General features: G+C 68.2%; 64 protein-coding genes, 1 tRNA gene and 3 pseudogenes (1 of these 68 running past the window's edge). 40 read left to right on the forward strand and 28 right to left on the reverse strand.

Features of this window, described 5'->3' with window-relative positions; translation table 11 throughout:
- Positions 1-274: pseudogene (locus BMX17_RS17555) on the reverse strand (IS6 family transposase); the annotation flags it as partial.
- Positions 275-376: 102 nt separating this feature from the next.
- Here BMX17_RS17555 and BMX17_RS17560 point away from each other — a divergent pair.
- A complete protein-coding gene (locus tag BMX17_RS17560) occupies positions 377-574 on the forward strand; it encodes a hypothetical protein (RefSeq protein WP_092662495.1) in 198 nt (65 codons plus the stop codon).
- Between the two features lie 22 nt (positions 575-596).
- Here the strand turns inward: BMX17_RS17560 and BMX17_RS17565 are convergent, their stop codons facing one another.
- Complete coding sequence (locus BMX17_RS17565) at positions 597-1,487, reverse strand: diacylglycerol/lipid kinase family protein (RefSeq protein ID WP_092662497.1); 891 nt, start codon at positions 1,485-1,487, stop codon at positions 597-599.
- 153 nt (positions 1,488-1,640) lie between these two features.
- On the opposite strand from BMX17_RS17565, the gene BMX17_RS17570 reads away from it, so the two are divergent.
- Both BMX17_RS17570 and BMX17_RS17575 read left to right on the forward strand, forming a co-directional pair.
- Entirely contained in the window at positions 1,641-1,928 is a 288-nt protein-coding gene (locus BMX17_RS17570; protein ID WP_092662500.1) for a hypothetical protein, read from the forward strand.
- Positions 1,929-1,931: 3 nt separating this feature from the next.
- Positions 1,932-2,453, forward strand: coding sequence for a winged helix-turn-helix transcriptional regulator (locus tag BMX17_RS17575; protein ID WP_092662502.1), 522 nt, complete (start codon positions 1,932-1,934; stop codon positions 2,451-2,453).
- On the opposite strand, the gene BMX17_RS17580 is transcribed toward BMX17_RS17575, so the two are convergent.
- From BMX17_RS17580 to BMX17_RS17595, 4 genes are read right to left on the reverse strand one after another with little or no spacing between them, the layout of a single operon-like run.
- A complete protein-coding gene (locus tag BMX17_RS17580) occupies positions 2,447-2,992 on the reverse strand; it encodes a hypothetical protein (RefSeq protein ID WP_092662504.1) in 546 nt (181 codons plus the stop codon). The two genes, BMX17_RS17575 and BMX17_RS17580, sit on opposite strands and share 7 nt — an antisense overlap.
- Positions 2,992-3,279, reverse strand: a complete 288-nt coding sequence (locus BMX17_RS17585; RefSeq protein ID WP_092662506.1) for a hypothetical protein — start codon at positions 3,277-3,279, stop codon at positions 2,992-2,994. The genes BMX17_RS17580 and BMX17_RS17585 overlap by 1 nt, the downstream gene beginning before the upstream one ends.
- Entirely contained in the window at positions 3,263-4,135 is an 873-nt protein-coding gene (locus BMX17_RS17590) for an FAD:protein FMN transferase (RefSeq protein WP_211611383.1), read from the reverse strand. The genes BMX17_RS17585 and BMX17_RS17590 overlap by 17 nt, the downstream gene beginning before the upstream one ends.
- On the reverse strand, positions 4,122-4,436 hold the full coding sequence (locus BMX17_RS17595; RefSeq protein ID WP_092662647.1) for a hypothetical protein: 315 nt from the start codon (positions 4,434-4,436) through the stop codon (positions 4,122-4,124). Before BMX17_RS17595 ends, BMX17_RS17590 begins: the two co-directional genes overlap by 14 nt.
- Positions 4,437-4,648: 212 nt before the next feature.
- Between BMX17_RS17595 and BMX17_RS17600 the strand changes: the two genes are divergently transcribed.
- The 3 genes from BMX17_RS17600 (at position 4,649) to BMX17_RS17610 (ending at position 6,519) form a co-directional block, all read left to right on the forward strand.
- Positions 4,649-5,050, forward strand: coding sequence for a DUF2267 domain-containing protein (locus BMX17_RS17600; RefSeq protein ID WP_092662508.1), 402 nt, complete (start codon positions 4,649-4,651; stop codon positions 5,048-5,050).
- A gap of 74 nt (positions 5,051-5,124) precedes the next feature.
- Positions 5,125-5,760 carry a hypothetical protein gene (locus BMX17_RS17605; RefSeq protein ID WP_092662511.1) on the forward strand — a complete coding sequence of 212 codons (636 nt, stop codon included), beginning with the start codon at positions 5,125-5,127 and terminating at the stop codon, positions 5,758-5,760.
- A 96-nt stretch (positions 5,761-5,856) separates the two neighbouring features.
- On the forward strand, positions 5,857-6,519 hold the full coding sequence (locus tag BMX17_RS17610) for a DUF2238 domain-containing protein (RefSeq protein WP_092662513.1): 663 nt from the start codon (positions 5,857-5,859) through the stop codon (positions 6,517-6,519).
- 18 nt (positions 6,520-6,537) lie between these two features.
- On the opposite strand, the gene BMX17_RS26305 is transcribed toward BMX17_RS17610, so the two are convergent.
- Positions 6,538-6,675 carry a hypothetical protein gene (locus BMX17_RS26305; RefSeq protein WP_170845461.1) on the reverse strand — a complete coding sequence of 46 codons (138 nt, stop codon included), beginning with the start codon at positions 6,673-6,675 and terminating at the stop codon, positions 6,538-6,540.
- Positions 6,668-8,605, reverse strand: coding sequence for a bacterio-opsin activator domain-containing protein (locus BMX17_RS17615; RefSeq protein ID WP_211611384.1), 1,938 nt, complete (start codon positions 8,603-8,605; stop codon positions 6,668-6,670). The genes BMX17_RS26305 and BMX17_RS17615 overlap by 8 nt, the downstream gene beginning before the upstream one ends.
- A 219-nt stretch (positions 8,606-8,824) precedes the next feature.
- Between BMX17_RS17615 and BMX17_RS17620 the strand changes: the two genes are divergently transcribed.
- The 7 genes from BMX17_RS17620 (at position 8,825) to BMX17_RS17650 (ending at position 17,110) form a co-directional block, all read left to right on the forward strand.
- On the forward strand, positions 8,825-9,862 hold the full coding sequence (locus BMX17_RS17620) for a 4Fe-4S dicluster domain-containing protein (protein ID WP_092662649.1): 1,038 nt from the start codon (positions 8,825-8,827) through the stop codon (positions 9,860-9,862).
- Between the two features lie 5 nt (positions 9,863-9,867).
- Positions 9,868-11,130 carry an NrfD/PsrC family molybdoenzyme membrane anchor subunit gene (gene nrfD, locus BMX17_RS17625; protein WP_092662517.1) on the forward strand — a complete coding sequence of 421 codons (1,263 nt, stop codon included), beginning with the start codon at positions 9,868-9,870 and terminating at the stop codon, positions 11,128-11,130.
- On the forward strand, positions 11,130-14,402 hold the full coding sequence (locus tag BMX17_RS17630) for a molybdopterin-dependent oxidoreductase (RefSeq protein WP_092662519.1): 3,273 nt from the start codon (positions 11,130-11,132) through the stop codon (positions 14,400-14,402). The genes nrfD and BMX17_RS17630 overlap by 1 nt, the downstream gene beginning before the upstream one ends.
- Before the next feature lie 5 nt (positions 14,403-14,407).
- Positions 14,408-15,151, forward strand: a complete 744-nt coding sequence (locus tag BMX17_RS17635) for a TorD/DmsD family molecular chaperone (protein ID WP_092662521.1) — start codon at positions 14,408-14,410, stop codon at positions 15,149-15,151.
- 102 nt (positions 15,152-15,253) lie between these two features.
- The gene (locus tag BMX17_RS17640; RefSeq protein WP_092662523.1) at positions 15,254-16,273 is read left to right on the forward strand and encodes an LLM class flavin-dependent oxidoreductase; all 1,020 of its coding nucleotides are present in this window, start codon (positions 15,254-15,256) and stop codon (positions 16,271-16,273) included.
- A 79-nt stretch (positions 16,274-16,352) separates the two neighbouring features.
- On the forward strand, positions 16,353-16,553 hold the full coding sequence (locus BMX17_RS17645; RefSeq protein WP_092662525.1) for a hypothetical protein: 201 nt from the start codon (positions 16,353-16,355) through the stop codon (positions 16,551-16,553).
- 125 nt (positions 16,554-16,678) lie between these two features.
- Positions 16,679-17,110: a zinc ribbon domain-containing protein gene (locus BMX17_RS17650; protein ID WP_092662527.1), complete on the forward strand. Its 432-nt coding sequence runs from the start codon at positions 16,679-16,681 to the stop codon at positions 17,108-17,110.
- Between the two features lie 14 nt (positions 17,111-17,124).
- On the opposite strand, the gene BMX17_RS17655 is transcribed toward BMX17_RS17650, so the two are convergent.
- Positions 17,125-17,712 carry a TetR/AcrR family transcriptional regulator gene (locus BMX17_RS17655; protein WP_092662529.1) on the reverse strand — a complete coding sequence of 196 codons (588 nt, stop codon included), beginning with the start codon at positions 17,710-17,712 and terminating at the stop codon, positions 17,125-17,127.
- A 179-nt stretch (positions 17,713-17,891) separates the two neighbouring features.
- Between BMX17_RS17655 and BMX17_RS27355 the strand changes: the two are divergent.
- The 14 genes and pseudogenes from BMX17_RS27355 to BMX17_RS27015 all read left to right on the forward strand — a co-directional run.
- Positions 17,892-17,981, forward strand: a pseudogene (locus BMX17_RS27355) (TetR/AcrR family transcriptional regulator); the annotation flags it as partial.
- Between the two features lie 41 nt (positions 17,982-18,022).
- The gene (locus tag BMX17_RS17660; protein ID WP_092662531.1) at positions 18,023-19,459 is read left to right on the forward strand and encodes an MATE family efflux transporter; all 1,437 of its coding nucleotides are present in this window, start codon (positions 18,023-18,025) and stop codon (positions 19,457-19,459) included.
- Complete coding sequence (locus BMX17_RS17665) at positions 19,459-20,286, forward strand: hypothetical protein (RefSeq protein WP_092662533.1); 828 nt, start codon at positions 19,459-19,461, stop codon at positions 20,284-20,286. The genes BMX17_RS17660 and BMX17_RS17665 overlap by 1 nt, the downstream gene beginning before the upstream one ends.
- 158 nt (positions 20,287-20,444) lie before the next feature.
- Entirely contained in the window at positions 20,445-21,449 is a 1,005-nt protein-coding gene (locus BMX17_RS17670; protein ID WP_092662651.1) for an alcohol dehydrogenase catalytic domain-containing protein, read from the forward strand.
- A 112-nt stretch (positions 21,450-21,561) separates the two neighbouring features.
- Positions 21,562-21,939 carry a hypothetical protein gene (locus tag BMX17_RS17675; RefSeq protein ID WP_244515046.1) on the forward strand — a complete coding sequence of 126 codons (378 nt, stop codon included), beginning with the start codon at positions 21,562-21,564 and terminating at the stop codon, positions 21,937-21,939.
- 108 nt (positions 21,940-22,047) lie between these two features.
- The gene (locus tag BMX17_RS17680; protein ID WP_092662535.1) at positions 22,048-23,649 is read left to right on the forward strand and encodes an outer membrane protein assembly factor BamB family protein; all 1,602 of its coding nucleotides are present in this window, start codon (positions 22,048-22,050) and stop codon (positions 23,647-23,649) included.
- Positions 23,650-23,771: 122 nt separating this feature from the next.
- Positions 23,772-26,012: a type II/IV secretion system ATPase subunit gene (locus tag BMX17_RS17685; RefSeq protein WP_092662537.1), complete on the forward strand. Its 2,241-nt coding sequence runs from the start codon at positions 23,772-23,774 to the stop codon at positions 26,010-26,012.
- A complete protein-coding gene (locus tag BMX17_RS17690; protein WP_092662539.1) occupies positions 25,999-27,930 on the forward strand; it encodes a type II secretion system F family protein in 1,932 nt (643 codons plus the stop codon). Before BMX17_RS17685 ends, BMX17_RS17690 begins: the two co-directional genes overlap by 14 nt.
- Positions 27,927-28,643, forward strand: coding sequence for a DUF7289 family protein (locus tag BMX17_RS17695; protein WP_092662541.1), 717 nt, complete (start codon positions 27,927-27,929; stop codon positions 28,641-28,643). The genes BMX17_RS17690 and BMX17_RS17695 overlap by 4 nt, the downstream gene beginning before the upstream one ends.
- Positions 28,643-29,107, forward strand: a complete 465-nt coding sequence (locus BMX17_RS17700) for a DUF7266 family protein (RefSeq protein WP_092662543.1) — start codon at positions 28,643-28,645, stop codon at positions 29,105-29,107. The genes BMX17_RS17695 and BMX17_RS17700 overlap by 1 nt, the downstream gene beginning before the upstream one ends.
- Positions 29,104-29,784, forward strand: a complete 681-nt coding sequence (locus BMX17_RS17705) for a DUF7263 family protein (protein WP_092662545.1) — start codon at positions 29,104-29,106, stop codon at positions 29,782-29,784. Before BMX17_RS17700 ends, BMX17_RS17705 begins: the two co-directional genes overlap by 4 nt.
- Complete coding sequence (locus BMX17_RS17710) at positions 29,774-30,184, forward strand: DUF7262 family protein (RefSeq protein ID WP_092662547.1); 411 nt, start codon at positions 29,774-29,776, stop codon at positions 30,182-30,184. Before BMX17_RS17705 ends, BMX17_RS17710 begins: the two co-directional genes overlap by 11 nt.
- Complete coding sequence (locus BMX17_RS17715) at positions 30,181-30,723, forward strand: DUF7261 family protein (protein ID WP_092662549.1); 543 nt, start codon at positions 30,181-30,183, stop codon at positions 30,721-30,723. The genes BMX17_RS17710 and BMX17_RS17715 overlap by 4 nt, the downstream gene beginning before the upstream one ends.
- 205 nt (positions 30,724-30,928) lie before the next feature.
- Positions 30,929-31,255 (forward strand): Ig-like domain-containing protein, encoded by a 327-nt coding sequence (locus BMX17_RS27015; protein WP_129070339.1) that lies wholly within the window; start codon positions 30,929-30,931, stop codon positions 31,253-31,255.
- Positions 31,256-31,421: 166 nt separating this feature from the next.
- Here the strand turns inward: BMX17_RS27015 and BMX17_RS27020 are convergent.
- A pseudogene (locus BMX17_RS27020) lies at positions 31,422-31,608 on the reverse strand (alcohol dehydrogenase catalytic domain-containing protein); the annotation flags it as partial.
- Between BMX17_RS27020 and BMX17_RS27025 the strand changes: the two are divergent.
- Together BMX17_RS27025 and BMX17_RS17725 are read left to right on the forward strand one after the other, a co-directional pair.
- Positions 31,519-31,707: a hypothetical protein gene (locus BMX17_RS27025; RefSeq protein WP_244515051.1), complete on the forward strand. Its 189-nt coding sequence runs from the start codon at positions 31,519-31,521 to the stop codon at positions 31,705-31,707. The pseudogene BMX17_RS27020 and the gene BMX17_RS27025 sit on opposite strands and share 90 nt — an antisense overlap.
- A 46-nt stretch (positions 31,708-31,753) precedes the next feature.
- The gene (locus BMX17_RS17725) at positions 31,754-32,104 is read left to right on the forward strand and encodes a hypothetical protein (RefSeq protein ID WP_092662551.1); all 351 of its coding nucleotides are present in this window, start codon (positions 31,754-31,756) and stop codon (positions 32,102-32,104) included.
- Between the two features lie 30 nt (positions 32,105-32,134).
- Here the strand turns inward: BMX17_RS17725 and BMX17_RS17730 are convergent, their stop codons facing one another.
- Complete coding sequence (locus BMX17_RS17730) at positions 32,135-32,479, reverse strand: rhodanese-like domain-containing protein (RefSeq protein ID WP_092662553.1); 345 nt, start codon at positions 32,477-32,479, stop codon at positions 32,135-32,137.
- A 189-nt stretch (positions 32,480-32,668) separates the two neighbouring features.
- Between BMX17_RS17730 and BMX17_RS17735 the strand changes: the two genes are divergently transcribed.
- A complete protein-coding gene (locus tag BMX17_RS17735) occupies positions 32,669-33,229 on the forward strand; it encodes a class I SAM-dependent methyltransferase (protein WP_092662555.1) in 561 nt (186 codons plus the stop codon).
- 359 nt (positions 33,230-33,588) lie between these two features.
- Here BMX17_RS17735 and BMX17_RS17740 read toward each other — a convergent pair whose 3' ends face one another.
- Entirely contained in the window at positions 33,589-34,635 is a 1,047-nt protein-coding gene (locus BMX17_RS17740; protein WP_092662557.1) for an RNA-guided endonuclease TnpB family protein, read from the reverse strand.
- A gap of 147 nt (positions 34,636-34,782) precedes the next feature.
- On the opposite strand from BMX17_RS17740, the gene BMX17_RS26310 reads away from it, so the two are divergent.
- Positions 34,783-34,959 carry a hypothetical protein gene (locus BMX17_RS26310; protein WP_170845462.1) on the forward strand — a complete coding sequence of 59 codons (177 nt, stop codon included), beginning with the start codon at positions 34,783-34,785 and terminating at the stop codon, positions 34,957-34,959.
- Positions 34,960-34,981: 22 nt separating this feature from the next.
- On the opposite strand, the gene BMX17_RS17745 is transcribed toward BMX17_RS26310, so the two are convergent.
- Positions 34,982-35,413 (reverse strand): DUF7975 family protein, encoded by a 432-nt coding sequence (locus tag BMX17_RS17745; protein WP_092662559.1) that lies wholly within the window; start codon positions 35,411-35,413, stop codon positions 34,982-34,984.
- Between the two features lie 45 nt (positions 35,414-35,458).
- Positions 35,459-35,761, reverse strand: a complete 303-nt coding sequence (locus BMX17_RS17750; RefSeq protein ID WP_092662562.1) for a hypothetical protein — start codon at positions 35,759-35,761, stop codon at positions 35,459-35,461.
- Between the two features lie 319 nt (positions 35,762-36,080).
- On the opposite strand from BMX17_RS17750, the gene BMX17_RS26315 reads away from it, so the two are divergent.
- The 3 genes from BMX17_RS26315 (at position 36,081) to BMX17_RS17760 (ending at position 36,783) form a co-directional block, all read left to right on the forward strand.
- Positions 36,081-36,236, forward strand: coding sequence for a DUF7837 family putative zinc-binding protein (locus tag BMX17_RS26315; RefSeq protein WP_170845464.1), 156 nt, complete (start codon positions 36,081-36,083; stop codon positions 36,234-36,236).
- A 74-nt stretch (positions 36,237-36,310) separates the two neighbouring features.
- Positions 36,311-36,499: a hypothetical protein gene (locus tag BMX17_RS17755; RefSeq protein WP_092662564.1), complete on the forward strand. Its 189-nt coding sequence runs from the start codon at positions 36,311-36,313 to the stop codon at positions 36,497-36,499.
- Between the two features lie 47 nt (positions 36,500-36,546).
- Entirely contained in the window at positions 36,547-36,783 is a 237-nt protein-coding gene (locus BMX17_RS17760; protein ID WP_092662566.1) for an HTH domain-containing protein, read from the forward strand.
- Positions 36,784-36,973: 190 nt separating this feature from the next.
- Here the strand turns inward: BMX17_RS17760 and BMX17_RS17765 are convergent, their stop codons facing one another.
- Together BMX17_RS17765 and BMX17_RS17770 are read right to left on the reverse strand one after the other, a co-directional pair.
- On the reverse strand, positions 36,974-37,540 hold the full coding sequence (locus BMX17_RS17765; RefSeq protein ID WP_092662568.1) for a DUF8054 family protein: 567 nt from the start codon (positions 37,538-37,540) through the stop codon (positions 36,974-36,976).
- The gene (locus BMX17_RS17770; protein ID WP_092662570.1) at positions 37,537-38,307 is read right to left on the reverse strand and encodes a nucleotide-binding protein; all 771 of its coding nucleotides are present in this window, start codon (positions 38,305-38,307) and stop codon (positions 37,537-37,539) included. Before BMX17_RS17770 ends, BMX17_RS17765 begins: the two co-directional genes overlap by 4 nt.
- A gap of 205 nt (positions 38,308-38,512) precedes the next feature.
- Between BMX17_RS17770 and BMX17_RS17775 the strand changes: the two genes are divergently transcribed.
- Positions 38,513-40,768 carry a histidine kinase N-terminal 7TM domain-containing protein gene (locus tag BMX17_RS17775; RefSeq protein ID WP_092662572.1) on the forward strand — a complete coding sequence of 752 codons (2,256 nt, stop codon included), beginning with the start codon at positions 38,513-38,515 and terminating at the stop codon, positions 40,766-40,768.
- Here BMX17_RS17775 and BMX17_RS17780 read toward each other — a convergent pair.
- The 8 genes from BMX17_RS17780 to BMX17_RS27030 all read right to left on the reverse strand — a co-directional run bounded on the left by BMX17_RS17780 (position 40,765) and on the right by BMX17_RS27030 (position 47,989).
- Entirely contained in the window at positions 40,765-42,291 is a 1,527-nt protein-coding gene (locus BMX17_RS17780) for a cobyric acid synthase (RefSeq protein ID WP_092662574.1), read from the reverse strand. The two genes, BMX17_RS17775 and BMX17_RS17780, sit on opposite strands and share 4 nt — an antisense overlap.
- Positions 42,292-42,456: 165 nt before the next feature.
- On the reverse strand, positions 42,457-43,119 hold the full coding sequence (locus tag BMX17_RS17785) for a cob(I)yrinic acid a,c-diamide adenosyltransferase (RefSeq protein ID WP_092662578.1): 663 nt from the start codon (positions 43,117-43,119) through the stop codon (positions 42,457-42,459).
- A gap of 28 nt (positions 43,120-43,147) precedes the next feature.
- Positions 43,148-43,864 (reverse strand): adenosylcobinamide amidohydrolase, encoded by a 717-nt coding sequence (locus BMX17_RS17790; protein ID WP_092662580.1) that lies wholly within the window; start codon positions 43,862-43,864, stop codon positions 43,148-43,150.
- Positions 43,861-44,913: a threonine-phosphate decarboxylase CobD gene (cobD, locus tag BMX17_RS17795; protein ID WP_092662582.1), complete on the reverse strand. Its 1,053-nt coding sequence runs from the start codon at positions 44,911-44,913 to the stop codon at positions 43,861-43,863. The genes BMX17_RS17790 and cobD overlap by 4 nt, the downstream gene beginning before the upstream one ends.
- Before the next feature lie 36 nt (positions 44,914-44,949).
- A complete protein-coding gene (locus BMX17_RS17800; protein WP_092662584.1) occupies positions 44,950-45,525 on the reverse strand; it encodes an NTP transferase domain-containing protein in 576 nt (191 codons plus the stop codon).
- On the reverse strand, positions 45,525-46,277 hold the full coding sequence (gene cobS, locus BMX17_RS17805) for an adenosylcobinamide-GDP ribazoletransferase (protein ID WP_244515050.1): 753 nt from the start codon (positions 46,275-46,277) through the stop codon (positions 45,525-45,527). Before cobS ends, BMX17_RS17800 begins: the two co-directional genes overlap by 1 nt.
- Positions 46,278-46,404: 127 nt before the next feature.
- The gene (gene cbiB, locus BMX17_RS17810; protein WP_170845466.1) at positions 46,405-47,313 is read right to left on the reverse strand and encodes an adenosylcobinamide-phosphate synthase CbiB; all 909 of its coding nucleotides are present in this window, start codon (positions 47,311-47,313) and stop codon (positions 46,405-46,407) included.
- Positions 47,314-47,329: 16 nt separating this feature from the next.
- A complete protein-coding gene (locus BMX17_RS27030; RefSeq protein ID WP_092662588.1) occupies positions 47,330-47,989 on the reverse strand; it encodes an HAD family hydrolase in 660 nt (219 codons plus the stop codon).
- Positions 47,990-48,287: 298 nt separating this feature from the next.
- Between BMX17_RS27030 and BMX17_RS17820 the strand changes: the two genes are divergently transcribed.
- A complete protein-coding gene (locus BMX17_RS17820) occupies positions 48,288-48,476 on the forward strand; it encodes a hypothetical protein (RefSeq protein ID WP_092662589.1) in 189 nt (62 codons plus the stop codon).
- 1 nt (position 48,477) lies between these two features.
- Here the strand turns inward: BMX17_RS17820 and BMX17_RS17825 are convergent, their stop codons facing one another.
- The gene (locus BMX17_RS17825) at positions 48,478-48,780 is read right to left on the reverse strand and encodes a DdfA family disk-determining factor (protein WP_092662590.1); all 303 of its coding nucleotides are present in this window, start codon (positions 48,778-48,780) and stop codon (positions 48,478-48,480) included.
- 182 nt (positions 48,781-48,962) lie between these two features.
- On the opposite strand from BMX17_RS17825, the gene BMX17_RS17830 reads away from it, so the two are divergent.
- A complete protein-coding gene (locus BMX17_RS17830; protein ID WP_092662591.1) occupies positions 48,963-49,766 on the forward strand; it encodes a winged helix-turn-helix domain-containing protein in 804 nt (267 codons plus the stop codon).
- 59 nt (positions 49,767-49,825) lie between these two features.
- On the opposite strand, the gene BMX17_RS17835 is transcribed toward BMX17_RS17830, so the two are convergent.
- Together BMX17_RS17835 and BMX17_RS17840 are read right to left on the reverse strand one after the other, a co-directional pair.
- Complete coding sequence (locus BMX17_RS17835) at positions 49,826-50,350, reverse strand: halocyanin domain-containing protein (RefSeq protein WP_092662593.1); 525 nt, start codon at positions 50,348-50,350, stop codon at positions 49,826-49,828.
- A 275-nt stretch (positions 50,351-50,625) separates the two neighbouring features.
- Positions 50,626-50,699: transfer RNA gene (locus tag BMX17_RS17840), tRNA-Tyr, on the reverse strand.
- Between the two features lie 187 nt (positions 50,700-50,886).
- On the opposite strand from BMX17_RS17840, the gene BMX17_RS17845 reads away from it, so the two are divergent.
- The 3 genes from BMX17_RS17845 to ftsZ all read left to right on the forward strand — a co-directional run bounded on the left by BMX17_RS17845 (position 50,887) and on the right by ftsZ (position 53,080).
- On the forward strand, positions 50,887-51,444 hold the full coding sequence (locus BMX17_RS17845; protein WP_092662595.1) for a double zinc ribbon domain-containing protein: 558 nt from the start codon (positions 50,887-50,889) through the stop codon (positions 51,442-51,444).
- A 232-nt stretch (positions 51,445-51,676) separates the two neighbouring features.
- Positions 51,677-51,859 carry a ribbon-helix-helix domain-containing protein gene (locus tag BMX17_RS17850; protein WP_092662597.1) on the forward strand — a complete coding sequence of 61 codons (183 nt, stop codon included), beginning with the start codon at positions 51,677-51,679 and terminating at the stop codon, positions 51,857-51,859.
- Between the two features lie 3 nt (positions 51,860-51,862).
- The gene (ftsZ, locus tag BMX17_RS17855) at positions 51,863-53,080 is read left to right on the forward strand and encodes a cell division protein FtsZ (protein WP_092662599.1); all 1,218 of its coding nucleotides are present in this window, start codon (positions 51,863-51,865) and stop codon (positions 53,078-53,080) included.
- A gap of 229 nt (positions 53,081-53,309) precedes the next feature.
- On the opposite strand, the gene ncsA is transcribed toward ftsZ, so the two are convergent.
- Positions 53,310-53,726 carry the end of a tRNA 2-thiolation protein NcsA gene (gene ncsA, locus BMX17_RS17860; protein WP_092662601.1) on the reverse strand. The gene runs 594 nt beyond the window's last position, so the window shows 417 of its 1,011 coding nt (coding positions 595-1,011); the start codon falls outside the window, past its right edge — the gene reads right to left on this strand; the stop codon is at positions 53,310-53,312.

The following is a 53,726-nucleotide window of genomic DNA, read 5'->3' on the forward strand; positions in this document are numbered from 1 at the left end:
CATTGAGTTGGATCACAGTTTCGTCAACCGCAACGTGATCCGGTTGGCGTCCGTCTTGGGGCTGTAGATCGGCCTTGTGAACCCAGTTATGAACGGTGGATCGTGCGCGGTGGACACCGAATACCTCAAGAAACGAAACAGTATTCGATAGCGATAGACCAGCCAGATGTAACTGAATACTGAGTTTCATCAGCAGTCGCGGTGTCGCTTCTCGCTCCACAAACTCTAACTCGATCTGGTCTAAACAGCCGTTGAGGCGGTCGGTTTTTGGCATAGAGCACTAAAAACCGCTCCCGCCTCACTTTTCAATCTTATCTGAACACCGCCCCTGAACGCGGGCGGCAATTTAAGCGTGTCCAGCCCCTGGGGCGTGTGTATGTGTCACGGACTCGCACCCGGATTCATCCTGCGCGACGAGATCGCCGAGGAACTGCTGAAAGAGGCCAGAGAAGCGGCCGAAACTGAGACGCCGACCGAGGGGACGCCGTCGTTCGCGACCGACGGGGAACCGGCGGGCGACGCCATCACTGGCGGTGCCACGGACCGCGATCGGCCGACCGGCGGCCCGAAGTAAACTGCGCGGTTGTGCCGACCACTCACTCCGGCGTGGGCTCGTAGTCCGAGCCCACTCGCAAATTCAGTTCTCGCGGGCGGATCGCCATCGTCACTGTCTCGTGTGCGCTGACTTCGCCGTCCCGACTGAACGTGATCGGGCCGTCCCGGCCGGTGACGGTGATCTGGGCGGCCTGGATGTGGGTGACGCCCTCGGTCCCCTGGCCGAGGACGCGATGGCGGACCGCCTCCGAGACCAGATCACCAGCGGGCATCCGCTCGACGACCGCCACGTCGAACAGCCCGTCGGCCATGTCGGCCTGGCCCCCTTCCTCGACGAACCGACGCGCGTTGCCCACCAGCAGACAGATCGCCTCGCCCTCCCAGGTCTCGGCCTCGGTTTCGAGACGCACGTCCAGCCCGTCGAACGACAGTGCCTGCTGAGCGCCAGTGAGCAGGAAGGCGAGCGTCCCGAACCGGGCCTTCAGTTCGCTAGAGGTCGCGACACTGGCTTCGGCGGGAAACCCCGCGATACAGGAGACGAGGAACGGTTCGTCGCCGGCCATCCCCACGTCGACGGTCGCGATCTCGCCGGTGTCCGCGATGTCGACGGCCGCCTCGATCCCCTCGATTCCGACGGTCCGGGCGAGGATGTTGGCCGTCCCGGCCGGGATCACCGACAGCGTCACGTCGGCGAGGTGATCGGCGGCGTCGAGACCCCGGAGGACCTCGTTGATCGTCCCGTCGCCGCCACAGACCGCGAGTTCCGACACGCCCGCCGCGCCGGCCTCGCGGGCCAGCGCCAGCGCGTCCCCTTCCCCCTCGGTGTGGTCGACCGCGAACCCGCGACCGCGGAGCAGACGCGTGACGTACTCGGCGTGATCGCCCGTCCCGCTCACGGGGTTGAGGATGCACCGGCGTGACCCGACCTGCATACCGCTCCCCAGGACCGCCGCGTATTTTAATCGGCTGGCCCGGCCCGGTCGCAGTGAATTCGACGGTTGGACGCCAAGGGTTTTGCCGCCGTCGCGCCTCGGTCGGACTACCGTGCGTATCGTGTGCGACCGCGACGACGGGGTGATGGGCGCGTGACGCTCGCACAGCTGCTCGAACAGTACGTCAGCCTGGGGATCTTTCTGGTCGCGCTGGGGCTGGGACTGCTCAGCTTCGTCGCGTGGCGGCGCGAGCGTGACCGGCGGATGGGGATCGTCACTGCCGGCTACGCGATGTTCGCGGTGTACGGGCTCGTGGTCTTTCTGGAGTACTTCCTCCTGCCGTACGTCCCGTATCGGCTCGTGGAACTGCTCGAACACGGGAGTGCAATCCTCATCCTCGGCGGGTTGCTCGCCTTCTTCGCCGCTCTCACCAGAGACTGAGCGATGTCGGACACCGACCTCGAGTTGGCCTCGCGCCGGGCGATCTACCAGCGTGTCGCCGCCGAACCGGGCATTCACTTCCGGGCCCTGCTGGCGGACCTCGACTACGCGCAGGGAACGCTGCAGTACCACCTTCGGTGGCTGGCCGACGAGAGCCTGATCGAGGAGTCCGACGACGGAAAGTACACCCGGTACTACCCGGCCGCCGAGTTCGACGAGGACGACCAGACGGTGATGAACGCCCTCCGCCGAAAGTACAGCCGGCGCGTACTGGCCCACCTCCTCACCGACGGCCCGCTCTCGACGAGTGAGTTGGCCGACCGACTCGACAAGGCCGACTCGACGATCTCCTGGCACCTCTCGAAACTCGCGGACGCCGATCTCGTCACGAAAGAGCGGGACGGTCGCAGGGTCGTCTACGAGGTGACCGACCCCGACCGTGTCGCGACCCTCTACACCGTCCACCGGGGGTCGTTCACCGACCGGATCGTCGACCGACTGCTGGGGCTGTGGGACAGCTACTGACCCTTCGTGTCGGTCGGCACGACACCGCGCAGTGCCAGTCCACGCAACAGGAGCACGTAGGCCAGAAAGACGAGCGACGGAACTACGAGGGGGCGGACGAGTCCCACCGCGTCGGTGCCGACCGCGACCGCGTGGACCACCCCGAAGACGAACCCACCGTAGGCGAACGCGTGGACGGCCCGGGGTCCCCACGGCCGGTCGAACCGTTTCGCGTCGGTGAACCCGAGGACTGCGACGGTCAACAGGAGGAGCGCGCCGGCACCGACCGCGAGCCCCACGAGGAAGTACGACTGCGTGTAGGCTGGTTCGGGGACCGCGCCGGTGAGGACGAACCACGCGTCGAGTACCCCGAGGCCGGCGTGCAACAGCGTCACGAGCATCGCGAACACCGACAGTTCGACGTGGACGCGTCGGGCCGCGTCGTGGAACGGGCCGAAGGACTCGGTGTTGTAGAAGATGCCGGTCAGCACTGCCAGATACAGCGACGGATAGGCGAGGAGGGCCGCGGCCCGGTCGAGATACCAGACGAGGGTGCTCATCAGGACGCCCCCGTCGTCTCGACCACGTCCGGACACCCGTCGTCGTCCCGGTATCCGTTGTCCGTCTCCGGCCGCTGGGGACACCGGTCCGTCGAGTCGGAGACGCCGTCGCCGTCGTAGTCACCTTGCACCTGGCGGGCCGTCACCGTCTGTTCGACCAGTTCCGTCTGCTCGTCCGTGGTCGCCTGTGCGGCCCGAACGTCGCCGACCTGCCAGACGAGGGGGACGGCCGCCACGACGACGATTACCGCCGCGACTGTGATCCGCTGTTTAGCGGTCCAGGACATGGCTATCGAACCCCCGCGTCTCGTGGAACACGCCGTCGTGGACGACGAGCGCTTCGAGTCCGGTCCAGTCCTCGGCCAGGTCGAGGGCGTCGTCGAGGGGCAGCGCCGACAGCGTCGTCGCGAGCGCGTCGGCCGCCATGCAGTCCCGGCGGGCCAGCACCGTCACCGACTCGTGGCGCGCGCCGAGCCGTTCGGTCGTCGGCTCGTAGACGTGATCGACACCGTCGCGCCGTCGGCGGTAGCTCCCCGAGGTCGCGACTGCCCAGTCGGTGTCGAGCACTCGTAACGGCTTCTCGTCGCCGTAAGGGCTCTCGACGGCGACCGGTCCGGTCGGCGGGGACACGTCGCCGCCGCCGCTGACGAACCCGCGACGACCGACCCCGCCGAGTGCCGCGGCCGCCCGGTCCACGATGTACCCCTTCGCGAGCCCGTTGAGATCCAGCGGGGCCTCGGTGACGATCCGATCACCGTCGATCCGGATCGTTCCGGACTCGAAACGCGCCGGGAGCGAGTCGGCTTCGCCACGAATGTAGGCCTTGAGGTCGTGCTCGACGGTCCCCTGGTGGATGTCGAACACGCCGTCGGTCCGATCGTAGTATTCCAGCCCCCGGCGGACGACGCTGGCGACGTGTTCGTCCTCGACGACGCCGCCGCGGTTCAGCTCGCTGACCGCACTCGCGTCGTCGAACGCGTCCAGTCGGGCCTCGAGCCGCCGGGCCGTACACCGAGCGGCCCTGGCCGCGGCACTCGCCCGGAATCCCGCCGACTGGATCACGAAATCCGTATCACAGCACCGGAACGTGAGGCGTTCGTCACCGACGCGTTCGTACACCGAGGTCGGATCAGTCGTCGTCACCGAACCACTCCTCCTCGTCTTCGTCGGCTTCCTCGTGTTCCGCTTCCTCGTGTTCCTCGTACTCCTCGTGTTCTTCCTCGTCACCGGACTGTGTCTGGACGGCCGGCGTGAAGTTCTGGTTGGGCGTGGGCGCGTCGCCAGAGGGCTGTGCGTTCGTGGGCGTCGAGTCGCCGGTCGTCGGGTCGTCGGGCGAGGCGAGTCCACCGACGGGCGCGCCGAGCGCGAGCGCCAGCATCGCCGTCAGGAACGCGCCGGCGAGCGTAAACGCCACGAGTCGATTGGTGGGGATCGGGAGCCGCATCGTCAGATCACCCCGAGTCCGGTCGCGAGAGAGTGGTTGCGTGCGATCATACGCGTAGAGCCTGGCTGGGGCCTCACATAACCGTTCGCGTCCATCGGTCGAATCGTCGTCCAGTCGTCGAATCGTCGGCGAGACGAGCATCGACCCGACGGGTCGACGGTCGAACTGGCCCGAATCTTCAAGCCGTCAGCGACGCGACCAGTCGTCGTTCGATGCGAACCGACTACGACGCGATCATGGACGACTTCGGGAGCCGGTCCGGGATCGAGAACATGGCCAACGCCGAGCGGGCCGCCATCGAGACCCTGCTCACGCTCGGGGAGTCGATCCCGGCGGCCGAGGCGGACGCACTCGGCGTCGTCCTCCCGGGCGCGCTCGGGGACGCGATCACCGAACACCGCGACACCCACGAGGAACGGACCGCCGACGAGTTCGTCGTGGTCGTCGCCGACCGCGAAGGCATCGGCGTCAGCCCCGAAGACGCCGTGCTCCACACCCGGGCCGCCATCGCCACCATCGCCGCCCACGGCGGCGACGACGAACTCCGGCGCGTCCGCGACCACCTCCCCGAGAGTTTCGACCCACTGTTCGAGACCGCCGAACTCGCGGGCTGAGTCGGTCGGTCGTGTGACGCCCCCGCACGACCACCGACACACTCATAGTTTTCTGTCTCTTTCAGTCCAACACGATGATGCTCCCGACCCACGCCCTGGCGGGGATGGCGCTGGCGCTTCCGGTCGCAGCCGTGGCTCCGGAGTTCGCGCCCGTGGCACTCGCGGCCGGGTTCGCCGGCGGTATCCTGCCGGACCTGGACATATACGTCGGCCACCGGAAGACGCTGCACTACCCGGTGTACTTCTCCGCACTCGCGGGCGGGGGACTCGCGCTCGCGCTGGCGGTGCCGACCGCCGCGACCGTGGGGCTCGCCTTCCTCTTGCTGGGCGCGGCTCTCCACAGCGTCACCGACGTGTTCGGCGGCGGCCTGGAGTTGCGCCCCTGGGAGGGGACCTCGGACCGGGCCGTCTACGACCACTACCGCGGGCGGTGGCTCGCGCCGCGGCGCTGGGTCGGCTACGACGGCTCCCCCGGCGACCTCCTGCTGTCGAGCCTGCTGGCCGTCCCGTTGCTGGTGACCGTCGACGGCGCGCTCCGGCTGGCCGTCCTCGCCGGGCTGGTCGTCGCGGTCGTCTACGCCACCGTCCGCCGCATCCTCCCGACGCTGGCCGAACGGCTCGTCGACGAGTTCGGGGCAGTCCTGCCCGCCGTGGTCCTGGCACAGCTTCCCACGCGCTACCAGCAGGGTGTGAGAATGGAAGACCACTAGTTTCTCGTGGTCGGCGATGCTGGGTCGGCGTGAGATGCAACGGGCGAGTGCGGCCGTGATTCCCCAGATGGCGACCGTTCAGGACGGAGGGCGAGCGTGACAGACGCCGTCGCCGGCCTGGCGCTGGTGTTGCAACTCGCGATCCTCGGGACCCTCGGCGAGGCCGTGCGTCGGTGGAACGTCGCCGCGATCGTGAACGCGCTGTTCGCCCTCGCCGTCGCCGTTCTTCCAGCGGTGGCCGCTGTCCTCGTGCCCTCGGTCGTGATCGATCCGACGGTCCCGCTGTGGATCGCGCTGGCCGGCTTCCTCCACTCGCTGGGGATGCTCGGCCTCTACGAGTCAGTCTGGTGGTGGGACCACCTCACCCACACCGTCTCCGCCGCGCTGGTCGCCGCCCTGCTGTACGCCGCACTCGTCGTCGCCTTCACCCCCTCGACGGGCGTCCTCGCGATCGCCACGCTCGTTTTCACCTTCGCCGTCGGCGTGTTCTGGGAGTTGATCGAACTCGTGGCCCGCGAGGTCGGCGACCGGCTGGACGTAGAGCCCGTCCTCGTCCACTACGGCTGGCGCGACACCGCCTTCGACCTCCTCTTCGACGTGGTCGGCGCACTGCTGATCGTCGGCTTCGAGGTGGGCGTGTTCGTCCCCCTGATCGACCGCTTCCCGCGGGCGGCCGCGACGCTCGTGGTCGGTAGCGGTGGCGTGGTGCTGGTCGGATCGGTGGTGATGACCGCGGTCGTGTGGCCGGTGGAGAACTGAGAGCGTCGCTTTCGGGACTCACTCGCCGTCCGCCATCCCCACCAGCCGCTCCAGTTGCTCGATCCGTTTCTCGGTACTCGGATGGGTCCGGAACACGCCGCCCAGCCCGTCAGCCGCGCCGCGGGTGCTCGTCGCGCGAAACCGCGAGTCAGGCACTGGGCGTCGTGGCGACCCGCGGGCCGTCGAGGAGTTCGTCGAAGACCTTCCGCTCGGCCGCCCGGAGGTGCTGGAGGAACGTCGACTGGGTGATGTCCATCATCGACGCGATCTCCTCGCCGCTGCTGTCGCGGGGCCAGGCGAAGAAGCCGGCGGTGTGGGCGGTCCGCAGCGCCTCGCGCTGGCGGTCGGTGAGCGACTCGTCGATTGAGTCGAGCAGCGTGTCCCGGCCGTCGCGTGGCCGTTCGCGCTCGCGTCGGGCGACGAGATCGACGCCGTCGTGGCGACGCCGCAGCGCCTCGACGAGGACGCGCGGGTTCGCGTCGCTGGGCAGGTCGACACAGAGGCGGGCGTCCGACGGCGAGACCGAGAGCGACCGGATCGCCGCGGTGCCGTGGGTCGCGAGCGTCGACAGGACGGCCCCGTCGCCGAGATCGAAGCGCACGACACAGCCCTCGTCGTGGGCGCGTACCACCTCGGCGTCGGCGAGCCGATCGGCCTGGGCCGCGAACGCGGTCACCTCGTCGCCGCTGGCGCCGGTGATGCTGAAGTACGCGACGAGGTCGTCGCCGCCGGTCGAGACGCGCTGGAGTTCGAGGTCACAGTCCCGGCGGGCCGCCAGCGCGACCAGCGGGTCGTCGGCGTCGGTCACGCGGAACTCGAGTTCGGTGAAGGCGTCGCTGACCAGCGCCTGCCGGCTCTCGGTCGCGTTGATCGCGTATCCGATGGTCTCGCCCAGTTCGGCCAGCACACCCGTCTCGACGGCCTCGAACGCCTCCGCGTCGGGCGCGTGGACGACCAGCGTCCCGTAGGAGACCCCGCGGTGGGCGAGCGGGATGACCGCGAACGGCGACGGCTCGTCGGTCGGGTACCAGTCGGCGTCGGCGTCGGTCGCGGTGACGACCCGCCCCTCGTGGCGGGCGCGATCCAGCGGCGTCGTCTCCGGCGTCTCGTCGAAGGCCGCGGCCAGTTCGCGGACGCTTCCCTCGTCGGTCCCCTCCCAGTCCCGAACGTCGAGACTCTCGTTGACCATGTTCATCCCGCCGATCCAGGCACAGGAGAAGGGATCCGAGGCGAACGTCTCACAGACGGCGCGTTCGATCTCGGCCTGGGTCGTCGCGCCGACCAAGTGCCGGTTCACGTCGCGCAACACCTCGTTGGTGTTGTTCAGCAGGGTGAGCGCCTCGTTTTGCTCGCGGATGCGGAGCTCCCGGCGCTTGCGGTCGGTCACGTCGGTGTCGACGGCGACGTAGCGCTCGATGTCGCCCGCGTCGTCGGTGATCGGGGCGATCGTCATGTCGACCCAGCACTGTTCGCCGTCCTTGCGCTCGTTGATGATCTCACCGTCCCAGACGTTGCCCGACGTGATCTCGTCCCACAGCCGGTCGTAGAAGTCCGCGTCGTGTTCGCCGGACTTCCAGAGACGCGGGTTCTCGTCGACGACCTCCGCGGGACTGTAGCCGGTCACGTCCTCGATGGCCGGGTTGGCGTAGGTGATCGTCCCGTCGGGATCGGTCAGGAAGATGGCGTGTCCGGCGTGTTCGACGGCCTTCCGGAAACTGCGCAGTCGCTCGTTGGCCCGCTGGAGCGAGGCCGTCACCCGGGCTTCCTCTTCGAGGTACTGCGAGAGGTAAAACACGGTCAGCACGGCGAGGCCGCTCACGACCAGTCCCGGGAGCTCTTCGAGGCCGGTCCGGGTCGTCTGGGCCGTCCAGAGCTGGCGGGTCGTCATCAGCGCGAGCATCGCCGTGAGGAAGGCAAAGCGGCGGTCGCGGCTCCGGTGGAGCAAGACCAGCGAGTAGCCCGTCCCGAACAGCCGCAGGAGAATAGAGAGCACGAGGACGGGGTTCACCGCGACCCACCCCCGAGAGAGAGACCGGCCGGTGTCGTCGCCACGTGGTACATAGTCGGCGGTACGCCGATGTGACACAAAAACCACCCTCGAATTCCGAGTGCGTGGGATTCAGCCGCGAGAGCCGCTCAGCCGCGACCCAAACTGTATGGGTGTCCCCATTACCCGGGAATCGCCCCCGGCCGTGACCGCCAAACAGTATGGGTAGCATCCACTCCCGGGAGGGGTGTGTAGGTCACACTGTATGACGCCGACCCAGCCCAGCCACGACGCGTGGCCACAACGGAGGTGGTCTCGATGAGTTCCAACGACGCGATGCCGGGTGTCCCGGACACGCCCGACCGGGCCCAGCTCGACGCGATGGTCGACGCCGAGCAGGCCGACCCCCGCGCCGAACTCGAAGACGTCGACTTCTCGACGGAGTTGGGCGTGGCGATGGCCGAAGACGCCAAGGCGGTCTCGCGCGGTGAGATCACGAGCGAGGAGTACTGGCAACGCTACGACGACCTCGCGGCCGAGGAGTTCGGCGAGGTCTACCACGAGACGCCGAACCCGGCCGTCGACCACGACACCGCCCAGACCATCGAGGACGACGTGGCCGAGTCGCTGTCCTGTACCGTCGGCTCGATGGCCTCGATCGCCGAGAGCCTCGAGGAACCGGCCGGCGACAGCGAGGGTGCAAGCGAGGACGGCGAAGACGACGATCACCGCTGGGGCATGGTGATCGACCTGCAGAAGTGCGTCGGCTGTGACTCCTGTTCGGTCGCGTGCAAGGCCGAGAACCGCACGCCGCCAGGCGTCTCCTACAACGTCGTCATGGAGGAGGAACACGGGGAGTTCCCGAACGTCCAGCGGACGAACGTGCCTCGGCCCTGTATGCAGTGTGAGAACCCGCCCTGCGTGCAGGTCTGTCCCGTGAGCGCGACCTACAAGATGGACAACGGGGTCGTCAACGTCGACTACGACCGGTGTATCGGCTGCCGGTACTGTATGATCGCCTGCCCCTACGGCGCGCGCTACTTCGACTTCGGCGAGAACTACGACGACGAGGTCGAGGGGGCCGGCGAGATTACCAGTCCCGAGTACGGCGTCGACCGGGGCGAGCGCGAACCCAAGAAGTCGCCGGTCGGCAACGTCCGGAAGTGTCACTTCTGTCACCACCGGCTGAACCGCGGCGAGGAACCGGCCTGCGTCGAGACCTGCGTGGGCGACGCCCGCAACATGGGCGATCTCGACGACCCCGACAGCGAGGTGGCGGAGATGGCCGCGTCCACGCGTGCGATGCAGTTGAAAGAGGGCGAGGGAACCGATCCGAACGTCTACTACCTGGAGTGATCACCATGGCAACCGACAGCAAACAGTTCGACTTCGGATTCCGGAACGGCCGGCTCCGCGTGGCCTGGTACGCCCTGCTCGCCGTCCTCCTGCTGGTCGGCGGGTACGCGATGTGGCTGCGACTCCAGGGCGGGATGCGGAGTACCAACCTCACGAGCATCACGCCGTGGGGCGCGTGGGTGGCCTTCTACATCTACTTCGTCGGCCTCTCGGCCGGGGCCTTCCTCGTGAGTACGCTGGCGAACGTCTTCGGTATCGAGCGCCTGCACCGCGTCGACCGCGACGCGCTGTTCGCGGCGATCGTCAGCATGGTCGTCGCCCTGCTGTTCGTCTGGACCGACCTCGGCCGGATGGACCGGATGTGGCACCCCTTCGCCTGGCGACAGGTCACGTCCGCGCTCTCCTGGGAGGTCCACGCCTACGTCGCCTACATCTTCGTGTTGATGACCGAGCTGTACTTCTCGATGCGGTACGACCTCGCCCGCGTCGCCGAGCGCGGGACCGGCCTGCGGGCGCGACTCGCCGGCCTGCTCACGCTGGGCCGCCGACAGCTCACCGACGAGTCCAGAGAGGCCGACCGCACGTGGCTCAAGCGGGCCGGCATCGTCGGCATCCCGCTAGCCATCTTCATGGTCCACGGCGGGACTGGCGTCCTCTTCGCCGTCTCGAAGGCTCGCCCCTACTGGAACAGCGGGCTGTTCCCGGTGATCTTCATCATCTCGGCGGTCCTCTCGGGGACGGCGCTGGTGATGTTGCTGTACGTCCTGCGGACGCGGCTGTTCGACGGCGAGCGGGTCGACCGGGACATCCTCGACCGACTCGCGACGTTGCTGGCCGCGTTCGTCGTCGTCGACGTGGCGCTGACGGCCATCGAGGCGCTGATCGCGATCGTCAGTCTCCACCCCCACGAAGTCGAGACCTGGCGTCTCATCCTGTTCGGGGAGATGTCGTGGTCGTTCTGGTGGTTCATGGTCGGCATGGGCTGGGTGTTCCCGCTGGTGCTGGTCTCGAAACGGGAGTGGCGGCGCACTCCGTGGCTGATGGCGGTGGCCGGCCTCAGCGTCGTGATCGGGATCATCGCCGTCCGGTTCAACATCGTCGTCCCGCCGCAGATCCGCCCCGTCATGGAGGGGCTCCCCCACGGCTCGTACTTCCCCTCCGCTGTCGAGTGGGCGACCAGCGTCGGGATGATGGCGGTCGGCCTGCTGCTGTACACGATCGGCGCGGAACTGCTGCCACTGACGCCACTCGACGGAGGTGATCACTGATGTCCACCGAACCAGACGACGACGAGCGTACCGACTCCGCAGGCGCATCGCTCACCAGACGCGACCTCGTGAAAGCGGTCGGCAGCGTCGGCCTCGTGGCCGGGGCCAGCGCCGCGACCGTGAACGTCGACCTCGACGACCTCTGGAGCGACGACCCACACTACGTCGGGACCGACTACGGCGAGTACGGCGCGAGCGACGTGATCCACACGACCTGCGGGCAGTGTAACACCTTCTGCCCGATCAAGGTCCGCATCGCCGACGACGGAGCCGACAGCGGCCAGTACAGTTCGCTGGTCCGCAAACTCGCCGGCAACCCCTACTCGTTCCTCACCACCCAGCCGTTCGCGCAGGTACCCTACGGGAGCGACCCCGAGGATGTGGCGACTGGCGACCTCGAGGGGACCGGCGACGTCGACACCGACCGCTGGTCGCTGTCGGGCGGGCGGATCTGCCTGAAGGGCCAGGCCGGCATCCAGACGGCCTTCGACAGCTACCGGGTCCGCAAGCCGATGAAACGGGTCGGCCCCCGGGGCTCCGGCGAGTGGAAGACCGTCTCCTGGGAGCAGGCTATCTCTGACATCGTCGAGGGCGACGAGGAACTCGGCCACCCCGGCCTCCGCGACCTGTGGGGGTACGCTCCCCAGGAGGCGGTGATGGCCGACTGGGAGGCCGTCCAGAACGGCGAGATGGAGAAGGCGGACTTCGACGAGAAGTGGGGTGACGACCTGATCGACACCGACCACCCCGACCTGGGGCCGAAGGCGAACCAGATCGTCGACGTGGGCGGGTTCCGGCGCAACTTCATCCGGACCCGGCTGTGGCACCAGGGGCTGGGCTCGATCAACAGCGTCCACCACGCCGGGACCTGCGGGTTCTCCAGCGTCCTCGGGAACGTCCGCTCCCACGACGCCCCCAAGAAGCGCCAGTACCCCGACATCGAGAACTGCGAGTACCTCCTCGTGTGGGGGACCAATCCGATGGTCGCCAACAAGGGACCGACCTGGCTCGCGCCGAAACTGACCAACGCCATCGCGGACGGGATGCGGATGGACGTGGTCGACCCGCGGCTCTCGAAGACCGCCGAGAAGGCCGAGACGTGGGTCCCGGTCGAACCCGGCGCGGACGGCGCGCTCGCGCTCGGGATGGCCCGCTGGATCCTCGAACACGACCGCCACGACCGCGAGTACCTCCGTAATCCATCCGAGAGCGCCGCCGAGACCGACGGCGAGCCGACCTGGAGCGACGCGACCCACCTCGTCCTCGTCGACGAGGAGGCCGGCCCGAAAGCCCGCGCGTCGGACCTTGGACTGGTCGGCGCGGACCACGAGCTGGCCGACGACTTCGTCGCCGTCGACGCCGACACCGGCGAGTTGGGGCCGGTCAGCGAGATCGAGACCGCCGTCCTCGACGTGTCGATGACCGTCGACGGGACCGCGGTCGAGAGCGTCTGGAGCCAGTACCGCGACCGCGTCTTCGAGCACACCGTCGCCGAGTACGCCGAGATGGCAGGTGTCTCGGTCGACCGACTCGCCGAGATCGCCGACGAGTTCACCAGTCACGGCAAGCAGGCGGCGATCATGGCCTACCGCGGCCCGGCCAAACACACCAACGGCTTCTACAACACCCGCGCCATCGCCACCCTCCAGCACCTCATCGGGAACTACGACTGGAAGGGCGGGCAGATCACGCCCTACGCCGGCTACGACACGATGTCCGGCCGCTACGAACTCGGGCAGGTCCCCGACGGCCACTCGCCGTGGGGTATCCCGCTGTTGCGTGGCGGCGTCAACTACGAGGACACCTCGCTGTTCGAGCGCGACGACGGCTACCCGGCGAAGCGGCCGTGGTTCCCCGTCGCGCCGCCACAGGCCACCCAGGAACTGTACGGGAGCGCCGCCGACGAGTACCCCTACGGCGTCGAGGCGCTGTTCATCCGGCCGTACTCGAACAACCACGTGATGGCCGTCGCCGGCGGCGACCGGATCCCAGACATCCTGGGCGACCCCGACACCATCCCGCTGGTCGTCGCCTCTGACACGGTGATCGGCGAGACCAGCAAGTACGCCGACTACATCCTCCCGGAGCCGACCTACCTCGAACGCTGGGAGAACTTCGGCACCTACCCGAACAAGCGACTGGCCGACGAGAAGATCAGCCAGCCCGCGGTCAACGTCGTCCCGGACGCGCGCCCGTTCGAGGACGTGCTGATCGACCTCTGGAAAGAGCTCGACCTCCCCGGCGTCGGCGAGGGTGCGATCCCCGACAGCGACGGGAAGCTGTGGCCGCTCCACCAGGCGGAGGACTTCTACCTGAAACTGGCGGCGAACATCGCCTACTCCCGGGACCCGGTTCCCGACGCCGGCGAGGACGAGCTGCGGGTCTTCCGCGAGAGCCACGAGAAGGGGCTGGGCGAGGCCTTCGACCTCGACCGCTGGAAGCAGGCCGTCACGGCCGCGGAGTGGCCGAAGGTCGTCACCGTCCTCAACCGCGGTGGACGCTTCGAGGAACCGGTCGAAGACTACGACGACCGCTTCGCCGAGTACGGCCACGACTATGACTACGCCGAGCGCTTCCCGGATTCGAACGCCTACGACGGCGAGCAGATGCGGTACAAACTCGGCTCGCGCGTTGATTTCTACAGCGAGGTCGTCCCGAACGGCAAACACGCCTACACCGGCGAGCGCTTCGACCCGCTCCCGCGCGTCGACGACGTGGAACACTACAGCGGCGAGGTGCAGGCGTCGGTCACCGGCGAGGGCGACCCCGATCGACCCCTGCGGCTCATCAACTGGAAGCCACGGACCCAGGGGATGCACCGGACCACCAACAGCCCGTGGCTCCGGGAGACCCGCCCGGAGAACCCGGTGTGGATCAATCCCCGCGACGCCGAGGAACGCGGGATCGAGAACGGCGACGAGATCACCGTCGACGCCGGCCGCCGCGAGGTCGAGGGGATCGCGATGGTCACTGGCGGTATCCGCCCGGGCGTGGTCGGCGCGATGTGGGGCTGGGGCCGGAGCGGCGACGGCGCGACCGCGGAGACGGTCGACGGGACCACCCGCGGCCCGGTCGAAGCCGACGGGCACACCCCCTACCGGTTCGACGAGCCGATGACCGAGGAGGCGGGGCTGGCGAAGGGCCGGGACGCCGGGTTCGCCATCAACCACCTCCAGCCCCTCGACGCGGAACTGGGCGATACCGGCCTGTCGGACCTCGTCGGCGGGAGCAACGCACAGTACGACGCCTTCGTCGAGGTCGAACGGCGGTGATTCCCATGGGAGAACACACCAAGGGCCGGGACGGCCGGCCGGACGACACCATCCCGCCGACACCCGACGCGGACGGCTCGGTCGCCAGGGCGAGAGCGAACGTGTACGGACTGCTGGCCGCCGCCCTCGACGGCGAGGTCGAGACGCTGGCGACCGCACTCGAAGACGGGACGTTCGCCCGGCTCGGGGCCGAACTCCCGGCCGAGATACCGACCGACGCGCTCACTCGCGCCGACCTCGACGCCGAGGCGCTCCGGGTCGGCTACGACAACCTGTTCGTGGTCCCGGGCCAGCACTACGTCCCGCCGTTCGCGTCGGCGCACGCCGACGACCCCAGCGAGTCCTTCGAGTCGGACTCGCCGTACCACGACGAGGGTGCGGCCGGCGAACTGCTCGGCGACCCCGCGGCGACGATGGCACGGCTGTACGCTCGGGTGGGCTTCGAGCCCGACCGCGGCGACGGAATCCCGGACCACGTCGCCGCCGAACTGGCGTTCATGTCCGCCCTCTGTGCCCGGGAGGCGACGCTCCACCGGGGCGACGGCGACGCAAGCGAGATCGAGACGCTCCGTGACCTCCAGCGGACGGTAGTGAGCGAACTCGGCTGGCTCGACGCGTTCGACGACGCCGTCGCCGCGGAAGACACCGTCGAGGGGACCTTCGCCGCGCTGACCCGCCTCACACGGACGTTCGTCGCCTGGGACGCACGGGACGGCGTCGCGACCGACGCCGAGTCCGACAGGCCGTGAGCGAGTCGCAGTCGGACCGCGTTCGGGGCCAGGCCGTGGTCGGGGTCAGCACCCGACCCGAGAGTGACGGGCTTATCCGGCTGACCGTCCAGTAAGTTCGTAATGGACCTCTCGATCGTCGACATCGCGCCGGTTCGCGCGGGAGAGACAGCCACGGACGCCTACGAGGACACGGTCGCGCTGGCGCAGGCGGCCGAACGGCTCGGCTACTCGCGGTTCTGGGTGGCCGAACACCACGGCCTCGCCGACGCCATCGCGAGCACGACCCCCGAAGTGTTGATCTCGCATCTCGCCGCGAAGACCGACGAGATCCGCGTCGGCTCGGGGACGGTCCTCCTCAACCACTACAGCCCGTTCAAAGTCGCCGAGACGTTCAGCGCGCTCGACGCGCTCGCGCCCGGCCGGGTCGATCTCGGACTCGGCCGCGCGACGGGGATGCCAGCCGTCGACCGCGCCCTGCAGTCGGGCCCGCCACGCGGTGGCGACGATCACCCCGAGAAGATCGAGGCCGTCGCCAGCCACGTCTACGACGCCTACCCCGAGGACCACCCCTACAGCGACATCGTGCTGCCCCGTTCGGCAGACGGCATCCCAGAGGTCTGGGTCCTCGGGTCCAGCCCGTCCAGCGCCGAGATCGCCGGTGAGCTCGGGCTACCCTACGCCTTCGCCGCGTTCATCAGGCCGACCGTCGCCGAGCGGGCGCTCGCGACTTACAGACAGTCCTTCCAGTCCTCGCCGTTCGACGGTGGACTGGACGAACCACACAGTATGCTCGCCGTCAACGTCGCCTGTGCCGAGACGGACCACGAGGCCGCGCGGCTCCGGGCGTCCTCGGAGGCCGCCTACCGGCGGATGGCCCGCGGCGCGTTCGGCCCGCCGCCGACCGTCGAGGAAGCCGTCGACGAGATCGGCGGCGTGCCGGACCCGACGCCCGAGTCGCTCGACCCGAGCGAGTGGCCCCGGGCCATCTCCGGCGGTCCCGAGACCATCGGGACGCTGCTGGAGGGCATGGTCGAGCAGGTCGGAGCCGACGAGGTGATCGTCCAGAACCTCATCGAGGACCCCGAGGACCGGATCCGCTCGCACGAACTCATCGCCGAGGGCGTCGGTCTCGGGGAGTGACGGACGCGCCGCGTGACTTCCGAGACGACGGTAGTGTCACTCACAAAATATTCGGAAGTGGAAGAGACACTGCAGGGCAATGTCCGAGTCCCCGTTACAGCATCCAGTACTCGATCCGATCGCGGTGTGTCTCACCTGGATATCGATCCACTGGGTCATCGATCTCTTCGTCCTGAACGTACTCGTCCCGGATCGATTCACGATCATGGGACTCACCGGGATCGCAGGCGGGCTTTCGCTTCTCGCCTCCCTGATCTACCTCCACGTGAGAGCGTCCTGATCGAGGGAAACGAGTAGCGGAGCGGACTACCGAGCGGCTCAAAATCCGTAGCGAGAGCTTCGAGGGCCACCGTCCGATAGTCTCCGGGGAGAAAGTTTATGGCTGACTAACCGGCTAGTAAGTCTGTGAGCGATACCCTCTCGCAGAAGCGACCCTGGCTCGCGGCGCTTTTGGCAGTACTGGCGACCGGGCTCGGCCACCTCTATCTCCGGCGGTGGCGGCGTGCCGTCGGGTGGATCGCCGCGCTCGTGGCCGTGAGCGTGCTGTTCGTGGATCCGGGGACGGTGGACGCGCTGCTCGCCGGAAACCCGGTCGATCCGCTGACGATCGCGCCGATCGCCGTGATCGGCGGGTTCAGCGTCGTCGACGCCTACCTGCTCGCCAGCGCGCAGAATGCCCTGGCTCGACGGCGAGCGGCCACCGACAACGGAGAGCTCGCACACTGCCCCAACTGCGGGAAGGAACTCGACGACGACCTCGAGTTCTGTCACTGGTGTTCGACGGATCTGGAGGCGTTCGGCGAGTCTGGCGACGAGATAGACACAGAGGACGCCTGATCGGCGGAGAGAAGTTACCGGAGCATCGCGTCGGCGTACTCGGCGGCGGCCTGTCTGGCCGTCTCCAGTTCACCTTCTCCCAGCACTACGGAGCGGGTCCGTGCACCGTCGACGATGGTCATCAGCGCGCGCGTGACGTGTTCGGCGTCCACGTCCTCGAAGACGCCTTCGTCGATCCCGTGGTTGATGACGGCCTTGATCATATAGCGGATGTACTCGTCGTTTTGCTGGAAGCGCTCGCTGAACGCCTCCTTGTAGGGAGCCTGACTCCGCATCTCCAGGAGCGCGACCGACAGATCCCGGTTCTCTCGGGGTGCGACGAGCAACTCGTCCAGAAGGAGGTTCAACCGCTGTTCCGGGTCGGTCGTTTCGACCTCGTGGATCGAGTCGACGAACCGTTCGAGCAGAAAATCGAGAAAGGCGACGAGGAGGTCCTCTTTCGTGTCGTAGTAGTAGTGGATCGCCGCAGTGGATTTGCCGTACTCGTCGGCGATCCGCTTGATCGTGAGATCGGCGTACCCGTGCTCCCGGAGCGCTCGATACGTGGCCTGCATGATCTCCTCGTCGGGCTCCGAGAACGACCGGTCCGATGGATCAGCCATCGTACGCTGGGTTGCCCCACGATCAGATAACGGTTTTGACCACCCCTCTCGCCAGCCGCCGTCGTACCGCCCAGTCATTCCCCGCGCCCACGTTCCGATCGTCGTTCGTGCCGTGGAACCGGCTGTCGCCTCACCCAAGCTTTTTGACTAACTAGTTAGTAAGTTGGCGTACGAACGATATGGACGACGATTCAGCGACCGAGATTCTGGAGGCGACCTATCGGACGCTCTGTCGCCACGGTTACGCGGCCCGCACGACCAGTGACATCGACGCCGGGACCGGCGACGAGCCAGCGGAGGCGATCCAGTCGTGAGCCTCCGGACCCGACTCGGGTCGCTGTTTCGCGGCCCCGAGGAGTTCGACCTAACATCGGGCAGCATCGGGAAGCCGCTCTTTTTCCTCTCGATGCCGATCGTCGTCACGAACCTCTTTCAGACCGCCTACAACCTCGCGGACACCTTCTGGCTCGGCCAGTACAGCACGGACGCACTGGCGGCCATCTCCTTTGCTTTCCCGATGGTCTTCCTCTTGATCTCGCTCGGCATGGGCATCTCCGTGGCCGGGAGCGTGCTGGTCGCACAGTACACCGGGGCCGACGAGACCGACGCGGCCGAGTACGCCGCCTCCCAGACCGTGACCTTCGCCGCCATCGTCTCGCTCGTGCTGGGCGTGATCGGCTACGTCGTCGTCGGCGACTTCCTCGGCCTCCTGGGTGCCTCGGCGGACGTGTTGCCGATGGCGACCAGCTACATGGAAGTCGTCTCACTGGGCCTCATCTTCATGTTCGGGTTCATGGTCTTCGTCTCGCTGATGCGGGGCTCCGGCGACACGATCACACCCATGCTCGTCATGTTCGGGTCGGTCGTCCTCAACATCGTCATCGACCCGTTCCTCATCTTCGGGTGGTGGCTGTTCCCCGAACTCGGAATCGAGGGTGCGGCCATCGCGACCGTCTTCTCCCGGTCGCTCGCGCTGTTCGTCGGCCTCGCGATCATGCTTCGGGGCGAGCGCGGCGTCCGGATCGACCCTCGTGACATGGTGCCCGACCCCGCCTATCTCCGCCGACTCGTCCGCATCGGCCTGCCCGCTTCGATCGAGAACATGGGCCGAGCGCTGTCGATGAACCTGCTGTTGGTCATCGTCGCGCTCTTTCCCGACACCGTCGTCGCCGCCTACGGGATCGGGACGCGCGTGTTCTCGGTCGTCTTCCTGCCGGCCATCGCCGTCGCCCGCGGTGTCGAGACCATGACCGGCCAGAACATGGGCGCGAACAAACCCGAGCGCGCCGAGCGAGCGGCTGGCCTCGCGGCGAAAGTCCTCTTCGTCGTGCTCTCGGCCGCCGGCGTGCTGGTCTGGGTCGCCGCCGCCCCCATCGCCGACCTGTTCACGACCGATCCCGCCGTCGTCGAGAGCAGCACCAAGTTCCTCCGGTACGTCGCGCTGACCTTCGGGTTCATCGGCATCATGCGGGCCTACACCGGGAGCTTCCGTGGCGCGGGCCAGACCCTCGTCGCAGCGGCGATCTCCGTGCTGATGCTCGGTGTCGTCCGCTTCCCGATCGCGTGGATCGCGTCCGGCCCGCTCGGTGAGACCGGTATCTGGCTCTCTTTCGCCGTCTCCAACGTCGTGGGCGCTATCGTCGCCTACACGTGGTATCGCCGCGGCACCTGGCGCGAGAGCGACCTCACCGAATCGACCGTCGACGTAGAGGAATCCGCCGTCGAGACCGCGACGGGGGACGACTGATGGACCGAACCGACGCGCTCGCGACCCGACGCGCGAAGATCGACAGCCGGATCGAGACGGCACTCGCCGCGGCCGACGAGGACGGACTGGCGGTCGCCCGGGAGACCGTCGACGCGTTCGACGATCGGTGGTACGGCCAGCTCGTCCTCGGCGCGTACGACGCGACGGTCGACCGGCGAGACACGGCCGTGGTGCTCCCCGCCGCGGCGGCCGTCGAACTCCTGCGCGGGTACTGCCGGCTCCGCGGCGAGTTGCTCGTCCAGCTTGCCGAGCGGGGAGCCCACTCGATTACGCGGGACCCGACGGCCGCACTGCTGGGTGCGGACTACCTCTACACCGCGGCCTACTCGGCGCTCGGGTCGGCCGAGCACCCGGATCTCGACGAGGGGTTCGCGACGCTGACGAGCGTGCTGGAGTCGATCACCGGCGCGTTCGCCACCGTCGAAGGGGCTCCCACCGACGGGTCGGACCAGATCCACAGTATCGAACAGACTGCTGGCAGTCTGGGGGAGGGGGCGGCCGTCATCGGAACGACGCTCGCGGGCGTGAGCGAGGCCGACGAAGAGCGCTTCAGGGCCCTGGGTCGGGGTGCCAGTACGGCCCGGCGGATCGACCGCGCGCTCGCCTCGGAACACACCGGCACGGTCCTCCCACCCGCACTCGACGAGGATACGCTCGAAGCTCACGCGAACACGTGCCACGCAGTCGTCGACCGGACGCTCGACGAACTCGAACGGACCGCCGACGTGACGGCCCTCCGGGCGCTCCTCGCCAGTGAACGAGGCGACGGACAGCCGCCGCCCTCCCGTGATCGTGCCGCCGAGTGACCGAGTGAGTGGGGCCCTGTTGGGAGCCGTTCGTGGCCGGGCGTTCCACGACCGGCGAGCGAGGGGGCCAGTCCGCTTCTCGGACGCGGCCGGCCACCTGTCCGTGTCGCCGTCTTTTTGCCCGCTCACCGCGACTAGTGGCTGCTATGTCCGATACCATGCGTGCCGCGGTCGTTCCGGAAGCGGGCGGCGACTTCGAACTCGTCGAACGCGACGTCCCAGATCCCGAGCCCGGCGAGGTCAGGATCGCCGTCGAGGCCTGTGGGATCTGTCACAGCGACGCCTTCGCCAAGGAGGGGACGTATCCGGGGCTCAGCTATCCCCACGTCCCGGGCCACGAGATCGCCGGTCGCGTCGATGCCGTGGGCGATGACGTCACCACCTGGGCCGAGGGCGACCGGGTCGGCGCAGGCTGGCACGGCGGCCACTGTTTCACCTGCGAGCCCTGCCGGCGCGGGAACTTCCTCCAGTGTGAGAACGGCGAGATCACCGGCATCACCTTCGACGGCGGCTACGCCGAGTACGTGACCGTCCCGAACGAGGCCGTCGCGGCGGTGCCCGACGACCTCGACGCGGCCGACGCCGCGCCGTTGCTCTGTGCCGGCGTCACGACGTTCAACGCCCTGCGCAACAGCGACGCCCGACCGGGCGACCTCGTCGCCGTGCTGGGCGTGGGTGGCCTCGGCCACCTCGGACTCCAGTACGCCCACGCCGCCGGCTACGAGACCGTCGCGATCTCGCGAAGCCCCGACAAGGAAGACCTCGCGCGCTCGCTGGGCGCGGACCACTTCGTGAACGCCGCCGAGACCGATCCCGCAGAACAGTTGCAGGCCCTCGGCGGCGCACGCGTCGTCCTCGCAACGGCACCCTCTAGCGACGCTATCTCGTCGGTGGTCGACGGTATCGGCATCGACGGCTCCGTGGTCGTCGTCGGCGTCCCCGGTGCGCCCATCGAAGTGGACGCCAACACGCTCGTCGGGACCCGCGGCGGCGTCGAGGGCTGGGCCTCCGGCCACGCCCGCGACTCCCAGGACACCCTGGAGTTCAGCGCCCTGCGAGACGTGCGCCCCGAGATCGAGACCTACCCGCTGGCGGAGGTCGCGGCGGCCTACGAGCGCATGATCGAGAACGAGGCGCGATTCCGGGTCGTCCTGGAGCCCTGAGCGAGCGGCGGTCCCGTCGCCGACCCGTCGTCGACAATCCCGTGGCGAGAGTGTCGGCTCCGCCGAGGGATTCCGACGGGAGATTTAATCTCGTAGCGCCCAACGTTAGCCCGTGTCACAGACAGCACCATCACGGTTCCTCCTGGTGTCGGCGGTCGTGTGTGTCCTCGCGTGTGCGGCCGCGGCCGTGGTCCCGCTCGGGACGGGTGCCTTGCCTGCGTTCACGGGCAGTGTCACGTCGAGCGGACTGCTCGGACTGGTGTTCAGCGTCCGGAGCGTCCAGTTGCTCCGGGCGACCGGGCGACCCGGTCTGCCGGCGGCCGTCCTCACGACGATCTTCGGCGGCTGGTTCATGCTCGCGCCCCTGCTGTACCGAGACACCGGGTTCCTGCCGACCGCCGGAGTCCAGCTCGCCGGGACGCTCGTCTCGACGTTCGGCCTGTACGTCGTCGTGGCCGGGCTGACCGGTGAAACCGACGGCGCGTCGTGACCGGGTGCAGGGCTATCGCGGCCGTTCCACCCCCGATCCGAGTGGAGGTTGCCGTGTTCGCGCCGTAACTGTCCGGACATTGAAGTTGGTCTCAGCTGACGTACCGTCGTGACTCGTCGGCTTTCGCGGCGCAGGGCGCTCCAGTTCGCGGGTGGCGTGTGTGCCACAGGTCTCATCGGTGTTGCCGGAGGCACCCGCGCGACAACGGGATCGTGGCAGACATACGGATTCGACGCCGCAAACACAGCGGCCCCACCCGATCACACCGGTCCGGACGACGCCGCCACCGTCCAATGGCGGTTCGAGACCGGAAGCGGTATCGTCCTCTCGTCACCGGTGGTGGATGCAGACACCGTCTACGTCGGGAGTAACGACGCCAACGTCTACGCTGTCGACCGCCGAACCGGGACCGAACGCTGGCGCTTCCAGACCGGCGACCGAGTGAAATCGTCACCGGCGCTCGCGAACGGCACGCTCTACATCGGCAGCCACGACGGCACCCTCTATGCACTGGATGCGGCGTCGGGCCGCGAACAGTGGCGGTTCGAGACCGAATCACCAGTGGTCGCCCCACCGACAGTCGTGGACGGGACCGTCTACACCGGCGGGCACGACGCCACGGCCTACGCGCTGGACGCGGCCGACGGGAGCGAGCGCTGGTCATACGGACTCGACAGGTTGACTAACACCGCCCCGGCCGTGGTCGATGGAACAGTGGTCATCGGGAGCTGGGGCGACGGTGGCCTGTACGCGCTCGACGCCGATACCGGGTCCCTGAACTGGCGGTTCGACGACACCGGAACGGTCGATTCGAGCCCGGCTGTCGTCGACGGGACGGTGTACTTCGGGAGTTCGGACACCAACGTGTACGCGCTCAGTCTCACGGACGGAACCGAACAGTGGCGCTTCGAGACCGGCGACCGGGTGCCGTCCTCACCGGCAGTCACCGGAGACACGGTCTACGTCGGGAGCAACGATTCCAGCGTCTACGCTCTAGACGCGAGTGACGGCACCCAGCAGTGGGCCTACGAGACGGGAGATCGCGTACAGTCCTCACCAGCCGTCGTCGATGGGACGGTTTACGTCGGGAGCGAGGACGCAACACTGTACGCACTGGACGCGGCCGACGGGTCCGAGCGCTGGCTCTTCGAGGAGCCCGGATCGATCTACGGGTTGCCGGCGGTGCTGGACGACACCCTCTACATCGGCAGTTCGGACAACACCCTGTACGCGATCGGTCCGCAGTTGCCGGGTTCAGCGACGGCATCGCCGACGGCGACCGTCCGTGCGACCGACGCCAGCGGCGACGACACGCCGACTGATGGTTCGAGTGACGGATCCGGATCGCCGAGTCCCCCGGTCGAACTGCTGGCCGGCGCGCTCCTCACGGCGCTCGGTGTCGGTGCCTACTGGCGACATCGTGGCGACGACACTGTTCCGATTCACCTCTCGAACGCGAGCGGAACAGCACTCCGGTGCCGCATCTCAGTTCGGGCCGACGACGAGGACGAACTTCGGTTCGATACCAAGGTCGAACTCGACGACGGCGAGGAGCGGACACTCGACGGTGAGTTCCCCTCGGGACCGTTCAGTCTCAGGGTCGCCATCCCCCACGGCCAGCCGGTCGTCGAGACTCGCGAGACCGGCGAGGCCGTCTCACGCACCGTCGTGAACATCACCGCGGACGGCACTGACGTGACTGTCGAGTGACGACGGGGCGACCCCACCGTTCTTATTCTTGCAGTGGGGAACGTTCGGCAGTCGGCGGTGAGTTGTTTCTAGGCAGAGTACGTCCCTAATTTTAAGTCGGAAAACGCGACCAAGCCCGACACATGAGCCAACGGGTTGGGGAGCAGGTGCCAGCGCCGGTCCCGCCGGACGATCCCGACGCCTGGTACGCACCCGACGTGTGCGACCAGCGGGAGATCCACTCCGGCGTGGTCGCGACGATCCGCGAGCGCCCGGACGGATTCGCCTACGAGGTCCGCGAGCCGAGCATGACGCCCGCCGAGCGGAGCGACTTCGGCCGCGTTCGCGAGCACTTCGCGGACGCCGGCTTCGCCCGCCCGCTCACCCGCGAGGGAGCCGTCGAACGGATGGCCGACGGGTTCGCCCCGAAATCCCGCCGCGTGATCGACCGACTGACCGACTGCACGCCCGCGGGTCGTCGCCGTCTGGACTACCACGCGCTCGCCGAGTTGCGCGGTCTGGAAGAACTCACACCGTACGCGCTGGACGAGCGCATCGACGTGGCCGACGCCGCCGAGGACCGGCTGGTCGTCCACACCGAGGACTACGCGCCCGCCGTCACCGACTTGCCCGCCGATCCCGACCACCTCGAACGGTTCGCCAGCGACCGGCTGGAACGCCACACCGTCACCTTCCACGGCTTCGAGATTCCCGTCGTGATCTACCGGGAGAACGTGCTGGGTAACGACCCGTTCACCACCAAGTACGCCGTGCAGGAACCCGACCTCCTGCCGGGCGACGAGGACCTCATCGAGGACTGCAAGGAACGCATCTGGGAGACCAGCACCGACGGCCTCGTCGAGGACGCCGCCGCGTTCGTCGACGAGCGCGCCCGTGAATTGCTCTCCCGGCAACTGACTGCCCGGAACACCCGCGCGTGGTTGGACGCCCTCTCCTATCGGGTCCGGACGGCACTGGCCGAGTACGATCTGGCTGTGCCGCCCGTCGATCGCCGGTTCGCCGACGACCGCCTCTCCGATCTGGTCTACTACGTCCTCCGGGATTACGTCGGCCACGGGAAACTAACCATCCCGATCCGGGACCCGACGCTCGAGGACATCGAGGCCAACCGCGTCGGCGAGCGGGTGAAGGTCGTCCCGCGTACGGACGTGGGTCACAACGAGCGCATCCCGACGAATCTGACCTTCGAGGACGAGAAGACGTTCGTCAACGTCGTCACGCAACTGGCCGCGGCCGACGGAACGGAGTTGAACGCCAGCACGCCCAGCGCGAAGGTGAACCTCCAGCCCGAGGGGGTCGACGAGACGATCCGCTGTGCCGTGGCGCTCCCGACGATCAGCGAGGACGGCCCGCACATCTCGATCCGCAAGCAAGCCCCCGACGTGTTGACACCCGTGGACCTCCTCCAGCACAACAGCCTCTCGACGGAGCTGGTCGCCCTGCTGTGGTTGCTGTACGAACACCGTGGCGTCGTCCTCTTCTCGGGCCCGACCGGCGTCGGCAAGACGACGCTGATGAACGCCCACATGCCGTTCGTCCGGTACGACGACCGGCCGATCAGCATCGACGAGGGGTCCCGGGAAGTTCAGTTGCCTCACGAGACGGGTGTCTCGCTCACCACTCGCGACCACGAGAGCGAGTACAAGCGGGTCACGATGTCGGATCTGATGACCGAGGCCAACTACCTCAATCCCGACATCGAGGTGATCGCCGAGATCAACACGCCGGCCTCCTTCGAGACCTTCGCCGAGAGCCTGAACACCGGCCACGGCATCATCGGCACCACGCACGCCGAGGACGTGCGGACGCTGGTCAACCGGATCGTCGAGCAGGGCCTCCCGCCGTACCTGCTGAAGGAACTCGATCTCGTCGTTTTCCCCCGACACATCGACGGTGACCGCTACGTCGGACGGGTCGTCGAACTGCTGGACGAGTCGGCGTTCCGAGAACTGGATCGCGAGGCCGACACCTGCGGGACGATCCGCAAGGACGGCACGACGATTTACTACAACACCGTCGTCGAGCGCGGGCACGACGGCGAGTTCCGACTGGCCTACGATCACCCCCAGCTTGGCGACGACGAACGCTCGATGGGGACGCGCGTGTTCGACCGCCTCGCCGAGCGGACCGACAGACCAGTCGAAGCCGTCGAGGACGAGTTCCACCGGAAACACCGGTACGTGGAGTACCTCGAACGCGAGGGCGTCACCGACTTCGAGGCGCTGTTCGAGTTCCTCGCGGACCTGCGGACCGACGAGGCAGCGACGGTCGAGCGGGCGAGTCGGTCACTCTCCGGCCGCGACGGCACCGGCTACGAACCGGACATCGAGATGGAACTCGGAGGGACCGATGGCGACGACTGATCACGAGACGGCGGCGAATCCGGCCACCGGCACCCGCTCGCTCTCCGTCCTCGACCGCGGGCTGTACGCGCTCTTTTCTCGCCACGCCGACCGGCCGCGACACGAACGCGACCGCAAACGCTACCGCGCGGCGAACCTCCCGACCGGGTTCGACGTGTACCTCGCACGGGTCTACGGTGCCTCCTGGGTCGTACTGGTCGCGCTCGCGGTGCTGACCGGGACGGTCACCGCCGCCTTGCCGGCGACGCTGATCGACGGCATCGTCGGCTTCCTTGGTTCCGGCCTGCCGGTCGTGAATCGAATCGGCCTGCCCGCGATTCCACGCCTGTACGTCGCGCTCGGGGCCGGACTGGTGACCGGACTGGCCGGCAAACGACTCACCGTCTGGACCGGCGGGCTCTACCTCCGGTGGGTCGCGAGCGCCAGACGGTCGAGTATCGAGCGAACCCTGCCGGGTGCGGTCCGGTACTTGCGGGTCCTCGCGACGGGGACCAGCGACCAGCGCACGATGTTGCGGACCGTCGCCGATCAGGACGCCTACGGTGAGACCGCGGTCGCCTTCCGGACGGCACTGAACAAGGCCGAGTTGACCGGCAGCGTCGACGAAGGCCTGGAGATGGTCGCCCGCGACACCCCCTCGACGGACCTGCTCGCGCCCTTCCTGCTGAAGTTCCGTGAACACGCCAATCAGGGCGGGGATGCACTGGCGAACTACCTCCAGTTGGAAGGACGGATGCTCTCGAACCGGGAGGCACGCGCCCGCGAGCGTACCAGCGGCTTCCTCGAGCTCCTCTCCGAGCTGTTCGTCGTTTTGCTGGTCCTCCCCGCGCTGTTCGTCCTCATCCTGACGGTGATGAGTGTCCTCGCACCCGGGCTGTCCGAGCCGGTCGCGACACCCGTCGGACCAGTGGCGACGAGAACGATCCTGGTGTACGGGAGCGGTGCGTTCGTCCTCGCGGTCGGTGCCGGCTCGGCGCTGCTCGTGGAATCGCTCCGGCCGGCCGAACACTCCACGGGCCGGTACGACCTGCCCGAGAACGCGCTCTCACTGCTGGAGAGCGTGCCGACGAATCCCGCCAGCGCGGCCGTCGTGACCGCACCGCTGGCCTGCGGCATCGCTGTCCTGCTGTGGACCTGGAGCTATCGCCCGCTGAACGCCGTCTTGCTGGGGTACGTGGCGTTCGGACTGCCGGTCGGGATCGTCGCCGTCCGGCGGGCGCGCCTCGACGACGCGAAAGATCGAGAAATCAAAGACTTCGTCCACGCGGTGTCGGGCCACGTCAGCCTCGGCCGGCCGTTCCCGGACGCCGTCGAGCGGGTCGCCCGCGAGGTCGATCTCGGGGCCCTGCAGGACGACGTTGACGACCTGGCGTTTACGATGAACCTGACGACCGGGGGCGACCGGAACGAGGACACGACCGACGTACAGGCGGCCGCACTCGCCCAGTTCGTCGACCAGGTCGGGACACCGATGGCCGAACAGACCATGGGACTGGTGACTGGCGCGCTCGACGCCGGAAGCGACTCCGAGGACGTGTTCGAGACGCTCCAGACCGAGATCGGCCGACTCTACCACGCTCGCAAGCAGTTGCGGTCGTCGCTGCTGGTGTACGTCGCGGTCGGCTGGACGACGGCGCTCCTGGTCGTCGCGATCATGGTCGCTGTCAACGGCTACGTCCTCGACGGGTTCACCCAGCTGTCGTCGGTCGCCGGATCGAGCGCGGGCCTGGCGATCAGTCCCGACGCCGTCGAGCCGGCGCGGGATCGCTGGCGGTTCTACGTCGTCACGCAGGCGACGATGCTCGCGTGTGGCTGGTTCGCCGGCACGGCCTCCCGGGGTCGCTACGAGGCGCTACTCCACTCGGCGGCGCTGGTCGGTGTCGCGTACGTCGTCTTCACGGGGGCGGGGATGGTATGACCCGCGCACAGTCCAACGTCGTCGGCGTCGCCCTCTTGCTCGGCATCGCGGTCATCTCGATGGCCGCGCTCACGGCCGCCGTCGGCGCGCTGGTCCAGCACAACGCGGCCAGCGCCGACGCCGCCCGGGTGGCGACAGCACTCGACGACGCGCTCGAACCGGTCGAGACGACCGGCCAGCACAGCGACACCGTCCGGTTCACCAGCGGCCGCCTCTCGACCGCCGACCGCGAGATCAGAGTCCTCGACGCCTCGGGCGTCCGCGCCACCGTCGATGTCGGCGGCCTCGTCTTCGAGGCCGGTGACCGCCGCGTTACCTACGTGGGCGACGCTATCGTCCGGCGGTCCGGCGGGAGCGCGTGGCTCCACGACGGACCGCCGATCACTGCCACAGCCCGTGGCGACGTGTTCGTCGCGAGTGTCGCGCGCCTCAACGTGAGCAACGTCGGTGTCGGTGGCACCGGCGAGACCACAGTCACCGTCCGCACGCGCGTCACGCACAACCGGACCGCGCTCGGGACTGGCTCCTTCGGAATCGCCGTCGAGACGGCGACCCCAGAACCGCTCGAACGCTGGTTCCGCGACCGGAACGCGACCGTCTCGCGGCGGGACTTCGACGGCGACGGGACGGAGAGCGTCGTCGGGCGCTTCCCGGGGAACCGGACGGGATACCTCGTCGTTCACGATATGCACGCGGAGGTGAACGGTGGATGATGGACGCGTTACGACGGGACGACAGGGGCTTCAGCACGGTCGTCGAGAAGGTGCTGGCCATCGGGCTGGTGACGCTGTTCATCAGCCTCGTCTCGGTGACGGTCTACGGCGGTGTCGTCCCCGACGCCCGGACGGCGGCCGGCGAGGAACTGAGCGAGCGGACGCTGGCGACGGCGGCCGAACGGGTCCAGCAGGCCGTCCCGCCGAACGCGACGGCCGCCGACGTGCGGGTGCGGGTCGATCTGCCGCCGACGATCCGTGGTGCTGGCTACGAGATCCGCGCCGAGAACCGGTCGCTCGTCCTCGACCACCCGCGAGACCGGCTCGACGAGCGAGCGCGCCTCGCGCTCCCCGAGTCGGTCGTTCGGGTCGACGGGCGATGGGGGAGCGGCGAGACGACGTACGTCCACGTTCGTCGTGTGGACGCGGGACTGGTCGTTCGACTCGAAACGGGGGGACGATGAGCGCCAGAGCCCAGACGAACCTCCCCGCGCTCGCCGTCGCCCTGCTGGTGTTGACCACGACCGCTGCGCTCGGGATGGCACTGGCCGACGGGGCGTTCGCCAGCGCCGAGCGCGATTCCGGGGAGCGACGGGTCGCCGTCGCGCTCTCGGAACGGCTGGTCGGTCCCGCGGGACCGCTGACGACGCGGGCGAACGTCCTGAACGCGACGGCGGTGGAGAATCTCACCGCGAACCGGCTTCAGAACCAGTATCCTGTGGTCGGTGACCGTGCCGTCCGCGTCCGACTCGACGACCGCACGCTCGTCGAAACGGGGACCCCCGACGGCGGGACGACGATTCGCCGGATCGTCCTCGTCCGGGAGACACAGACCCGGCGCTACGAGCCCGCACTCGATATCGGGAACACGACGACGATTCCACGGCGGACGGATCGCGTTCGCCTGACGCTCGATCCGCCACCGCGGACCGTGCTCCACACGGTCCGTGCGAACGGTCGGGCCGTGTTCCACAACGCCTCGGGACTCCAGGGGAACGTCACCGCCGACCTCTCCCGGTTCGAGACGACTCGACTGGCCTTTTCGGCCAACCGGACGCTCTCGACCGGCGACGTGACCGTGACCTACGTCCCGGCCGAGGAGACCAAATCGATCCTGGAGGTGACCGTGGATGCCAGGTGACCGCGGTCAGCTCTCCCTGTCGCTGATCGAGGCGGGCGTCGGCGTCGTCTTCCTGTTGACCGTGGCGATGGGGTTCGCGCTTGGCGTCCCACAGCCCGACACGCGAGAGCCCCAACTCGACGTGTACGCCGAGGACGCCGCGACGGTCCTGCGCGGCGAAGCGCCGCGCCACCAGGGGACGACCCGACTCGCCGAGGTCGTCGCCTCGGCGGGGAGTTTCGAGCGCGAGCGAGGATCGTTGGACCGGCGGGTCGAGCGCATCCTCCCGGACAACCTCATGTACCGCGTCGAGACGCCACACGGGGCGGTCGGGTTCGAGAAACCCGCCGGCGTCCCCGTGGGTCGGGCGACCGTCACGACGGTCAACGGCGACGTGACCATCTGGGTGTGGTACGCATGACCGGCACCGAGCAGGCGGGGCGACGCGACGGCGAGCGCGGGCAACTCGTCCTCGCCGCGGCGGCCGTGCTCGCGGTCGCGCTCGCGCCGGTCGTCCTCGCGTACCTCCAGTTGGGGTACCACGCCGACGTGGCGGCCAGCACGGAGTACGACGCGCCCGTCGCGAACGCCGAGCGACTGCTGGAGCGGGCCGTCCACGAGGTCGGGACGAACGCGACCGGCCGACCCTGGAGCGAGCGCGACCAGACCGTTCGAACTGTTCGCAACCGACTCGACCAACCCCTGTCGATGCTCGCGACCGCCCGGATCGAGTCCGGGACGGCCTACGAAACGAGCTACAACCAGTCGGCCGCGGCAAACCGGGCGGCCGACCGCTGTCCGGACGGTCCGAATCGAGATTTCGGCGATTGCGTGGCCGAAGATGGGGTCGTCGTGCAGGAACGCGTCGGCGAAACCCACGTCCTCGCGGTCGCGCTGGACGTGACCGTGACGACCGAGCGCGGCGAGCGAGAGGTGACGCTGGTCGTCGAGTCAACGTAGCGGTCGAACCGGTTCGGGGTCGTTCGAGCCCACGAGAGGCGGGCGGTCCGCTCGAAACGTGCGCCCACACCCCAGTTCGAACACCGCGACCGCTTGACGATACACGCTCAGTTTCAGAGCCGGAAACACCGAATCCCGTTTTTAGTGGCGTCGCACCGTTTTTGCAACTATGCTGCCCGACTCGCCCCTCCAACGTCGATCCGCAGTGGATCCGTCGGTTGGCGACGAACGGTTGCTCGTCTCCGACGAGACCCTCGTCCTTCGGAACTACGACAGCGAAACCACTCACGAAGTCACCGTCGAGTTTCACAACGCCGACGACGAAATCGCGTTCCAGCGGACCTACACCCTCACCCCACAGGCGGTCACGAGCATCCAGACGCGACTCCCGCGTGCGGTCTACCACGTCGACGTTCGGGTCGACGGTGCCGACAGTTCCAGCGCCGACTGTCTCGTCGGGAGCGCGCCGTCCGAGACTGCGCTCGTCGAAGTGGGTAACGGTCTCGTAAGTGTCGCGGAAGGCGTTGCTTGACAGTCCCGCGCCCGGGCACGGGTGACGGTACTGCGGTGATGTCTTTCCCGGGGCTCGATAGCGACCGACACCGCGCCAGAGCGTGACCAGTACCTTCAGCGCCTCGCGGTCGGCCATCGCGCGATAGCCCTCCGGTATGCCCGCCAGATCGACCGTCTTCGTGAAGATCGACGATACCCATGGGTTCGTGGCCGACCCGGGAGCCCTGCTCGCGGTCGCTGTCGCCGTTGTAGAACCAGAGATCGGAGCCACAGATCGGCGGTGTGAGTGACCCGGACGAGCGCGTCCGTCGGTTCGGTCAGTTCCGGTTTCGGTACGTCCTCGATTCGAACGTCGCCCGGGCCGTGGAAGATCGCGGCGCGCATATCCCGTTCAGGGCCAGCAGGCACTTAGCGGTCACGCAGGCGTCGGTCCGCCGTCGTCGGCCGAGTCGGCACGGCCGGGACGACTAATTCCGTCCGGATCGAATGGTGAGTGGGGGCGAACGGAGACACAACCATGACCGACCAGCCAGATGACCCACAGACCACCGACCGCTCGTTCACCGATCCGGAGTTCGAGACGCTCGCAGTGACCGTCGACGGCGACGAGGCACTCGAGGCGATCCACGACGCCGTGAAGGGGCTCCACGCGACGGCGACACCCGTCGGCACCAAGATCAGGACGACCAGCGGCGTGCTCGTCGCCGTCGTCCACACACCACAGGCCGCGTCCGACGACGCCGAATCGGTGTTGCACTATCGAACGGAGCCCGCGTCCGCACTCGCGACCAGAAAAGCCACCACGCTCCGTCGACGACTCGAACGCCACGAGGCCGAGACAGACGCGGACGCCGTGACGGCCGAGTGATCCCCTCGAACCGTCCGGTCAGCGGCAGATCTACTGGAGTTCGTGGTCGAGCCGCTGCCAGGCGCGCATTCCGTTGCGGACGGACTTCGCTTCGAAGCCGTTCGCTCGCAGGAATTCGGCAGCACGAGCGGACGTGACACCGGCCTTGCAGACGACCGCGATCTCCTCGTTCTCGGGGAGTTCGTCGAGGTGCGTTTCCAGCGTCGAATACTCGTACTGGAGCAGGTCCTCGTAGACTGGAACGTTCGTACTGTCGGGAATTCGCCGCTGTGCGTAGTCACGCTCCGTGCGAACGTCGAGAACGAACAGATCCGCCGCGTCGTCGGCCCCGATCCGACGTGCGACCTCGGCGACCTCGATCTCGGTATTGCTCATCTCGTCCAATACCAGGGCGCGGTTCGGGCTTAAATATGTTGAAACTGGAACGAGCGGTGACGTTCGTGCCGCGGTGCGAATGTGGCCTTCCCACGCTTTCGAGGGTGCTGGTGCGACCGAGGGCCCACAGCGGAGGGAGACCGGCCCGATTCAGCAACTATTTCACGTCGCGTACACAACTACGACCACATGGGACACCACACGTTCGACGCGGGAAAAGCGGCAAAACTCGAGGACGCCGCGACGCGCTATCGCTCGGTCTCCCGCGAGGAACTCCTCTGGGGACTCGACCTGACGGGGACGGAGACGGTGGTCGACCTCGGGAGCGGGACTGGCTTCTATACCGACGACATCGCGCCCCACGCCGGCCGCGTGTACGCGGTCGACATCCAGGACGCGATGCACGACCACTACCGGGAGAAGGGTGTCCCGGCGAACGTCGACCCCGTCACCTCCGGGATCGAGGACCTGCCGTTCGACGACGGCGAACTCGACGCGGCCGTCTCGACGATGACCTACCACGAGTTCGCCACGGGCGACGCGCTCGCCGAACTCGCGCGAGTCCTCCACTCGGGCGGCCGCCTCGTCGTGGCCGACTGGTCCGCGGACGGAACCGGCGAGGACGGGCCGCCACTCGACGAACGGTTCGGCGAGGACGCGGCAGCTACGGCGCTCGACGACGCCGGGTTCGAGGTCGAGTTCCGGGCGACGCGACCGGAGACCTTCCTGATCGTCGCCACGAGGCGGTGAGTGTGAACGCCACAGCGAGGGCCACCCACAAAACACTATCCAGCTGGCCGACCCACGTTTCGGGTGATGCCAGCCACTCCGTCGCCGACACACTGGCGGACGTGGATTGACCTCCTCCCACCCCTAAAGGGGTGGGATTCCCCGACGGGGATATTCAGGTTGCGCGTTTCCTCGGCGGCTCAGGGACGCTTTCGCGTGGCCAGCCTCACAGGTCGCCATCCGGTTACGACCCCGGACGTGCTTTCCAGCGCGTACAGCCGGGTCAACGCGGCCTTCCTCCCCGGTCACGCCGGGCGGCTGCGAAGCAGTCGGTGGAGTGTTCAGTCCACGAGGCCGCACGGGTCGCCGCACCCGAACTGCTACGCCGTGCATGGTTCTCCCTCCCGTTGACGGATATTCTCGGCGGCATTCAGGTCGGCGTGGCGGCCACGGTCGCACTCGGGACACGAGAAGTGGTCGCCGTCACGCGACCCCTCGGCACCACAGACCGAACAGCGTTGACTCGTCTCGAACGGGTCAACTTCTTCGACGCGAATCCCGGCCTGCTCTGCCTTGTAGACGATGAATTCCTGCAACTGGTGGAAGTGCCACGAGTGGACACCGCGCCAGTCACTCCCGTCCCTGACACCTTCCAAGTCCTCGATTTTCAGGACGGGATTCTCGAACTGTTCGGCCCAGTCGATGAGGCGACGGGAGGCGTTGTGGTTGAGATCACGAATCCGGCGCTGTTCTTTGTTACCCACGCGGTTACGTGCGCGAAGCGCACCCGCCTGTTGCAGCGACTCGCGCAGGGAACGATATTTGCGCCGGACGTATTTCGCCTCACGACCGGACACCAGCATCGACTCACCCGTTTCTGCGTCGGCGGCAAGCAGGTGGTTGTGACCTATGTCCACGCCGATTGCCGTCTCCTCGCCCGTTTCTGCGTCGTATTCGACGGTGAACGTGCAAAACCAGTCGTCATCCCGGCGATACACCTGCAACCGGGACTTGTCGGCTTCGCCAGCCACGAGTCGAGCAACGTCGTCGGCGATGTCGTCGTACACGTCGATAGGCGTGTACCACCAACCCGAGATACAGGGAAAACCGACGACGACCGACCCGTTCTCGGTGCGGTCGATCTCCCAGTTCTGGTTGTTGATTGCAAAGGGCTGGCTGGCGTGGTATTCCACGATGCCGTCGTTCTTGTAGTCGGATTTGGCTTCGCGGATGGCCTGATTCTGGATGGCCGAGTAGAGGTCGTTGTCGATGCTGGCCGTGGTCACGCTCATGCCAAACTCGCCGGTCTCCCACCCATCGATGCAGAACTGCTTGGTATCGCGGTACAGGTGAGTGGCGCGTTGCCACTCCCTGCGGCGCTCTCGGGAGGGGTTGTGAAACGTCGTGGTGACGGTCGTCGTGACCACGATTACAGGCGTAATGTATGTCTGAATGACAATAAAACGTGGGAATATCAGGCGGGCCGATATCCGTGGTTTCCTCCCCAGTTGTCGGCTTCATCCCACCCGTGAACGGGTGGGCTTTCGCCTCGCTACCGCTGTAACGTCGGGGCCGTGTCGGTGTTCGCCTTCGTCCTGTCGCTGTCCGCGCGGGACCATCTGATGGGCCCGCTCGAATCGGTCGGGATCCCGTTCGGTCTGTTCAGCGGCTTCTTCCTCGGCCTCGCGGTCCTCTCGGTGTTTCAGTTCCTGTTCCACCTGACCGGAGAGGACATCGCCGACGAGCGGTGACGGCCGACTACTGCTGTCGCGTTCAGATCTCGACGACCCAGGCCCGGTAGCCATCGTCGCGACCGTAGACCGACTGGAACACCCGATCGAAGAAGGCACCCAGTCGGTCCGGGTCGGCGCGGGCCGTGATCCGGACGTTCGTACCGTGGGCGTCCTCGGGACTCGTCAACTCGTCGATCCGGAAGTCGGGGTACTCCTCCAGCAGGTCCTTCAGTCGGTCCAGTTCCGCGTCCGTGCAGTCGAGGTTCACCGTCTCGTCGGCGAGCTGGATCCAGGGAATCGTCTGCTCGGGGGCGTCCTCGGGCAGGTCCGGGTCGTCGGCGGCCGCTTTCTCGGCCGGAGTCGGCTCCGGTTCGATGGTGATGAAGGGACTGTCGCGCTCGCGGTGTGCCGCGACGGCGTCGGCGAACAGGTCGCGTCGATCCGTCGGCGTGTCGGCGTCGAACCGTGTCACGACCCGTCGTTCGTCGGCCAGCGTGAAAAGAGCGGGCGGATGGGGTTACTCCACAACGTAGGACTGGTGGTCACCCCGCGTCCGCACGTCGACGAACTGGTGGCGGGTCGCGTCGCCGACCGACCCTGCAAAGGACGGGGCCGACTCGCCGGTGTCGTACACCTCGTTGGCTCCGTACAGGTCGTGATCGTGCAGTCGCTCGCGGAGGTCCGCGGGCACGCCGGCGTCGGTCGCCAGGTCCACGACGAGCAGGCGGTCGGTGAAGCTCTTGGCGAGCCAGGCGTCCGCGACCACCTCCCGCTCTCGGAGGTCGGCAGCCAGCCCGCGCAACTCCGCAGTCCGCTCCATCACCGATCCGTTCGGTCCGTTCCGGGAAAGTCCCGGTCCCGAACGTCTTCACCCGCGCCTGAGGCGAGGTGCACGAGCGCCTCGGTCGGCGTCGGCCCTGCATCCGCGGATCAGTCTGAGCCGGAACCGGCTGGAACGCGCCCGCCGCACACGGTCGAGTCACTCGAAAGTACCACTTACCAGTTTAATTATGTTTCCAGAATGTAGCCGTCACATCCGGCAGTTTCACTTTCACTCCGCGTGGCTCGGGTACATAATCCTCCAGCTAGTACTGATTAGTAGAGGGCGACCAGCCCTCCCCTGTCACACGCTCCTTTCGATGTCACGACCCGCCACCCACGAGTGTCTCGGAACCTGCCCCCGCTGTGGCACGTCGATCCCGTCTCGCAACCTGCTCATCCGGTACGAGCGGGGCGACGGGCACGCGCGGTACGCGGCGTGCCCGGACTGCGAGACCCCGGTCCGTCCGGCCTGAAGACGGGTTTCCCCGTCGAACGGCCGAAACGACGGGGACGTTCATATCGGCGGCCGTCCTACTGGCAGGTACCCGTGAGTTTACCCGCACATCGGTGTGGCGGCTGCGGTGCACTGCTCCAGTCCGTCGACGAACTCGACCGGCAGGACGGGACGGCCGGCCGGTCGTGGTCCTGTACGTACTGTGGAACGTCGGTTCCGGGCATCGTCGGGGAGAAACTCAGCCACCGACGGGACGGGTCCGCCACCGACCGCCGCTCCTGAGGTGTTTACACGAAGGTAATAAGTCCCCCGGCGGAGTGGACCCGCATATGCCCGACGCAGGCCGCGAGACGGAGTACACCGAATCGAACGTGCTCGACGTGTTCACGTCACGCGAGGACTACGCGGAGCCGCTGACGGCGACGGAGATCGCCGACCGACTGGACTGTTCGCGCCGGACAGCACTGAACAAACTCCACGCGCTCTCGGAGAAGACCGACGTGACGAGCAAGAAGGTCGGTGGACGGAGCCGCGTCTGGTGGATTCCGGTTCACGTCGACGAGTAAAATTCGATATCGCGCCCGTCTCAGTGCACCCAGAGTCCGTGGTCACTCCGGGCGTGCTCCAGCAGTTCTTCGGTGGTGTCGAACTGCTCACCGCAGCCACACGAGTGGTAGGCCATCGACTGTTGGCGTGTCGCCATACGAGAGCACAAACGATACGAAACGTATTAATTGTTTGTACGGTACGGCACGCTCACTCACACACGTCGTCGAGGCCCCACTCGGACGCACGTTCCCGGGCTTCCTCGCGGGCCTGCTCGCGGATCGCCTCGATCTTCCCTTCGTCCTCCAGGAAAGCCTCGACGGCGCTCTCCTGGGCCGGTTCGTCGCTATCGGCATCGCCACCCGGAGACTCACGCACGCGGTCGTCGGGGGCGCTGGCTCGCGTCCGGGCCGCGAGGTCGTGGTCGCCCGCGAGGCGCTCGGCGGGCATCCCCGGCGGGACGCGGAGTGCGGGCGTGTCGTGGAGGTCGGTGAGGACGGCGTCCGAGAGCGCGACGAGTTCCAGTCGGTAGGGACCGGGCACCGCCAGGTCTGCGAGCGCTGGCGGCCCGCCACGGTCGGTCTCGGTGTGATAGGCCAGCACCGGCACGCCCTCGCTGAAGGTGAGGACGCCCCGCGCATCCGCGGCCAGGAGCAACGTCTCCTGGGGCTCCAGCACGGCGTAGCCGGTGAGTTCGCGGTCGAGGGCGGCCGCGAGCGCCGACCCGGGGTCGTCGACGACCCGGGAGTGCACCAGCCGACCGCTGGGGAGCTTCATCGTGGCTCCGGGATGACGGCGCTGCGAAAGCGGTCGGCCACGTCGTCGGCCGCGCCCGAGCGCACGTCGAGGTCACGGGCGGCCCCGCGGTAGGCCTCGGCGGCCTCGGCGGCGGGCGCGTACGCGAGCAGAGGCTTCCCGGCGCGGCGTGCCTCCCGGGCGGCGTCGCTGTCGGGCACGGTCGCCAGCGTCGGCCCGTCGAAGTACCGCCGGGATTTCTCGGCGACCGACTGCACGTCGTCCGGGTCGGTCACCTTGTTGAAGATCGTCCCCGCCGTCTCGGTCCCGTAAGAGTGGGCGTACTCCTGAACTTTCAGACCGTCAGAGAGCGCGGGGATCGTGGGCTGGAGGACGACGACGACCCGGTCGGCCAGCACGATGGGCAGGACGGCGGACTTCGAGCCCAGCGTCGCGGGCGAGTCGAGCAAGATCACGTCGGTGTCGACCGCCAGCGTCGCGACCACGTCGCGCAGGCGCTCCGGTTCGGCCGCCTCGAAGCCCGCCAGACTCGTCCCGCAGGGGACGACGGACATCCCGAACCGGTCGTAGACGGCGTCTTCGACCGGTGCACCGCCCTCGACCAGCACGTCGTGCAACGTCGTGTCGACCGACGAGAGTCCGGCGTGAAAGAGCAGATTCGCCATCCCCGTGTCGGCGTCGATCACCGTCACGTCGTACTCCTCCGCCAGCGCCATTCCCAGCGCGAGCGTGCTGGTGGTCTTGCCCGTCCCCCCTTTCCCGCTCGCGACCGCAAACGCCTCGACCATTACGCGAGGATGGCCGCGGTTTCGCACTTAAATCTACGGGTCAGGTCGTCGACGCAACGGGCGGGTCAGAGGTATCCGGGTACAGGTAACCGTATCGCCGTCTCGGAGTTCCCTCGCCGCCGTTTCGACCAAATGATGACGGAAAATTAATACTGTAGGACAGGGATCATAGGATAAATGACAGGGCAGCAGGAGCCACGACGGGGTGAGTAGTGTGCGCACCGTCGTCGCCCTCCATTTCGGCTTGCTCGCGCTCTCGGGAGTTACGACCGGTGGGCTCGCGGTGTACGCCTGGGGTCGGCGATCCGAGCCGGGCACTCGCGAGTTCGCCGCACTGATGGGGGTCCTGACGGCCTATACCGTCACTCACGGTGCTGGCCTATCGCTCAGGGACCCGACGCTGCGGATCGCGATGGAGAACGTCCAGTGGATCGCGACGCTGTCGGCCCCGGTCTGCTGGCTCGTCTTCGCGCTCGCGTACACCGGCTACGAGGAACTCGCGACGCCGCGCTCGGTCGGTGCGCTGGCGGCGTTCCCGGTCGCCGCGAGCCTGCTGATCTGGACGAACGGTCTCCACGGCCTCGTCTGGCCGACCAACGAGGTCGTGGTCACGCAGGGGCTGGCGCTGATGGACCAGCAGTTCGGTCCCGGGTTCCAGGTCATCGAGGGCTACGTCTTCGCGCTGACGGGTATCGGCGCGCTCCTCTTGCTCCGACTCGTCGTGCTCTCGGATTACCTCTATGCCGACCAGTCAGTGCTGCTGGTCGTCGGCATCGCCACCCTGGTGTTGGCCGGCGTTCTCTCGACCGCGGCGGCGTCGCCCCTACCCGGCCCACGGCTCGACCTGGTACCGTACGCCGGCAGCGTCACCGGTGTTACCTTCGGCTACGCCCTCTTTCGCCACCGGCTGTTCGACATCGTGCCTGCGACGCGACAACTGGGCCGGAAAGCCGCGCTGAGTGACTTCGAGGACGGGGTCGTCATCCTCGACGCCGATCGGCGCGTGGTCTACTGCAACCCCGCGGCCGGGGACCTGTTCGACTGCGAACCGCGCGCGGCACTGGGCGATCGGATCGACCGACTGGTCGACACCGACGCCGTCGACTTCGACACCGAGGACGTGCTGGGCGAACTGCAGAAGGGCGACAGCACCTACGAGGTCCGCACCTCACCCATCACCGACCGGGAGGGACGAAACGTCGGCCACACTGTCATCTTCTCGGACATCACGGGCCGGAAGGCGCGCGAGGAACGGCTCCGCCGCCAGCGGGACGAACTCGAAGAGCTGGATCGTCTCAACGGACTCATCCGCGACGTGAACCAGGCACTGATCGGCGCGACCACCCGCGAGGAGATCGCCAGCGCCGTCTGTGGCCGACTGGTCGAGGCCGACCAGTACGGGGCCGTCTGGATGGGCGACCGCCCGGCCGACGCCCCCGAGGAACTGTACACGTACCACGCGACCGACGGCGGCAGACCGGTCTCGGGGGCCGGCACCGAAGCTGGCGACACGTCGACAGCGGGGAACGACCACCTTGCAGCCCTGCCCGCCAGATCGGACACTCCCGACGCGGCCACCGCCGCGGCGACGGAGTGGACCGACGGCGACCCCGACGACGCGCGCCACGGAACCGTCGTCCCCCTGTCGTTCGAGCGGACCGTCTACGGCGCGCTCGCTCTGACGACCGACCGCGAGGACGGCTTCAAGGCGCGGGAGCTCGACGTGCTCGACGAGCTCGGTGAGATCGTCGGCCACGCCATCGACGCGACCGCCAGCCGGCGACTCCTGACCGCCGACGGCGTCATCGAACTGGAGTTCGTCGCCACCCGCGACCCCGCCTTCGCCCCCGCTGCCGATCTCGACTGCACCGTTACCCTCGACGGCATCGTCCTCGCGGCGGCCGACCGCCTCGTGGTCTACCAGCGGATCGACGGCACAGATCCCGAAGTCGCCGCTGAACTGCTCGCCGAGGAACCCGGCATCGGCGACGCCAGCGTACTCGAACGCGTCGACGACGGTGGCGTCGTCGAGTGTACGGTCGCCGACGAGTCACTGCTGGTCCCGCTGGTCAGACACGGCGCGAACGTCCGCTTTGCCCGCGCCGACGACGGCGTCCGGGTCGCCGCCGAAGTCGCCCCCGACGTGGACGTGCGATCCGTCGTCGACCGCGTCCAGCGCGTCCAGGCCGACGCCGACCTCGTGGCAAAGCGCGAACTCGATCAGCCACTGGACGAACACGGCGTCGACGGCAGCCTCGATCCCGACCTGACCGACCGGCAGAACCAGGCGCTGGAGGTCGCCTACCGGGCCGGCTACTTCGAGTGGCCCCGCGAACACAACGCCGAGGAGGTCGCAGAGCGCATGGACATCACCTCCGCGACCTTCCACAACCACCTCCGCAAGGCCGAACAGTCGCTCGTCTCGGCCTTCTTCGAGGCCAGCGACGACGACCGGGCCTAGGGGTCGAACGGCGAGAGATCGACGGACTCGTCCAGCAGCGCCGCCGCCCGGTCCGCGGCCGCGTCGATGCCGCCCGGAGCGGTCCCGGTCGCGCTGCCGTCCCCGCTCGGCCGGTCCCGATCCACGGCTGCGAACACCGCCGCGACGAACGCCTCGCGCGCAGTCGGGTTCTCGAACAGCCCGTGGAGGTAGGTCCCCAGCACGCGGTCGGTCGCAGCACCGTCGGGCTCGCGCCCCTCGTCACCGGGAAAGGGGCGCTTCGCGTCGCCGGTGAGTCGCGTCTTCCCCATATGAATCTCGTAGCCCGTGACCGTGCCCGTGGCGCCCGAGAGCGGTCCGACGCCGCGTACCTCCCGTGTCACCGGTTCGACCCGCTTGTCGGCCTCGAACCGTGTCTCGACCGGGAGCAGGCCGAAGCCGGCCAGCGTGTCGAGGTCGTCGGTGCTCTCGACGCCCGCGTTCGTGATCCGCTCGCCGAGGAGCTGGTAGCCGCCACAGAGCCCGACGACCGGTCCGTCGAACGCCGCCAACGTCGCGCCGAACCCGGCTTCCCGGAGCGCGCGCAGGTCGTCGACGGTGTTTTTCGTCCCTGGGAGGACGACCGCGTCCGCGTCATCGAGGGCGGCATCGAGTGGCAGGTACGCCACCCGGACACCCGGCTCGCGGGCCAGCGGTTCCAGGTCGGTCATGTTCGACGCGCGCGGGAGCCGCGGGACCCCGACGGTCACGCTTTGCTCGTCGGGAACCCCGTCGTCGCCGTGGACGGCCCGCTCGCCGACCGGCGGGAGTGACACGCTGTCTTCCTCGGGCAGACCGGGGTCGTCGTACGGGAGGACACCGAGGATCGACACCCCGGTCCGGTCCTCGAACTCCGCGATCCCGGGGTCGAGCAACGAGCGGTCGCCGCGGAACTTCGTGACGACCGCGCCGACCACCTGCTCGCGAAGATCCTCGGGCATCAACTCGATAGTTCCCACGAGGGAAGCGAACACGCCACCGCGTTCGATGTCGGCGACGAGCAGGATGTCCGCGTTCGAGAATCGGGCCGTCTCGACGTTGGCCAGGTCCCGGTCGCGGAGGTTCGGCTCGGCGATGGAACCTGCGCCTTCGGCGACGATCACGTCGTGTTCGGCGGCCAGGCGGGCGTGTGACTCGCGGGCGGCCGTGAGCGCATCGTCCCAGTGGTCCGCGTAGTACTCGCCGGCGCTGTAGTGGGCGACGGCCTCGCCCTGCAGAACGAGCTGGGACTCACCGTCGCCGCGGGGCTTCAGGAGGACGGGATTGTGATCCGTCGTCGCGGGGACGCGTGCGGCGTGGGCCTGGACGTACTGGGAGACGCCGATCTCGCCGGTCGAGCCGTCGGGGTCGGCCACCGCGCGAGCGTTGTTGCTCATGTTCTGGGCCTTGTAGGGGGCCACGTCGACGCCGCGATCAGCGAGCAGGCGACAGAGGCCGGCGGCGACGGTACTCTTGCCGACGTGGCTTGCGGTGCCGGCGACGAGGATGGTCCTGGCCTCGCTCACACCCGTCGGTAGGGGGCGAGCGACTAAACCGATTCGACCGCAGGAGCGTGTGACTGTGGTGGGGAGCGCGTGTCGCGCCCGTCCGCCACGACACTGGAGGGGAGGGGGTGGATAATGTGTCTTGTGGTGGTGTTCGCCGCGCGTCAGACAGCCGTCCGTCGGTTTTCAGAACTCCGTCCCCTTCCGGGCTCCCTGGCCCGCCTCGATGGGGTGGCGCTCCTTCCCGACCTCCGTGACGAGATCGGCGCGCTCGGTGACGTACTCGGGCCGGTCGTGGCCACCCGTCAGGACGAGTTCCAGATCCTCGGGTTTGTCCTCGATCAGGTCGATCACGTCCTCGGGATCGATCAGCCCGCGGTTGGCGGCGTACAGCACTTCGTCGAGGACGAGCATATGGACGCCGGCGTCGGGGTCGCCGTCGAGCGTGAGCGGGTCGTCGAGATCGGCCTCGCGAGCCCCCTCGATCAGGTCGTGCGCTCGCGCGAGCGCGCCCCGAGCGCGGGCTTCGTGTTCGTCGTCCTCGCTGTCGTCCATGAACCCATGCCAGCCGTAGTGGCCGGCGTTCTCGTAGGAGAGCCCGGGCATCGCCGCCATGGCGTTGTACTCGCCGCGGACGTCCTCCACAGTACTAGTCCCGCCCTTCATGAACTGCAGGACGTGGACCCGGTAGCCGTGGCCCGCGGCCCGGAACGCCATCCCGAGCGCCGCGGTCGTCTTCCCCTTGCCGTCGCCCCACCAGACCTGCACGAGGCCGAACTCCTCGGGCGCACTCGGCTCGATCTCCCGAGGGCCGAGCGGGTCGTCGGTCGCGTCCGTCTCGTCTGTCATACTCCGCTGTCGGTGCGCGAGGACCGTATCACTCCCGGTCCGTGGGCTCGAAGACGGTCGCTCGCTCGTCGGTCCGGACGCCGTGGTCGGCGTCGGTCACGCTGTCGGGAATCCCGCGGTCGGCGTATCTGGCGCGGAGGCTCGCCCGGACGGCGTCGCGGACGCAAGCCCGCGTCGCCGCGCCGACGGGCGTGCCACTGCCCGCGAAGTCGGCGGGCTCGCCGTCGGCGGTCGAGCCCACCACCACGGCGTCCGAGGTGGTGCCCGTGAAGCCGGTCAGTGACTGGAGGGTCGCGGTCTTGGCTTCGACGGCAGTCGCGAGCAGGGTCGCCAGCGCGCCGCGGTCGAGCGCGCGGGCGGTCCCCACGAGCAGGTTGACCGTTCCAGTCTCACGGTCGGCAGTCGTGGCCCCGGCCTCGTCGTCGCTCGCCGCCGCGTCCGGGTCCATCGGGAGCGCTGCGGGGTTCGAGAGCCCCGCCGTGGCGACGACGGTCACGGGCCCGGCCCGGGCACCCCGGGCGTGTGCGAGATCGACGCCGGTCAGCAGGGCCGGGCCCGCCCGCTCGAAGCCGGCCCGCTCGCGGCGCTCGGCGACGTAGGTATCGAGGTCGGTCCGGTCGAACCCCTCGGGGACGGAGATGTTGTAGGCCGCCGGGGCAGTTCGGTAGCCGCCGTTCGGTCCCGTGGCGAGCCAGCGGTCAGGGCCCGAGACCCGGAGCACGCCCTCGGCGACGATCGTGTTCATACCCCGAGCGCGGCGAGCAGGCGGTCGTTCTCGGCGGGCATCCGGACGGCGACCCGGAAGTGCGAGTCCAGTCCGCGGAAGGTCCGGGCGTCCCGGATCGCGATGTCGTGGTCGCGGGCCTCGGCGATGGCCGCGTCGACGGCCTCGCTCGACCCGGCGTCACAGAGGAGGAAGGGAGCGTCCGACTCGAACACGTCGAAGCGGTCGCCCAGTCGCGAGGCCATCCGGGGGCGCTCGCGGGCGATGCGCTGGCGGGTCTCGGCGACGAACTCCGTCTGTCGCAGACAGTGCGCGCCGACGGCGGCGGCGGGTTCGGATAGCGACCAGGTGAGTCGCGCGGCCGCGAGGCGCTCGCGGAGCTGGCCCGTCGCGACCGCAAAGCCGGCCCGCAGGCCGGGCAGGCCGAACATCTTGGTGAGCGAGCGGGCGACGATCACGCCGTCTTCCCCCGCGAGCGAGGCGTCCTCGGTGAAATCGAGGAAGGCTTCGTCGACGAGCAAGACCGTCTCCGCCCGCCGACAGCGGTCGGCGTACTCGCGGAGCCGGGCGGGGTCGTACAGTTCGCCCGTGGGATTGTTCGGGTTACAGACCGCGACCATCGCGTGGTCGGCCGGATCGGCGTCGAGCAGTTCGTCGTGAGGGACGAACTCCGGTTCACCGCCCTGGAGGCGGACCTCGCGGCCGTACTCGCTGAACGACGGCGCGGGCACGAGGACCGACTCGCCGGAGTGGACGACCGTGCCCATGGCGAGCCGGATGGCCGCGAGGCCGCCCGCGGTCGGGATCACGGACTCGGGGTCACAACCGACGTACTCGCCGGCAGGGACGCGGAACGCGGAGTAGTCGTCGGCGGGGTACTCGCGTGCGGTCGGGAGTGCGGTCTCGTAGATCCGCGGGACGGCCGCTGGATACGTCGGATTGGTGTTGGCGCTGAAATCGAGCACCTCCCGGTCGTCGGAACTCCCGTGTGGCACTCGCGCATCGTCGGCGACCGGATCGTCGTCGTCGGACTCCCCCGAGAGCAGGGCGTCTACCGCGTCGGGATCCATCGCCAGTATCCAGTGTCGCCGGTCGAAATATACTTTTCATTCTTTCGGCTGGCCGAGCCGTGCAGCCAACCACCCCGCCACGGCCCCGTCGGTGGGCCGGTTGACGTTGACCGCCAGCCGCGCCGCCGACGTGACCCAGACACCTCCCTCGTCGCCACCCACGACGTTCAGCCCCGTCGGCGCGAGTTCCCGCCCGCCCTCTCGAAAGCTCGTGTCCACGCTCACCCCCAGCCGCCGTTTCAGGTCGGCGGGAACCGCGACGGTCAGCGAGTCGGCCGCGGCGTTCCGGGCGGCCTCGCAGGCCTCGTCGACCAGCGCGGACGAGAGCAGGGGGAGGTCGGCCACGCAGGTCACCGCGGGGCGGGAGAGTGTCGAGAGCGCCGCGTCCAGATCCGCGACGTACCCCTCGCCGGGTGTGTCGACGACCGCGACGCCGCGCTCGCGGAGGGAGGTCGCGGTCTCGGGCGTGTGGGGTGACACCGCGGCGACGACCGAGTCAACCTCGCTTCCCGTGAGCGCGTCGTGGACGCGGTCGACCATGGGCCGGCCGGCCACCCGGTACAGGGGTTTCTCGACCGGTACATCGAGGCGGGTTCCCCGGCCGCCACACATCAGGAGAGCGTCCACGCGATCACCCCCGCGTGGAGCGCGACGACGCGCGCGAGTTCGTTGGCCGCGCCGAACACGTCGCCGTTGACGCCACCGAGTCGTGCGTCGGCCCACCGCCAGAACACGAGCATCGTGAAGACGCCCCCCGTCAGCGCGACGGCCGCGGCCGGCGACGGCACGCTCAGGATCGCGGCGGGCAGGGCCAGCACCACGGGGACGAGCAGGTCCCGGCCGCCGGAGACGCGAGTGAGCTGTGCGCCGAGTCCGTCGGCCGGCGCGGTCCCGAGACCGGCGAGCAGGGCCATCCCGAGTTTCGCGCTCACCTCCGCGGCGACGACGACGGCGAGTGCCGCGCGCGGTGGGAGACCCGCGAGCGCGGCCCCGGCAGCGACCAGCGCCGCCACCAGCAGAGCGAGCGCGAGCGTCCCGCCGACGCCGACCGCGCTGTCTTTCAGGACGCGTCGGCGGGCCGCGACGGGGTCTTCACCGCCGTGGACGACCGCCGCGTCCCCCACGTCCGCGACGCCGTCGGCGTGGTTGATCCCCGTGAGTGTGATCAAGCCGAGCGGAAAGAGGACGGCCGCGGTCGCGACCGGGAGCGGGGCGAGAACGGGGACGGCGGCGAGCGCGCCGACGAGGTAGCCGACGGGGACGAACGCGGCCGGCGTCCGCCGGAACGCGTCCCAGGATCGCCGGTCGGTGCCGACCGGCAACCGCGTGAGAAAGCCCAGCGACCCGCGGGCGGCGGCGGCGATCCGGGCAGGGAACGAGCCGGCCGGGTCGACCGACTCGGTGGTCGTCCCCGCCGACGGGTCGCCGTGTGACGAGTCCGACGCGGTGTCGTCGGACGCGTCGTCACGCGTCACACTGTCGTCGGACACGTCAGCGCACCTCCGGGAGAACGACGAGCGCGGCCGTGAGCGCGTACGCGAGGCCGCCCGCGACGGCGACGGTCCGGACGGCCGCCCGGGCGTCCGCGACCGTGGGCAGGTTGGCATCGGCGTTGAGGACGTACACGTCCGGTTTCTCCAATCTGACATCGAGGCCCGCCGCGAGCGCTCCCATCGGCCACCCCGAGTTCGGCGAGGGGACCGACTCGACCCAGCGCGACGCGCGGCGGGTCGCGGTCGGTGCGCCAGTCGCCACCGCGAGCAACAGCGCACTCGCGCGGGCAGGCACCCACATCGCCGCGTCGTCGAGCCGCGCCGGTCCCCAGCCGACGGGCTTTGATCGATAGCCCAGCATCGAGTCCATCGTGTTGACCGCCTTCACCCAGGCGGCCGCGGCCGCGCCGATCGCCGGTGAGAACTGTGCGCCGACGGCGAACGCCAGCAGCGGCGCGACCAGTCCGTCGGCGAGGTTCTCCGCGGCGCTCTCGACGGCCGCGCTCCGGACCTGCCCGGCCGACAGCGCCGACGCGTCACGACCAGCCAGCGCCCGCAGTTCCTCGCGGGCGAGCGTGAGGTCTCGCTCGGTCGCCTCGCTCACAGTTCGGACCGCCGACAGCAACCGGCGGAGACTCGTCGTGACGAACAGCACCAGTCCCGCGACGGCCGCGCCCGCGAGTGGAGCGAACGCCGTCGCCGCCGCAACGACGGTCCAGACGAGCACGCCCGCGGCCAGCGGGAACGCCAGCGCGCCGACGAGACCGACCAGCCGCGGCGCGGGCCAGTCCCGGTCCAGTGCCCCGACCGCGCGGCCGAACCAGGCGACCGGATGGACGGGAGTCGGGAGTTCCGCGACCGCGGCGTCGAGGACGAGTGCCAGTCCGACGGCACCGGCGGTCAGCACGGCCCGCACACCCCCGTCAGTCCCACGCGCGACCCTCCATGTACTCGCCGAACTCGGGGAGGGACACGTCCGCCAGAAGGACGTGGTTCGGGCCCGCCGCGTCGGACGCGTCGGCCGACGACTCGCGGTCCAGAACGCGACCGTCTGTCCGCGGGTCGTCGCCGACGTGCCACAGGTCCGTGAGGGGGGCATCAAGCGCCGTCGCGGCCGCCGTGAAGGCGCGGCGGTCGGGCTTGCGCCAGCCACAGCCGATGCTCGTGACCGTGGCGTCCAGCAGGTCCCGATCCACAGCCGAGCGCGTGAGCACGCGCGAGACCAGATGCGGAACGCTGCAGTTCGAGAGAACGCCGACCGGGCCGTGAGCCGCGGCCGCGCGCACGACCGCGGCCGCCCCGTCCCGGGTCTCGACGTCGGGGTCGAACGCCGCGACGACGGCGCGTCTGATGGCCGTCCCGGGTGCGTCGACGCCACGGCTGGCGAGAGCGGCGCTGACGTGGGCCGGCAGCGGTACCGCCGCCCCGTCGGGCGCGTCGATGTGCCGTTCCCGGTAGGCGCTCGCCCAGTCGTCGGGCACGTCGACGTCCCTGTCTGACAGCGCCGTCGCGACCGCTGCCGCCGGATCCGAGGATCGGTCGACGTCCACCAGCGTCCCGAAGAGGTCGAACGAAACTGCCACGCGCGAATCCACCCGCGGCACTCACAAAAACGGCGCGGTCATCCGGCGACTACCAGCGACGAAGTGACAACCTACCGGCGCGAACGTCGCCGGGAAACCTCTCGGATTCGATATCGGTAGCCGGACCTGCAAACCGCGGGGATACCGCCGCCATCCCCCGATTGAACGGTCTGGTACATTCAATAGTGCGAGGTTCGTCATCCCGTGATATGACTGAGGCCCGAGGTCGCTATCCCCCCACCCACAGAACGACAGTGCGGTCTCGTACACACCCCCTGCGGACGGCGAGGTGATCCGGATGGGTACGCTACTGCGATTGAAGGAGTACCTGTCCCGCGAACAGTCGGAGGGGACCCAGTACGAGTGTCTCACCTGTCACGCGACGTTCGAGCGGCAACCACAGGTCTGTCCGGACTGTGGCGGCTACGACATCCGGTCGAGGGAGTGGCTGGACAGCGGTGGGCGTCCGCCAGAGAAGCGCGCGTAGCTCAGACCCCTTCCCGGAGTTCGATCTCGCCGTCGCTGTGGACGACGACGAGCAGTCCCTCGTAGTTGAACGATAGCGACCCGTGGACTCCGGACTGCTCTGTGGTCGGCCCGAACACGTGGTCGAGCGCGTCCGGATCGACGTACTCGTCGAGCGGATCGAGCGCGGTGGGTTCGGCGTCTCTGACCGCACCCACGGCTTCGAGGACGCGGATGCTCGGGTTCTGCGTCGACGGGTCGTAGGAGGTCCGGTACGTTCCGGTCTCCGCATCGTACGTGACCTCCCTGTCGTCAGGGGGTGTCATAGCGATCTGGTTGGGTCTGCAGCGCCACACGACGACAGAATCCTCTCGTTCCGTGGTTGTCGGTCGGACTATTTAACGTATCGTTCTTCGGTCTGACACCGACACCGCCCGATGGCGCGGATGGCGAAAATTGCAACTCGAAGAAGAGTTATCATGTCAGAAGAACTGTCGTGAACACAAGGATGGGAACCGAGGACACGGGTGGGTCACTCCCCAGTTCGATGCGGCACAGGCGAATTCTGGACGTCGCGCGGCAGAATCCCGACGCGTCGGTCGACGACCTCGCGTCGATGGTCCCGAGCGCGACACCCGATCTGGTCGAACACGTCTTCGAGGAACACGGTGATCCCGCGGCCGAGGCGGACCCGTCGGACGCGTCGGCCGCCGTAGAGACCGGCACGGACGACCACGAGACGGCGGACGACCACGAGACGGCAGGCGACTCGACAACAGCCGACTCGACGACGGACACGGCGTCCGACGGGTATCCCGAGCCGGACGATCTCTCGGAGAAACAACGTGAAGTGCTCGCTGTCGTCGCGGCCGAGCCGACGGCGACACAGGAGGCGATCGGCGAGCGCGTAGGCGTCTCGCGCGCGACCGTGAACAAACGCGTCAACGGGATCGAGGGGTTCGAGTGGAGCAATCGCGAGTCCTTCGTCGACGCCGTCTTCGACGAACCACCGTCCCCCGGTGTGACGACGGACGGCGGCCCCGCGGCCGGGACACACGCGACAGACACGCGTGAGACGCCACCGCCCGAAGCGGAGGCCGACGACCCGCGCCCTGCGACGACCGAGCTGGAGACTACCCTCGACGACCTCCAGAAACGAGTCGCGGCCCTCGAAGCGGCCCAGAGCGACGGGGGCGAGGGGTCGGTGTTCGACGACCCGGACCTCGTCCACAAGGTCGTCCACGCGTGTATGGACGCCGAGACGATCTCGGAGGACGAGGAACTCCGGATCCTCCAGGCGCTTCTTGAGTGAGCGAAGACCGCCGTCCCGAGAGCCCTGTCACCCCCGGAGCGACACGAGGCTGACCGACCCTACTCGACGGCGATTCCGCCTTTCATCCCGAGCGAGAGGTGCGGGGTGCAGTGATACAGCGCGATCCCCTGCTGGTCCATCGTCGTCGTGAACTTGACGCCGGACCCGTCTTTCATGCCATCGGAGTCGAACGTGTAGTCGGATTCTCCGAGCTGGTCGGCGGGGCGTGCGACGACGTCGTGCGGATTGCCGAGCCCGGTCCAGGACCACTCGACGACCGTCCCCGTCGAGACGACCACCGCCGGCGGCCCGTACGCGAAGTTCCCTTCGTTCCCGTCGGCACCGACCGAGATCGTCACCGTGTCCCGGCCGGTCCAGTCGAGCACTTCGCCGTGGTAGTTCGTCGCCGGTCTCCCGACGTCTGACGTCTGCAGCCACTCGTCGATCGTCGGATAGTCGCTCCCCGGGAGGGTCGGGGCGTCGTTTCCGGCGGCACGTCCACTGCTGGCGCTACACCCCGCGGTCCCGGCGACCACGCCGGTACCGACGGCCCGAAGCAGCCAGCGGCGTGTGGTCTCGTCCATGTCCGTTCCACTGACCCGGGATCGTAAGTATGGCCGAGCGGTCTCCCGGTTTCTGAGAACGGGACGTTCGGCCCCAGCGCAGGCGGAAGCGGGCGGAGCGGGCGCTCGGAAGTGAGCGCCACGAAAACCAGTCCGCCCTCCCCGATTTGAACACCGAAAGACATTCCTGCTCGCTACGCTGCGCGGGCTGTGACTTCCGAGCCCTCGTTCGCTCCGCTCACGAGGACGGGGGACAAGTCGATCTACAGTCGACGCCGATCCGACGTGAAAACCAGTCCGCCCTCCCCGATTTGAACGGGGGGCAAGTCGATCTACAGTCGACTGCTCTACCAGTCTGAGCTAAGGGCGGACGCATTCCAACGTAGGACCACTGTCGGACTTAACCGTTATCATTCGAGAATCGCCCGCGGGCCCGTCTCCAGTACGGATCGGGAAACCGTCTTACTCACGGCGATCCCGTCGTCGCGGTGGCTGACGCCCGTCTGACACTCGGGAAGATTGAAATAGTTTGCCTGACTTGGTGTATGACAGGTCGAATGAGCAAGATAACGTTCCGCGCGGACGACGAACTCATCGAGCAACTCGAGGAGTTCGACGCGTCGAAAAGCGAGGTCATGCGCGAGGCTCTCCGGACGTACCTCGACGGGGCGACCGACAGCACGCCCGAGCGTTCGGAGTCGGGCGCGTCGGGGACGCCGACGGAAGACAGCCTCGACGACCTCGTGGCGGAACGTGTGGACGCGATGATCGCCGACCGGCTGGAGACGGCGTTTACGCCGCGCCAGCCACAGGATATCAACGTAAACATCGCTCTCGACGGCGATTCCACCGAGTCCGACGACGTGAGCGTCGACGAGCGTAAGACGCCCGCCGAGGAGAGCGAGGACGTGTCAGACGCGGCCGCGGACGAGCGTGGTGCGTGCCAGCAATGCGGCGAAGAGCTGGGCTCTAACCACGTTTACTGCCCGAACTGCGGTGAGAAGGCAGCCCGGCGCGTCTTCTGTGAGTGCGGCGACGAGCTGCGTTCGGACTGGGCATTCTGCCCCGGCTGTGGCCGCCGGACCCCCGCAGCGGACGTGTTAGACCAACCGTAACCCGCCGTAAACGATAGTTAGGCTGGCGTTTACTCCGATAATACGCCATTGTCTTACGGTAGGGGAAACCTTTATAACCCAACAGTCTGATGTAAACCCTGCGTAAGACGGTGCGTCTTACACACCGGGCGCGACGCACAACAATCGGCTGCCGTGGTGCGATTTCCGGTGTGTAAAACACTGGGGCGCGGTGACATACCCCCACCGTCTTACCCTAACAGGGGAACCAAAAATGGAGCGTGTGACACTACGGATTCCGAAACAGCAGATCGAAGAGGTCGAACGAATGGTCGATTCCGGGGAATACCCGAACCGGAGCGAGGCCATACGGTCGGCCGTCCGCGACATGCTAAACGAACAGGAGGACTCCCGGGACTCCTCTGACAAACGCAAGCGGTCCTGGGCCAAGGTGTAGACGATGCAGGACCTCGTAAAGTCGGCACTCGAAAACGACGAGAAAGAGAAGAAACAGCAGGCAGACGCTGGTGCGGAAGGCTTCGGTGACCCCCGGATCGTCATCGTCGGCGCGGGCGGTGCCGGGAACAACACCGTCAACCGGCTGTACAACATCGGCGTCGACGGTGCCGAGACCATCGCCATCAACACCGACCGCCAGCACCTCGAGATGATCGAGGCCGACACGAAGATCCTGGTCGGGAAGTCCCTCACCAACGGGCTCGGCGCGGGCGGCGACCCCAGCATGGGCGAGCGTGCGACCGAGATGGCCCAGGGCACCATCAAGGAGGTCATCGGTGAAGCGGACCTCGTCTTCGTGACCGCAGGCATGGGTGGCGGCACCGGGACCGGTGCGGCCCCCGTAGTCTCCAAGATCGCCAAGGAGCAGGGTGCGATCGTCGTCGGCATGGTGTCGACGCCGTTCAACGTCGAGCGCGCCCGCACGGTGAAAGCCGAGGAAGGTCTCGAGAAGCTGCGCAACGAGGCCGACTCGATCATCGTGCTGGACAACAACCGCCTGCTCGACTACGTCCCGAACCTGCCGATCGGCAAGGCGTTCTCGGTGATGGACCAGATCATCGCCGAAACAGTGAAAGGGATCTCGGAGACGATAACCCAGCCCTCGCTGATCAACCTGGACTACGCCGATATGTCATCCATCATGAACAAGGGTGGCGTCGCAGTGATGCTGGTCGGCGAGACCCAGGACAAGAACAAGACCGAGGAGGTCGTCAAGGACGCGATGAACCACCCGCTGCTGGACGTGGACTACCGCGGTGCCTCGGGCGGACTGGTCCACATCACCGGCGGCCCCGACCTCACGCTGAAGGAGGCCGAGGGCATCGCCCAGAACATCACCGACCGCCTGGAAGCCGACGCCAACGTCATCTGGGGCGCGCGGATCCAGGAGGAGTACAAGGGCAAGGTGCGGGTCATGGCCATCATGACCGGCGTCCAGAGCGCCCAGATCCTCGGTCCGACCGCCCAGAAACAGGCCGACAAGTCCAAGCAGGCGATGGACACCGACGAGGCCGAGTTCGAGGGTACCTTCGACGCCAGCGACCACGTCGAGAACGGCGCGGGGAACGCCTCCGGTGCGCAGAGTGACGGCTGGGCCGACGGCGGTCAGGACGAGACCGGCGAGACGAAGAACGGTCTCGACGTCATCCGGACGAACTGAGCCACAGCCCACTCGCGAAGCGACCCACTAAATTTCCGCTTTTCTCACGAAAACGTACGTTTACGTCCGGGTAGCCGGCGGTTTCGCGTGTGACGTGTGTCTGACGCACGGCGGACTAGTCGGCGTCCGCGCGAGTGAAGCGAGCACGGGTTCGACTGACGAACTGAGTGGGTCAGTCGGCATCTGCACGAGCGAGGCGAGTGCAGGCTCGATTGATGGACGAAGTCAATCAATCGGCAGCCTGCACCGCGTCGACCAGCGAGCACTTCCGACAGACATCGCGGGTCGTCGTCGCGCCACAGCGCTCGCACTCGCCGTACTCGGGGCCGCCGCCGTCCCGATACGCGCGGGCGGCCATCGCGGCCAGGTCCTCGTAGCCGGCCATGATCGAGTGTCGGACGCCAGGGTGGTTCTCCTCCATGTCGAACAGGAGCTGCTGGATCTCCCCGCGGTAGGCTTCGCTGGAATGGGGGCACTCGGTGATATGAGCCGGGAGGTCTTTCAGCTGGGCGTAGAGAGCGATCTCCTTCTCGGGTACGTCCCGGAGAGGCTTGGCGCGGGGGACGAACGGGCCGTCGGTGCTGACGCGGACGGGCGTGCCGTCGCGGTCGTCGCCGCCGTCGGCCGCGCCCGGGAATGCGCCCAG

It is taken from the genome of Halorientalis persicus (genome assembly GCF_900110215.1).
GTDB classification, from domain to species: domain Archaea; phylum Halobacteriota; class Halobacteria; order Halobacteriales; family Haloarculaceae; genus Halorientalis; species Halorientalis persica.

What these genes read in the sequence shown, in the direction of transcription:
- BMX17_RS17560 (WP_092662495.1), top strand. Translation starts at nt 377, where the DNA reads ATGTGTCACGGACTCGCACCCGGATTCATCCTGCGCGACGAGATCGCC.
- BMX17_RS17565 (WP_092662497.1), bottom strand. Translation starts at nt 1,487, where the DNA reads ATGCAGGTCGGGTCACGCCGGTGCATCCTCAACCCCGTGAGCGGGACG.
- BMX17_RS17575 (WP_092662502.1), top strand. Translation starts at nt 1,932, where the DNA reads ATGTCGGACACCGACCTCGAGTTGGCCTCGCGCCGGGCGATCTACCAG.
- BMX17_RS17580 (WP_092662504.1), bottom strand. Translation starts at nt 2,992, where the DNA reads ATGAGCACCCTCGTCTGGTATCTCGACCGGGCCGCGGCCCTCCTCGCC.
- BMX17_RS17585 (WP_092662506.1), bottom strand. Translation starts at nt 3,279, where the DNA reads ATGTCCTGGACCGCTAAACAGCGGATCACAGTCGCGGCGGTAATCGTC.
- BMX17_RS17595 (WP_092662647.1), bottom strand. Translation starts at nt 4,436, where the DNA reads ATGCGGCTCCCGATCCCCACCAATCGACTCGTGGCGTTTACGCTCGCC.
- BMX17_RS17600 (WP_092662508.1), top strand. Translation starts at nt 4,649, where the DNA reads ATGCGAACCGACTACGACGCGATCATGGACGACTTCGGGAGCCGGTCC.
- BMX17_RS17605 (WP_092662511.1), top strand. Translation starts at nt 5,125, where the DNA reads ATGATGCTCCCGACCCACGCCCTGGCGGGGATGGCGCTGGCGCTTCCG.
- BMX17_RS17620 (WP_092662649.1), top strand. Translation starts at nt 8,825, where the DNA reads ATGAGTTCCAACGACGCGATGCCGGGTGTCCCGGACACGCCCGACCGG.
- nrfD (WP_092662517.1), top strand. Translation starts at nt 9,868, where the DNA reads ATGGCAACCGACAGCAAACAGTTCGACTTCGGATTCCGGAACGGCCGG.
- BMX17_RS17630 (WP_092662519.1), top strand. Translation starts at nt 11,130, where the DNA reads ATGTCCACCGAACCAGACGACGACGAGCGTACCGACTCCGCAGGCGCA.
- BMX17_RS17635 (WP_092662521.1), top strand. Translation starts at nt 14,408, where the DNA reads ATGGGAGAACACACCAAGGGCCGGGACGGCCGGCCGGACGACACCATC.
- BMX17_RS17640 (WP_092662523.1), top strand. Translation starts at nt 15,254, where the DNA reads ATGGACCTCTCGATCGTCGACATCGCGCCGGTTCGCGCGGGAGAGACA.
- BMX17_RS17645 (WP_092662525.1), top strand. Translation starts at nt 16,353, where the DNA reads ATGTCCGAGTCCCCGTTACAGCATCCAGTACTCGATCCGATCGCGGTG.
- BMX17_RS17655 (WP_092662529.1), bottom strand. Translation starts at nt 17,712, where the DNA reads ATGGCTGATCCATCGGACCGGTCGTTCTCGGAGCCCGACGAGGAGATC.
- BMX17_RS17665 (WP_092662533.1), top strand. Translation starts at nt 19,459, where the DNA reads ATGGACCGAACCGACGCGCTCGCGACCCGACGCGCGAAGATCGACAGC.
- BMX17_RS17670 (WP_092662651.1), top strand. Translation starts at nt 20,445, where the DNA reads ATGCGTGCCGCGGTCGTTCCGGAAGCGGGCGGCGACTTCGAACTCGTC.
- BMX17_RS17685 (WP_092662537.1), top strand. Translation starts at nt 23,772, where the DNA reads ATGAGCCAACGGGTTGGGGAGCAGGTGCCAGCGCCGGTCCCGCCGGAC.
- BMX17_RS17690 (WP_092662539.1), top strand. Translation starts at nt 25,999, where the DNA reads ATGGCGACGACTGATCACGAGACGGCGGCGAATCCGGCCACCGGCACC.
- BMX17_RS17695 (WP_092662541.1), top strand. Translation starts at nt 27,927, where the DNA reads ATGACCCGCGCACAGTCCAACGTCGTCGGCGTCGCCCTCTTGCTCGGC.
- BMX17_RS17700 (WP_092662543.1), top strand. Translation starts at nt 28,643, where the DNA reads ATGGACGCGTTACGACGGGACGACAGGGGCTTCAGCACGGTCGTCGAG.
- BMX17_RS17705 (WP_092662545.1), top strand. Translation starts at nt 29,104, where the DNA reads ATGAGCGCCAGAGCCCAGACGAACCTCCCCGCGCTCGCCGTCGCCCTG.
- BMX17_RS17710 (WP_092662547.1), top strand. Translation starts at nt 29,774, where the DNA reads ATGCCAGGTGACCGCGGTCAGCTCTCCCTGTCGCTGATCGAGGCGGGC.
- BMX17_RS17715 (WP_092662549.1), top strand. Translation starts at nt 30,181, where the DNA reads ATGACCGGCACCGAGCAGGCGGGGCGACGCGACGGCGAGCGCGGGCAA.
- BMX17_RS17725 (WP_092662551.1), top strand. Translation starts at nt 31,754, where the DNA reads ATGACCGACCAGCCAGATGACCCACAGACCACCGACCGCTCGTTCACC.
- BMX17_RS17730 (WP_092662553.1), bottom strand. Translation starts at nt 32,479, where the DNA reads ATGAGCAATACCGAGATCGAGGTCGCCGAGGTCGCACGTCGGATCGGG.
- BMX17_RS17735 (WP_092662555.1), top strand. Translation starts at nt 32,669, where the DNA reads ATGGGACACCACACGTTCGACGCGGGAAAAGCGGCAAAACTCGAGGAC.
- BMX17_RS17750 (WP_092662562.1), bottom strand. Translation starts at nt 35,761, where the DNA reads ATGGAGCGGACTGCGGAGTTGCGCGGGCTGGCTGCCGACCTCCGAGAG.
- BMX17_RS26315 (WP_170845464.1), top strand. Translation starts at nt 36,081, where the DNA reads ATGTCACGACCCGCCACCCACGAGTGTCTCGGAACCTGCCCCCGCTGT.
- BMX17_RS17760 (WP_092662566.1), top strand. Translation starts at nt 36,547, where the DNA reads ATGCCCGACGCAGGCCGCGAGACGGAGTACACCGAATCGAACGTGCTC.
- BMX17_RS17765 (WP_092662568.1), bottom strand. Translation starts at nt 37,540, where the DNA reads ATGAAGCTCCCCAGCGGTCGGCTGGTGCACTCCCGGGTCGTCGACGAC.
- BMX17_RS17770 (WP_092662570.1), bottom strand. Translation starts at nt 38,307, where the DNA reads ATGGTCGAGGCGTTTGCGGTCGCGAGCGGGAAAGGGGGGACGGGCAAG.
- BMX17_RS17785 (WP_092662578.1), bottom strand. Translation starts at nt 43,119, where the DNA reads ATGACAGACGAGACGGACGCGACCGACGACCCGCTCGGCCCTCGGGAG.
- BMX17_RS17790 (WP_092662580.1), bottom strand. Translation starts at nt 43,864, where the DNA reads ATGAACACGATCGTCGCCGAGGGCGTGCTCCGGGTCTCGGGCCCTGAC.
- cobD (WP_092662582.1), bottom strand. Translation starts at nt 44,913, where the DNA reads ATGGATCCCGACGCGGTAGACGCCCTGCTCTCGGGGGAGTCCGACGAC.
- BMX17_RS17800 (WP_092662584.1), bottom strand. Translation starts at nt 45,525, where the DNA reads ATGTGTGGCGGCCGGGGAACCCGCCTCGATGTACCGGTCGAGAAACCC.
- BMX17_RS17820 (WP_092662589.1), top strand. Translation starts at nt 48,288, where the DNA reads ATGGGTACGCTACTGCGATTGAAGGAGTACCTGTCCCGCGAACAGTCG.
- BMX17_RS17825 (WP_092662590.1), bottom strand. Translation starts at nt 48,780, where the DNA reads ATGACACCCCCTGACGACAGGGAGGTCACGTACGATGCGGAGACCGGA.
- BMX17_RS17830 (WP_092662591.1), top strand. Translation starts at nt 48,963, where the DNA reads ATGGGAACCGAGGACACGGGTGGGTCACTCCCCAGTTCGATGCGGCAC.
- BMX17_RS17835 (WP_092662593.1), bottom strand. Translation starts at nt 50,350, where the DNA reads ATGGACGAGACCACACGCCGCTGGCTGCTTCGGGCCGTCGGTACCGGC.
- BMX17_RS17845 (WP_092662595.1), top strand. Translation starts at nt 50,887, where the DNA reads ATGAGCAAGATAACGTTCCGCGCGGACGACGAACTCATCGAGCAACTC.
- BMX17_RS17850 (WP_092662597.1), top strand. Translation starts at nt 51,677, where the DNA reads ATGGAGCGTGTGACACTACGGATTCCGAAACAGCAGATCGAAGAGGTC.
- ftsZ (WP_092662599.1), top strand. Translation starts at nt 51,863, where the DNA reads ATGCAGGACCTCGTAAAGTCGGCACTCGAAAACGACGAGAAAGAGAAG.